The sequence below is a fragment of the Streptomyces sp. NPDC002144 genome (assembly GCF_053593695.1).
The window spans coordinates 225,329-282,271 of record NZ_JBSFDB010000001.1 but is presented as its reverse complement, the minus strand read 5'-3'; the positions used below and the strand labels follow the sequence as shown (position 1 = coordinate 282,271).

The window sequence follows — 56,943 nt, the reverse complement described above, 5'->3', positions numbered from 1 at the left end:
GGCTAGTCGTTCGCCAGCCGGTGGATCTCCGCGCCGGAGAGCAGGCCGGGCACCAGGCGTACGTCGTCGATGTCGCCGGCGAAGTAGTCGCTCCAGGCGCCGTCGTACTGGGCACGGCCGATGTTCAGGCCCTTGGTGGCGTTCCAGACGCCGGTGACGGTGGCGCTGCCCTGTTCCTCGCCGTCGACGTAGAGGGTGAACCTCCGGGCCGCCGGATCGTAGGTCCCGGCGAGGTGGGTCCATTTGCCGACGGTCGGCGGGCGCTCGCTCGTCGCCATGGCGCGGACGAGCTCGGAGCCGTCCTTGTCGGCGAGGTGACGGCCGAAGATCCAGCGCTTGTAGGCCGTCGAGTAGTAGAGGTTGAGGCCGTTGCCGCTGCCGCCGGCCTGGCTGATCACCGAGATGTTCTCGCTCAGCGAGGTCGGCCGCACCCACGCCGAGACGGTGAACGCCTGCCCGGTGTGGACGGCGGAGGCGGCGGTGGCGTAGTCGCTGCTGCCGTTGAAGCGCAGGGCCTTGTCGTCGGCCTCGGTGGCGGAGTGGTTGCCCGCGACCCAGTCGGCGCCCTTGACGGTGAGGTCGCGGTCGTGGCCGGAGGTGTCGGGGGCGGTGGCGCCGGAGGTCTGGTCGAGGCCGTAGACGGCGGCGGCGCAGGTGTCGGCGAGGGCGTCGGGGCAGGCCCGGTCCGCGGTGAAGACGTACTTCTCCAGCGGGCCGCGGTTGCCGGCCTGGTCGACGCTGCGGACGTAGAGGACGTTCGGTCCGAAGGTGGAGGTCGGCACCTCGATGGCGGCGTCACCGCCGAGGCTCGCGGGGGTGGCCCGGCGGCCGGGGGTGTCGCTGCCGAGGTCCCACTCGTAGTACTCGACGTCGTTCTTGAAGACCGGGTCGGCGTTGCCGTTCGCGGAGAGGGTGAAGTGCCGCCTGGCGCCCACCGGGAGGTCGGCCTCGCCGTCCGCCGCGGTCACGAGCGGCTTGGTGCTGGGCGGCTTCACGTCCACCACGAACTCGCACCAGTCGGACCAGTCGGAGTAGCCGGAGTCCTTCAGCTTGCCGGTGGAGCCGTCGTAGAGCTGGGCGTGCCACTTGTAGCCGTGGCCGTGGGTGAGTTCCCTGACGGGGATGTTCTCCTCGAAGACGCCCTCGTTCTGCGGGCCGTCCTTGCCCTCGTAGACGATGGGCCGGCCGTCGACCTGGTCCCAGACGCGGAAGGTGGCGGTGAGGTTCTGGCCGGTGCCGTCGCTGTAGGAGTCGGCGTCGGTGCCGTTGACCGCCATGGTCGGGGTGTCGTCACGGATCCACGGCCGCTTGGTGTTGTCCGTGGTGCAGGTCTTCTCCTCCGGGTTGGTCAGCCGCTCGTTGTACGGCTTGCCCGGGGTGGTGTTGTACGTGACGACGAGCTTGGCGTTGTCGCCGCGGAACCGCTTCCAGGAGTTGGCGTCGTCCTCGTCGGCGGCGCGCAGCGAGAAGGCGATGGGGTCCTCGGCCTTGGCCTTCTTGCGGACGGTGGCGGTGAGGTTCTCGTTGCTCTCGTCGGGGTTGTCCTGGAAGTCGACCCAACTGGGCGGCGCGTCGGGGCTGCAGCTGTCGCCGCGGCCGTAGGCCACCGTGCGGTCGACCATCAGGTCGCCGTCCTTGGGCTTGTTGTTCCAGTTGGTGGCGGAGTCGACGCCCCCCTCGGCCACCGCGTGCAGGTTGACGGTGCTCTTCTGGCAGGAGAAGGAGAAGGTCTCGTAGACCTCGAAGACCGCCTTGGAGATGGTGCGGTTCTTCCAGCCGGAGGTGTCGAACTGGAAGTACATGCGGTTGGTGTACGGCGAGGAGCTGCACACGTAGTACGTGCCGCCGATCGACGCGTACGAGCAGCGTCCGACGCCCTCGTCCTTCTTGAACTTGTGGAACTCGGTGCTCGGGTGGGCGCTGGAGACGTACAGCCACTCGCTCTTGGACATGCCGGCCTCCGGGTCGAGATAGACCGGGAAGTCGGTGTCGGCGGCGGTCAGCACGGAGCGGTCGGGCTCGACGGTGACGGCGGACGCGGTCACGTCCAGGTCCATGTCGGCGATCTTCGCGGCGGCGTCGGGCGCGGCCTCGACGGGGGCGCCGGAGCCGGAGGCCGGTACGGCGTCCGCGGGGACCTTCTCAGCGGCGGTGGCGGAATCCCACATCTTGGGCGCCTGGCCACCGAAGAGCCGCTCGCCGGAGGCGTCCACCGCCTGCAGTCCGCCGTCCGGACCGGTGGTCAGGTCCAGGCCCTGCGACCGTACGGGCAGCCGCAGTCGGGCCAGCTCCGGGTTGTGCGCGGCCTCGGGGGTCTTCACCTTCAGCACGTACGAGTACCCGGTGACCGTCGCGCTCGCCAGCAGGTCGACGCCCGGCAGCACCTCGCGGTACTCGGCGGTGTCGCCGTCCAGGACCGGCTCGGGCAGCGGCTCGGGCCAGCGCAGGGTGAAGGACCTGCCCTGGTCGCCGAGGGTGATCAGGTCGGTCGAACCGCCGCCCGCGAAGGCCAGGTCGACGACGGCGGCCTTCGGGCCCACGGTGCCGTCGGCCCGCCGCTCCAGCGTGGCATCGGCCTTCTCCCAGCCGCCGTCGGCGCGCCGCACCCGCTGCGGCTGGACGCTGGTCTCGCTGGTGAGACTGCCGTCCGGATTGGCGAAGACGAGCTCGTCCTCGGTACGGCGCTGAACGATCTCCACCGGTTTCCCGGTGTCGGCGGCCCGCTGGAAGGCGGCCGCCTCGGCCGAGGCCGGTGTACTGCCGGCCGCGTCGGCCGGACTGGTGACGGCGGGCAACGCGCCCAGGACCACGGCGCCGCCGAGCAGCACGCCGAGCGTCCGGGCAGCACGAAGCCGCCGGAACCAAGGGTTGGTCATGCCCTTGTCTCCCCCCGGGCTCTCCCCAGAGCCCGCTATGAAATTGATGTGCCCATGCGGTGCAGCAGGGACAGGGGGAAACCTATGGGACTTTCTTTACCGTTTCAAGAGAATTACAGATGCGTCGGCGCGAACATCCGCAGCACCGCCGGGAGTACGACCACCGATGGGCCCGGTGACCCGAGGGCCTTCGTCAGGTCGCTCTCGAGGGTCTCGGGGGTCGCGCGGATCCCCGGGACGCCGAAGGATTCGGCGAGGGACACGTAGTCCGGGCGGGTCAGTTCCGTGCCCGTGGCCTCTCCGAAGGCGTCCGTCATGTACTCGCGGAGGATGCCGTAGCCGCCGTCGTCGACGATCAGCCAGGTGACGTTCAGGTCGTACTGGCGGGCGGTCGCCAACTCGGCGACGGAGTACAGGGCTCCGCCGTCGCCGGAGACCGCGAGGACCGGGGTCGTCGGGTCCGCGGCCGCCGCGCCCAGAGCCGCCGGGAAGCCGTAGCCGAGGCCGCCGGCACCCTGCGCGGAGTGCATGCGGTTGGGGCCCATTGCGTCGAACGCCGACCAGGCCCAGTACGCCAGGATCGTCATGTCCCAGAAGGACGGGGAGTCGGCGGGGAGCGCCTTGCGGACCGATGCCAACACGTCCTGTTCCAGGGTGAGTTCCTGGGCGGCGATGCGGTCGGCGACCTTCGCGAGGACCGCGCGGACCCGCTCGGGCGCCCCGGCGTCCTCCCTCGGGGAGACCGTCTCCAGCAACGCCTGCAACGCGAGGCGCGCGTCGGCGTGGATGCCCAGCGCCGGGTGGTTGGACTCGAGCTTGCCGAGGTCCGCCTCGATCTGGATCAGCCGGCCACGGGGCCTGAACGTGTGGTAGTTGGAGGAGAGTTCACCGAGGCCGGAGCCGACCACCAGCACGACGTCGGCGTCCTCCAGGAAGTCCGTGGTGTGCCGGTCCTCGATCCAGGACTGGAGGGACAGGGGGTGCTGCCACGGGAACGCGCCCTTGCCGCCGGGAGTGGTGACGACGGGCGCCTGGAGCGTCTCCGCGAGCTGCCTGAGCTTGCCGGACGCGTCCGCGCGGACGACTCCGCCGCCCGCGATGATCGCCGGGCGGGCGGCTCGGGACAGCAAGTCGGCCGCCACGGCGGTGAGTTCGGGGCGCGGGGGAAGGGCGTCCGGGGTCGCGTCCACCGCCGTGACCACCGGGACCGGCGTCTTTGCCAGCAGCACGTCCTGCGGGATCTCCACCCACACCGGGCCGTGCGGGGCCGTCAGCGCCGACTTCCACGCTGCCGCGACCGCGGACGGGATCTGGGACTGGGTGCGCACGGTGTGGACGGACTTGACCACGCCCCGGAACGAGGCCGCCTGGTCAGGGAGTTCGTGCAGATAGCCGTGCCGGCCGCCGCCCAGACCGGCGGTGGGGATCTGGCTGCTGATCGCCAGCACGGGCGCCGAGGCCGCGGCCGCCTCCTGGAGCGCGGCGAGCGAGGTCAGCGCGCCCGGGCCCGTCGACAGCAGCAGCGGGGCCGCCTCGCCGGTGATCCGGCCGTACGCGTCCGCCGCGAACCCCGCGTTGTTCTCCACCCGCAGACCGAAATACCGCAGGTCGGAGCGGCGCAGCGCGTCGAACATGCCGAGCGCGTGCTGACCGGGCAGCCCGAAGACGGTCGTCGCGCCGAGCCCGGCCAGCGTCTCCACGACCAGGTCCCCGCCGTTGCGGCCGGGGGGAGGGTTCAGCGCGGCCTCCGTCTGGGCCGGCGTCGGGCGGAGTTCCAGGTCGTGGTCGTGGGTCACTTCGCGCGGGCCTCGGCAATCTGGCGGGTCATGATCGTGGTCAGTTCGTACGCCGTGTGGGACGCGGCCACCGACGTGATCTCCGCGTGATCGTACGCCGGGGCCACCTCGACGACGTCGGCGGAGACCAGCTGGCAGGAGGCCAGACCGCGCAGGATCTCCAGCAGCTCGCGGGAGGTCATGCCGCCCGCCTCGGGGGTGCCGGTGCCGGGCGCGTGGGCCGGGTCCAGGCAGTCGATGTCGATGGAGATGTAGAGGGGACGGTCGCCGATGCGCTGCCGCAGCTGGTCGGCCACCTCGTCGGCGCCACGGCGGTAGACGTCCGCCGAGGTGACGATGCCGAAGCCCATCTTCTCGTCGTCGGTGAGGTCCTGCTTGCCGTAGAGGGGGCCGCGGATGCCGACGTGGGAGAGCGCCGAGGTGTCGAGGATGCCCTCCTCCACCGCCCGGCGGAACGGTGTGCCGTGCGTGTACTCGGCGCCGAAGTACGTGTCCCAGGTGTCGAGGTGGGCGTCGAAGTGCAGCAGCGCGACCGGGCCGTGCCTCTTCGCGACCGACCTCAGCAGCGGCAGCGCGATGGTGTGGTCGCCGCCGAGGGTCATCAACCGGGCGCCGGTGCCGAGGAGTTCGTCGGCGGCGGCCTCGATCGTCTCGACGGCCTCGTTGATGTTGAACGGGTTCACCGCGATGTCCCCGCCGTCCGCGACCTGCGCCAGGGCGAACGGGGACGCGTCCTGCGCCGGATTGTAGGGCCGCAGCAGCCGGGACGCCTCGCGGATCGCGTTGCCGCCGAAGCGGGCGCCCGGCCGGTAGGAGACACCCGAGTCGAACGGCACCCCGACGACGGCGACATCGGTACGGCCGACCTCGTCGAGGCGGGGCAGCCGGGCGAAGGTGGCGGGCCCGGCGTAGCGCGGGATGCGGGAGGAGTCGACGGGGCCGCGGGGCGTCTCGTTGCTGCTCATGGGGTAATGCCTTCTTTCCTACGCTTCATCGCGTATGTACTGCTTCGGTGTACGACTCTACTGGGCGGCCGGAACCCGCTCGGACGCGAGTCCGGGGGCGCCGCGGCCCGCCAGCCGCTCGCGCCAGGTGGCCAGCACGGTCTCGTCGGTGGGCCTGGTCGCCAGGGACACGACGACGTAGGCCACCAGGGAGGACAGCAGGCCGTAGTAGACGGGTTCGTTGGCGAGGATGCCGTAGCCGGCCATCAGGCCGATGACCGCGAGGCCGCCGACGATCACGGAGGCGAGGGCGCCGTGCACGGTGCCGCGCCTCCACAGCAGCCCGCCGAGGATGGGGACGAGCAGTCCGCCGACGAGCAGGTTGTACGCGACCGTCAGCGCCTCGACGACGTTGTTCAGCGCGATCGCCGTGCCGATCACCCCGAGGCCCATGATCAGGATGAACGCCCGGTTGCCCCGCACCTCGTCCTGCTCGCCGGACCTGGCCTTCCCGCGGATCCGCGACCAGATGTCGTTGTTGGCGACGGTCGCGCAGGCGATCAGCGCGCCGGAGGAGGTGGACATCACGGCGGCGAGCGCGGCGGCCAGCACCAGTCCCCGCACGCCGACGGGGAGTTCGTCCTTGACGACGGTCGCGAAGGCGTCGTCCGGGCTGCCGAGGTTCGGGTACAGCACCTTGGCCGCCGTACCGATGACCGCGCCGGCGAGGGCGTAGGCGAGGCAGTAGGTGCCGGCGACCGTGCCGCCCCACTTCGCCGTCCGGTCGCCGCGGGCGGTGAAGACGCGCTGCCAGATGTCCTGGCCGATGAGCATGCCGAAGGTATAGATCAGCACGTAGGTGAAGATCGTCTCGCCGCCGATGCCCAGCGGGTCGAAGTACGAGGTGGGCAGCTTGGCCTTCATCTCGCCGAAGCCGCCCGCCTTGACGACCGCGATCGGCAGCAGCAGGAGCAGCACGCCGATGGTCTTCACCACGAACTGCACCATGTCCGTCAGGGTGATCGACCACATGCCGCCGAGCGTCGAGTACGCGACGACGATCGAGCCGCCGAGGACGATCGCGAGGGTGCGGTTCATGTCGAACAGGACGTCGAAGATCGTGGCGTAGGCGATGGTCGAGGTGACGGCGAGCATGAGGGTGTACGCCCACATGACGAGGCCGGAGATCACGCCCGCCCGGCCGCCGTACCTCAGGTCCAGCATCTCGGAGACGGTGTAGACCTTCAGCCGGGCGATGCGGGCGGAGAAGAAGACGGAGAGGGCGAGCAGTCCGAGGCCGATGGTGAAGACCATCCAGGCGCCGGAGAGGCCGTACTGGTAGCCGAGTCCGACGCCGCCGATGGTGGACGCGCCGCCGAGGACGATCGCGGCCATGGTGCCGGAGTACATCGCCGGGCCCAGCCGGCGTCCGGCGACCAGGAAGTCACTCTTGGAGCGGGCGCGGCGCATGCCCCACCAGCCCATGGCCAGCATGCCGGCCAGGTAGACGACGATCACGGTGTAGTCGACGGCCACGGCAGCCTCCTTCGCGGGGTTTCCTCGACAGTAGGTGGCCGGAAAGCGACTGCGAAGTGTACGTTTCATCCACTTGGGCGGTACGAGGTGGAGGGTACGCACACCATGCCTGATCCCGCGGTTCCCCCGACTCCCCCGGTGCCCCTCGCCTCCCTGCTGGCCCGTGAGGACCTGGGCCTGCGGCAGATCGCGGGGCCGTCCGATCCGGACATCGTGATCCACTGGGCGCACACCTCGGAGATGGCGGACCCGTATCCGTATCTGCTGGGCGGGGAGCTGCTGCTGACGGCCGGGGTCCATGTGCCGGAGGCCGCCGGTACCGGCACGTACTTCGACGACTACGTGTCGCGGATCGTCGCGGCGGGCGGCGCGGCCCTCGGCTTCGGCCTGGCTCCCGTGCACGACACGGTCCCGCGGGCGCTGGTGGCGGCCTGCGAGGCGTACGCGCTGCCGCTCGTCGAGGTGCCGCCGCGGACCACGTTCTCCGGCATCGCCCGCGCGGTCTGGCAGCTCATGGCGCAGGCGCGGCTCGCCGAACTCCGCCGGGTCGCGGAGGCCCAGCAGAGCCTGGCCGGCGCCGCGTCCCGCCCGGACCCGGTGCGGTCGGTCCTGCGTCAGCTGGCCCAGCGGGTGGGGGGCCGGGCGGTGCTGTACGGGCCGGAGGGCGCCGAGGTCGCGGCGGCGGGGCGCCCGCTGCCGGACGCCGTCCTCGACGCCCTGACGGAACTCACCCGCGTCGTCCACCCCACCGGCCCGGGAACCCCCACCTCCGCCACCGACTCCAGCGCCGGCGGCACCCACCTCGCCGCGTACGCGCTCGGCGCCGGCCGGGGCTTCGCGCTCGGGGTCGCCTCCCCCACCCGCGAACCCGGCGACCACACCATCGCCTCGGTCGCGGCCGTCCTGCTCTCCCTCCTCACCGACGAACACCAGAGCGGCTCCGGAACGGCCCGCTCCTCGGCCCTCGTACGACTGCTCCTGGGAGCCGCACCGCAGGAGGTGGCCCCGCTGCTCGGCGACGACGGCGGGACGTCACGCTGGCTGATCGTCCACGCCGCACCCACCGCGCACGCACCCGGCGCGACAGCCCTCGGGCACCGGGCGGCGGGCCCCCGCCCGACGGTTTCGTCCGACCGGCGAAACGACCCCCGCGGGAGGCACCCCTCCGACGAGCGGCCCGACGCCCGTCCCGCGGCCCCCACCGGCGGCCGGGTCCACTCCTCTCCGTCGCCGGGGGACCGTCCCTCCCCGCCCGGGGGCTCCGCGATCGCCCCGGACCCCCTGGCCGCCGCCGCCCTCGGGGCCGCTCTCGGGTCGTCCCTGGTCGATCTCGGGGAGCGGGTAGTGCGGGTCCTCGTCCCCGGTGGGCGGGAGCCCGTGGCTCAGGACGGGTGGGTGCTCGGGGTCAGCGGGGTCGTGGGGCCGGAGGCGTGGGGGGTGGCCGACGCGCAGGCCGCGCGGGCGCTGGCGCGGGCGCGGGCGACGCGGGCCGCGTTGGTCCGGCACGGTGCGCGGGCGGGGCTCGCGGACCTGGTGCCGGCGGACGAGGCCGCCGTGCACGCGCGTGTGCTGCTCGCGCCGATCGCCGAGGCGCCCGCACTCACCGAGACGCTGCGCACCTGGCTGTCCCTGCACGGCAGTTGGGACCGTACGGCGGTCGCCCTGTCCGTGCACCGCAACACCGTGCGGCAGCGGATCGCCCGGTGCGCGGCGCTGCTCGGCACGGACCTGGACGACCCCGACGTGCGCATGGAGCTGTGGTTCGCGCTGCGGCGGCAATAGGCGGGCAATAGGCGGGACCTACCAGGCGGATGAGTACGTGACCCACGTCCCAGCGTGCGGGACACCAGGGACCGGCGCGGGCGGCTGCCTCACAATGGGACACATGCCGATACCCGGGACCCCCAGCCGCGCCGAGCTCGTCGACCACCTCGTCCGGACCCGTATCGCGGGCGACGTCGCGACGCCACGCGAGAACAATCTCAGCCACTACCGCAGGCTGGCGAACGGCGACCGCCACTACTGGCTCGGTCTGGAGCTCGGCGACCGCTGGAGCGACGAGCAGGACGTGCTCGCGGTGATGGCGGAGCGGGTCGGCGTGAACGACGACCCCGAGTACCGGTACGGCCAGGACACCATCGATCCCGAGCTGACGGTGGCCGCGCTGGAGCGGCTCGCGGGCCGGCTGCGCAAGGCGGCCGAGGGGCAGCAGCGGGTGCTGTTCGCCACCGGCCACCCGGGCGGCCTGCTCGACGTGCACCGCGCCACGGCGGACGCCCTGCGCGGCGCCGGCTGCGAGATCGTCGTCATCCCGGAGGGACTGCAGACGGACGAGGGGTACGTCATGCAGTTCGCGGACGTGGCGGTGCTGGAGCACGGCGCCTCGCTGTGGCACACCCACTCGCCGGAGCCGATGAAGGCGATCCTCACGGCGCTGGAGCGGGAGGGCCGCCCGCTGCCCGACCTGGTGGTCGCCGACCACGGCTGGGCGGGGTACGCCGGACAGCACGGGGTCGACTCGGTCGGCTACGCCGACTGCAACGACCCCGCCCTCTTCCTCGGCGAGTCGGAGGGAACCCTGCAGGTCACCGTCCCCCTCGACGACCATGTGGTCAGCCCCCGGCACTACGACCCGATGACCGCGTTCCTGCTGGCGGAGGCGGGCCTGGCCTGACGTGACGGTCCCCCGTCAGCGGGGGACCCGGACCACGCCCTCCTGGATCACCGAGATCGCCAGCCGCCCGTCCTGTGTGTAGATGCGGGCCTGACCGAGGCCACGGCCGCCGTACGACGAGGAGGACTCCTGGTCGTACAGGAGCCACTCGTCGGCGCGGAACGGGCGGTGGAACCACATGGCGTGGTCCAGGGAGGCCCCCACCACGTCACCCACCGCCCAGCCGCCACGGCCGTGCGCGAGCAGGACCGAGTCCAGCAGGGTCATGTCGGAGACGTAGGTGGCGAGGACGACGTGGAGCAACGGGTCGTCGTCGAGCTTGCCGTTGGTGCGGAACCAGACCTGGGAGTGCGGCTCGCGCGGCTCGCCGTACTTCCCGTACGGCGGCTCCTCGACGTAGCGCAGGTCGATGGCCTCCCGGGCCTGCAGGAACTTCTCCACGATGCCCGAGTCGAGGTGGTCGTAGCCGCGCAGCCGCTCCTGCGAGGTGGGCAGGGTGACGGGGTCGGGCGCGGACGGCATCGGGGCCTGGTGGTCGAGGCCGTCCTCGTAGGTCTGGAAGGACGCCGACAGGGAGAAGATCGGCCGGCCGTGCTGGACCGCGACCACCCGGCGGGTGGTGAAGGAGCGGCCGTCGCGGATGCGCTCCACGGTGTAGACGATGGGCGCGCCCGGGTCGCCGGGCCGCAGGAAGTACGCGTGCAGGGAGTGGGCGTGCCGGTCCGCCGGGACCGTGCGGCCGCACGCGACCAGCGCCTGGGCCGCGACCTGTCCGCCGAAGACGCGCGGGACGACGGCGGACCGGGACTGGCCGCGGAAGATGTCCTCCTCGATCTGCTCGAGGTCGAGCAGATCGAGGAGGTCCTGGAGTGCCTCGTTCATGGCACCTTTTCTACCGGCCGGTAATTGCGGGGGCCTTACAGGCCCATGTCCTTCGCGATGATCGTCTTCATGATCTCGCTGGTACCGCCGTAGATGCGGTTGACGCGGTTGTCCGCGTACAGGCGGGCGATCGGGTACTCGTTCATGAAGCCGTAGCCGCCGTGCAGCTGGAGGCAGCGGTCGATGACGCGGTGCGCGACCTCGGTGCAGAACAGCTTGGCGCTGGCGGCCTCGGCCGGGGTGAGCTCACCGGCGTCGAGGGCCTCGAGCGCGCGGTCGGCGACCGCCTCGGCGGCGTCCACCTCGGCCTGGCAGGCGGCCAGTTCGAACTTGGTGTTCTGGAAGGAGGCGACCGGCTTGCCGAAGACGGTGCGCTCCTGGACGTACTGCTTGGCGAACCGGACGGCGGCCTTGGCCTGCGCGTAGGCGCCGAAGGCGATACCCCAGCGCTCGGAGGCGAGGTTGTGGCCGAGGTAGTAGAAGCCCTTGTTCTCCTCGCCGAGCAGATCCTCGACCGGGACCTTGACGTCGACGAACGCCAGCTCCGCGGTGTCGGAGGTCTTCAGGCCGAGCTTGTCCAGCTTGCGGCCGACGGAGTAGCCCTCGGACTTGGTGTCCACGGCGAACAGGGAGATGCCGAAGCGGCGGTCCTCGGCGGTGGGGGCCGAGGTGCGGGCGCAGACGATGACGCGGTCGGCGTGCACGCCACCGGTGATGAAGGTCTTGGCGCCGTTGAGGACGTAGTGCGTGCCGTCCTCGGAGAGCTTGGCGGTGGTCTTCATGCCCGCGAGGTCGGAGCCGGTGCCCGGCTCGGTCATCGCGAGGGCCCACATCTCCTCGCCGGTGACGAACTTCGGCAGGTAGCGCTTCTTCTGCTCGTCGGTGGCCAGCATCTTGATGTACGGCAGGCCGAGCAGCACGTGCACGCCGGAGCCGCCGAACTGGACGCCCGCGCGCGCGGTCTCCTCGTACATCACGGCCTCGAACTTGTACGAGTCGATGCCGGCGCCGCCGTACTCCTCGTCGACGCGGATGCCGAAGACGCCGAGCTCGGCGAGCTTGTAGTAGAAGTCGCGCGGCGCCTGGCCCGCCGCGAACCACTCGTCGTAGACCGGGACGACCTCGGCCTCGATGAAGGCCCGGAGGGTCTCCCGGAACGCCTCGTGATCCTCGTTGAACACCGTACGGCGCACGCCGCCACCTCCAGCTGGCTCAAGGGTCCATGTCTAAGCGCTTGCTCAGACCACAAAGGTACCGGCGAGTACGTTCACCCGTCCAGAGGAGTCGGACCGTAACGCTCGTCACGCCGCCACTGAGAAAGGGAGGCGGCGGAGCAGGGCGCCGAGGAAGGCGGCGTTCGCACCGCTCACTGCGTACCGGCCGCCGCGAAGGCCCCCCTCGCCATCCGGTGCAGCAGCTGCGCGGTCGCGCCCCGGCCCGGCAGTGAGCCCGGCCGGCCCAGGTGCGGGGTGGAGTTGAGGAGCCCGAAGACCGAGTGCACGGCCGAGCGGGCGGCCGGCTCCGCGAGCCCCGGGTAGACCTCGCGCAGCACCTCCACCCACAGCTCCACGTACTGCCGCTGGAGCTGGCGCACCAGCTTGCGGTCGCTGTCCCGGAGGCGGTCCAGCTCGCGGTCGTGCAGGGTGATCAGGGGGCGGTCGTCGAGCGCGAAGTCGATGTGCCCCTCGATGAGCGAGTCGAGGACCGCCTCCGAGGCCACCCCGTCGGCCTCCTGCAGCCGCCGTTTCGCCCCCGTCAGGAGCTGCCCGCTGATGCCGACCAGCAGCTCGGCGAGCATCGCGTCCTTGCCCGCGAAGTGACGGTAGAGACCGGGGCCGCTGATGCCGACGGCGGCGCCTATCTCGTCGACCCCGACCCCGTGGAAACCGCGCTCGGCGAACAGCCGCGCGGCCTCCTTGAGGATCTGCTCGCGGCGGGTGGGGGCGTCGGTTCTGGTGGCCATGGAGGCAATTCTAGACAGGGAGGTTAGCGGTCGTTAACCTGAAGGAGATGGTTAACGCTCATTAACAGGCGATCACTGGGTGAGGGGACCGCAAGGATGCACGAGGCACCGGAGCTCCACAGCGCGGCCGACCCCGCGTCGGAGGCCTGGCGGGCCAACGAGGAGGCGCACCGGGCGCTGGCCGAGGAGCTGCGCGGCAAGCTGGCCGCGGCCCGGCTCGGCGGCGGCGAGAAGGCACGGGCGCGGCACACCGCGCGCGGCAAGCTGCTGCCGCGCGACCGGGTGGACACGCTCCTCGATCCGGGTTCGCCCTTCCTGGAGCTGGCCCCCCTGGCGGCCGACGGGATGTACGAGGGGGCGGCCCCGGCGGCCGGTGTGATCGCGGGGATCGGGCGGGTGAGCGGGCGCGAGTGCGTGATCGTCGCCAATGACGCCACCGTCAAGGGCGGCACCTACTACCCGATGACGGTGAAGAAGCACCTGCGCGCCCAGGAGGTGGCCCTGGAGAACCGGCTGCCGTGCGTGTACCTGGTCGACTCCGGGGGCGCGTTCCTGCCGATGCAGGACGAGGTGTTCCCGGACCGTGAGCACTTCGGGCGGATCTTCTACAACCAGGCGCGGATGTCCGGCGCCGGGATCCCGCAGATCGCCGCGGTCCTCGGCTCGTGCACGGCGGGCGGGGCGTACGTCCCGGCGATGAGCGACGAGGCCGTGATCGTGCGCAACCAGGGCACCATCTTCCTGGGCGGGCCGCCCCTGGTGAAGGCGGCCACCGGCGAGGTCGTCACGGCGGAGGAGCTGGGCGGCGGCGAGGTCCACTCCCGCGTCTCCGGTGTGACGGACCACCTTGCGGAGAACGACGCGCACGCGCTGCGCATCGTCCGGAACATCGTCTCGACGCTCCCCGCGCGCGGGACCCTGCCCTGGGAGGTCGTGCCGTCCGTCGAGCCCAAGGTCGACCCCTACGGCCTCTACGGCGCCGTGCCCGTCGACCCCCGCACCCCCTACGACGTCCGCGAGATCATCGCGCGCGTGGTCGACGGCTCGCGGTTCGCGGAGTTCAAGGCGGAGTTCGGGCAGACCCTGGTGACCGGCTTCGCCCGGATCCACGGCCACCCGGTCGGCATCGTCGCCAACAACGGCATCCTGTTCTCCGAGTCCGCCCAGAAGGGCGCCCACTTCATCGAGCTGTGCGATCAGCGCGGCATCCCGCTGCTGTTCCTGCAGAACATCTCCGGCTTCATGGTCGGCAAGGACTACGAGGCGGGCGGCATCGCCAAGCACGGCGCCAAGATGGTGACGGCGGTGGCCTGCACGCGCGTGCCCAAGCTGACGGTCGTCGTCGGCGGCTCGTACGGCGCGGGCAACTACTCGATGTGCGGCCGGGCCTACTCCCCCCGCTTCCTGTGGATGTGGCCCGGCGCCAAGATCTCCGTCATGGGCGGCGAGCAGGCCTCCTCCGTCCTCGCGACGGTCAAGCGGGACCAGCTGGAGGCGCGCGGCGAGGAGTGGCCCGCGGAGGAGGAAGAGGCGTTCAGGGCGCCGATCCGGCAGCAGTACGAGCGCCAGGGCAACGCCTACTACGCCACCGCCCGCCTCTGGGACGACGGCGTGATCGACCCGCTGGAGACCCGGCAGGTGCTGGGCCTCGCGCTGACCGCCTGTGCCAACGCGCCCCTGGGTGACCCCCAGTTCGGCGTCTTCCGGATGTGACGGGGAGGGAACCCATGTTCGACACAGTGCTGGTGGCCAACCGGGGCGAGATCGCCGTCCGGGTGATCCGGACACTCCGCTCGCTGGGCGTGCGCTCGGTGGCCGTCTTCTCCGACGCGGACGCCGACGCACGGCACGTCCGGGAGGCCGACACGGCGGTACGGCTCGGCCCGGCACCGGCCGCCGAGAGCTATCTGTCCATCGAGCGGCTCCTCGAGGCCGCCGCCCGCAGCGGCGCCCAGGCGGTCCACCCGGGATACGGCTTCCTCGCGGAGAACGCGGCCTTCGCGCGCGCGTGCGCCGACGCGGGGCTGGTCTTCATCGGACCGCCCGCCGAGGCCATCGCCCTCATGGGCGACAAGATCCGCGCCAAGGAGACCGTGCGGGCGGCCGGGGTGCCGGTCGTGCCCGGCGGACGCGACCCCGAACTGGCCGAGGCGGCCCGCGCGTTGGGTGCGCCCGTGCTGCTCAAGCCGTCGGCCGGCGGTGGCGGCAAGGGCATGCGGCTGGTGCGGGACCTCGCCGTGCTGGAGGAGGAGATCGCCGCCGCCCGCCGGGAGGCCCGGACCTCCTTCGGCGACGACACACTGCTCGTGGAGCGGTGGGTGGACCGGCCCCGGCACATCGAGATCCAGGTGCTCGCGGACGGCCACGGGAACGTCGTCCATCTCGGCGAGCGCGAGTGCTCGCTGCAGCGACGGCACCAGAAGGTCGTCGAGGAGGCGCCGAGTGTGCTGCTCGACGAGGAGACCCGGGCCGCGATGGGCGAGGCGGCCGTGCAGGCGGCCCGCTCCTGCGGTTACCGGGGCGCGGGCACGGTGGAGTTCATCGTGCCGGGCGGTGACCCCTCGTCGTACTACTTCATGGAGATGAACACCCGCCTCCAGGTGGAGCACCCGGTCACCGAACTGGTCACGGGCCTGGATCTGGTGGAGTGGCAGCTGCGGGTGGCGGCCGGTGAGCGACTGGCCTTCGGGCAGGACGACATCACGCTGACCGGGCACGCGATCGAGGCCCGTGTGTGCGCCGAGGACCCGGCGCGCGGCTTCCTGCCCACCGGCGGCACGGTGTTGCGGCTGGCCGAGCCCCAGGGCGACGGGGTCCGCACCGACTCCGGGCTCAGCGAGGGCACGGAGGTCGGCTCGCTGTACGACCCGATGCTGTCCAAGGTGATCGCGTACGGCCCTGACCGCGAGACCGCCCTGCGCAAGCTGCGGGCCGCCCTCGCGGAGACGGTCACGCTGGGCGTGCAGACCAACGCGGGGTTCGTGCGGCGGCTGCTCGCGCATCCGGCGGTGGTGGCGGGCGAGTTGGACACCGGCCTTGTGGAGCGCGTGGTGGACGACCTGGTCTCCACGGACGTGCCGGAGGAGGTGTACGAGGCCGCCGCCGCCGTACGTCTTCAGGCGCTGAAGCCGCGCGGGGAGGGCTGGACGGACCCCTTCTCGGTGCCGAGCGGCTGGCGGCTGGGCGGAGTGCCAAAGCCCGTCGCCTTCCACCTGCGGGTCCAGGAACCCGTCGCGTACGTGCCGCGCGGCGCCCACACCGTCACCGACGACACCGTCTCCGTGACCCTCGACGGCGTCCGGCACACCTTCCACCGGGCCGGCGAGTGGATCGGCCGGGACGGCGACGCCTGGCAGGTACGGGACCACGACCCCGTGGCCGCGTCCCTCACGCACGCGGCGCACGCGGGCGCCGACTCGCTGACCGCGCCGATGCCGGGGACGGTCACCGTCGTGAAGGTGGCCGTCGGGGACGAGGTGAGCGCCGGTCAGAGCCTGCTGGTGGTGGAGGCGATGAAGATGGAGCACGTCATCTCCGCCCCGCACGCCGGCACGGTCGCCGAACTGGATGTCACGCCGGGGACCACGGTCGCCATGGACCAGGTGCTCGCGGTCATCACCCCGCTGGAGAGCTCGGCAGAGGAGGCCCAGTGACTCTCCCCATGGTCGTACCGGACCAGGACCTGCCCCCGCGGGTGCGGATCCACGAGGTCGGCGCGCGGGACGGGCTGCAGAACGAGAAGTCCACGGTGCCGACAGAGGTGAAGGCGGAGTTCGTGCGCCGCCTGGCCGACGCGGGACTGACGACGATCGAGGCGACCAGCTTCGTGCACCCCAAGTGGGTGCCCCAACTCGCGGACGCGGAGGAGCTGTTCCCGCGGATCTCCGATCTGCCCGTGGATCTGCCGGTGCTCGTGCCGAACGAGCGCGGCCTGGACCGCGCCCTCGCCCTCGGCGCCCGCCGGGTCGCCGTCTTCGCCAGCGCCACCGAGTCCTTCGCCAAGGCCAACCTCAACCGCACGGTGGACGAGGCGCTGGCGATGTTCGAGCCGGTGGTGGGGCGGGCGAAGGCCGAGGGCGGGCACGTCCGCGGCTATCTCTCCATGTGCTTCGGCGACCCGTGGGAGGGCGCGGTGCCGGTCGCCCAGGTCGTGCGGGTGTGCAGGGCGCTGGCCGACATGGGGTGCGACGAGCTGAGCCTCGGCGACACGATCGGCGTGGCGACCCCGGGGCATGTGGCGGCCCTGCTGACCGAGCTGAACGAGGCGGGCGTGCCCACCGCCTCCCTCGGCGTGCACTTCCACGACACCTACGGCCAGGCCCTCGCCAACACCCTGGCCGCGCTGCGGCACGGCGTCACCACCGTCGACGCCTCCGCCGGCGGGCTCGGCGGCTGCCCGTACGCCAAGTCCGCCACCGGCAACCTCGCCACCGAGGACCTCGTGTGGATGCTTCAAGGTCTCGGCATCGACACCGGAGTCGACCTCGGCCGCCTCGTCGCCACCAGCGTGTGGATGGCCGACCACCTGGGCCGACCCAGCCCGTCCCGCACCGTCCGAGCCCTCTCCCACCAGGAGCAGTGATCACAGCCATGGACTACCGACTCTCCCCCGAGCTGGAGGAACTCCGGCGCACTGTCGAGGAGTTCGCGCACGAGGTGGTGGCGCCCAAGATCGGCGACTTCTACGAGCGGCACGAGTTCCCGTACGAGATCGTCCGCGAGATGGGCCGCATGGGCCTGTTCGGGCTGCCGTTCCCGGAGGAGTACGGCGGCATGGGCGGCGACTATCTGGCGCTGGGCGTGGCGCTGGAGGAGCTGGCCCGTGTCGACTCCTCCGTCGCCATCACGCTGGAGGCCGGTGTCTCGCTGGGCGCGATGCCGCTGCACCTGTTCGGCACCGAGGAGCAGAAGCGGACCTGGCTGCCCCGGCTGTGCTCGGGCGAGATCCTGGGCGCCTTCGGCCTGACCGAGCCGGACGGCGGCTCGGACGCGGGGGCGACGCGCACGACGGCCCGGCTGGACGCGGAGACGGACGAATGGGTGATCAACGGCACCAAGTGCTTCATCACCAACTCCGGCACGGACATCACCGGGTTGGTCACGGTCACCGCGGTCACCGGCCGCAAGCCCGACGGCAAGCCGCTCATCTCCTCGATCATCGTCCCCTCCGGCACCCCGGGCTTCACGGTCGCGCCGCCGTACTCGAAGGTCGGCTGGAACGCCTCCGACACCCGTGAGCTGTCCTTCCAGGACGTCCGGGTGCCCGCCGCCAACCTGCTGGGCGAACAGGGCCGCGGTTACGCCCAGTTCCTGCGCATCCTGGACGAGGGCCGGATCGCGATCGCCGCTCTCGGCACCGGCCTGGCGCAGGGGTGCGTGGACGAGTCGGTGAAGTACGCCAAGGAGCGGCACGCGTTCGGGCGGCCGATCGGCGCCAACCAGGCGATCCAGTTCAAGATCGCCGACATGGAGATGAAGGCCCACACGGCCCGCCTCGCCTGGCGTGACGCGGCCGCCCGTCTGGTCTCCGGCGCGCCCTTCAAGAAGGAGGCGGCGCTGGCGAAGCTGTACTCCTCCACGGTCGCGGTGGACAACGCCCGTGACGCGACCCAGATCCACGGCGGCTACGGCTTCATGAACGAGTACCCGGTGGCCCGGATGTGGCGCGACTCCAAGATCCTCGAGATCGGCGAGGGCACCAGCGAGGTCCAGCGGATGCTGATCGCACGGGAGTTGGGGCTCGCGGGGTAGGGCCGGGCCGGGAGACGGGGCGGACCACCCTCTGGACATCAGCTGAGGTTAGGCTAACCTCACTTTGACGTGTCCGGCGGGCGCTCCGCCCCGTTCGAAAGCAGCCATACCCATGCCTTTTGCCCGTGCCACCCATCCGACCCGACGCGGCATCCTGGCCGCGGGCGGCGCCCTCGGCCTCGGGGCCGCGCTCGCCGCCTGCGGGGACGACAAGGCGAAAAGCAGTGGCTCCGGCGACGGGACGGCCGCCGCCGATACCGGCCCCTGGTCCTTCAAGGACGACCGCGGCGAGACCGCGAAGGCCGACAAGGTCCCCTCGGCCATCGTCGCCTTCGTCGGCGTCGCCGCCGCGCTGTACGACTACGGCATCGAGGCCAAGGGCGTCTTCGGCCCGACGACGACCAAGGACGGCAAGGCCGACGTCCAGGCCGGCGACATGGACGTCAGCAAGGTCACCGTGCTGGGCAACGAGTGGGGCCAGTTCAACATCGAGAAGTACGCGGCCCTCCAGCCCGACGTCCTGATCTCCACGATGTTCGACGACGCCGGCACGCTCTGGTACGTCCCGGACGAGTCCAAGAAGAAGATCCTCGCCGTCGGAGCACCCAGCGTCGGCATCTCCGTATACGACCGCCAGCTGACCGAGCCGCTCCAGCGGATGCTCGCGCTCGCCAAGTCCCTCGGCGCGGACACCGCGTCCGGCAAGGTGACCGAGGCGAAGAAGCGGTTCGAGGACGCGGCGGCCCGGCTGCGCGCGGCCGCCAAGGCGAAGCCCGGTATCAAGGTGATGGCCGGTTCCGCGAGCCAGGACCTCTTCTACGTCTCCGGCTCCAACCTCTCCGTCGACCTGGAGTACTTCAAGGCCCTCGGCGTGGACTTCGTCGAGCCCCCGGAGAAGGCCAAGGCGAAGGGCGGCGGCTGGTACGAGTCGCTGAGCTGGGAGAACGTCGACAAGTACCCGGCGGACATCATCATGATGGACAACCGGACCTCCGCCATCCAGCCCGCCGACATCACCGAGGCGACCTGGAAGAAGCTGCCCGCCGTGAAGGCCGGCCAGGTCATCGCCCGCAACCCCGAGCCGATCCTGTCGTACGACAAGTGCGTGCCGTTGCTCACGAGCCTCGCCGAGGCCATCGAGAAGGCGAAGAAGGTCAGCTGACATGACTACGGCCGTGGCCGCCCCGTTCCGTTTCTTCCCCCTGCAGGTCGTACGGACGAGGCGGCTCGGCCCGTCCCTGGTCCGCGTCACCTTCGCCGGGGACGACCTGCGGTACTTCCTCTCCGAGGGACGCGACCAGTCGCTGTCCCTCTTCCTCCCCCACCCCGGGCAGAGCGAGCCAGCCGTCCCCTATGAGCTGGGCGACGGCTGGTGGCAGGCGTGGCGTGAACTCCCCGACGACGTACGGGCGGTGATGCGCTCGTACACCCTGCGCAGCCTGCGCCGCGGCCCCGACGAGATCGACGTCGACTTCGTACTGCACACCCCGGCCGGGCCCGCGTCCGCCTGGGCCGCGCGCGCCACCGCCGGTGACCGGGTCGTGCTGCTCGGCCCGGCGGTCGCGGACAACCGCGCGATCCGCTTCCGCCCGCCCGAGGACACCGACCTGACGCTGATCTGGGGCGACGAGACCGCCCTGCCCGCGGTGTCGGCGATCCTCGAGTCCCTGCCGGCCGGTGCCCGCGTCCGCGTATGGCTGGAGGTGCGCGACGCCGGGAACATCCAGGACCTGGCGACCGAGGCGGACGCCGAGATCACCTGGCTGGTCCAGGACACGGACGGCGCCGAGGGGTCCCCCATGGCCCTCGACGCCCTGCGCGCCGCCCGACTCCCCGCCGCCGAAAGGCCGTACGTCTGGATCGCGGGCGAGTCGGGCTGCGTGAAGCAGCTGCGCCGGCACTTCGTCGGGGAGCGCCGCATCCACCGGCGGCGGGTCACCTTCGTCGGTTACTGGCGACAGGGCCTGAGCGAGGAGCAGCTGCGCGAGCAGGAGTGACGGCGGTCACGGGAGGGGCAGGATTAGGGGCTTTAAACTTAGGTTAGGCTAACCTAAGTTCGACCTTGAAGCCGTGACTTCGCCCCTCACCCACCCGCTCGGACTGTCCCCACCGGAGGACCCCCACATGCGCTCGCACCTGCTCAATAACCTGACCGCGGAGCACTACCGCCGCTCCGTGACCGAAGGAGTCGAGCGGGTGGCGGCCAAACTCGCCACCACCAACCGTCCGTTCACCGGTGTCACCGTCGACGCCCTCGCCCCCCGGATCGACGCCATCGACCTGGACCGGCCGCTGGGCGACGCCGGCCTGGCCCTGGACGAACTCGAGGACGTCTACCTCCGCGACGCGGTCTACTTCCACCACCCCCGCTACCTCGCCCACCTCAACTGCCCGGTCGTCATCCCGGCCGTGCTCGGCGAGGCCGTCCTGTCGGCCGTCAACTCCTCCCTCGACACCTGGGACCAGTCGGCCGGCGGCACCCTCATCGAGCGCAGGCTCATCGACTGGACGGCCGAACGCATCGGCCTCGGCACGGCCGCCGACGGCGTGTTCACCTCCGGCGGCACCCAGTCCAACCTCCAGGCGCTGCTGCTGGCCCGGGAGGAGGCCAAGCCAGGGCGGGCAGGGTGGGAAGAAGCAGTCAGCCTCGCCAAACTGCGCGTCTTCGCATCCGAGGTCAGCCACTTCAGCGTGAAGAAGTCGGCGAAACTGCTCGGCCTCGGCCAGGAGTCGGTGGTCTCGGTCCCCGTCGACCACGACAAGCGCCTGCAGACCGTCGCCCTCGCCCACGAGCTGGAACGCTGCCGCCGCGACGGCCTCGTCCCCATGGCCGTCGTCGCCACCGCAGGCACCACCGACTTCGGCTCCATCGACCCGCTGCCCGAGATCGCCGAGCTGTGCGCCCAGTACGGCACCTGGCTCCACGTCGACGCGGCCTACGGCTGCGGACTGCTCGCCTCCCTGAAGTACCGGGACCGCCTCGCGGGCATCGAGCGCGCCGACTCGGTCACCGTCGACTACCACAAGTCCTTCTTCCAGCCGGTGAGTTCCTCCGCCGTGCTGGTCCGGGACGGCTCGACCCTGCGCCACGCCACCTACCACGCGGAGTACCTCAACCCCCGCCGGATGGTGCAGGAACGCATCCCCAACCAGGTCGACAAGTCCCTACAGACCACCCGCCGCTTCGACGCCCTCAAGCTGTGGATGACCCTGAGGGTCATGGGCGCCGACGGCATCGGCGAACTCTTCGACGAGGTGTGCGACCTGGCGGAGGAGAGCTGGCGGCACCTCGCGGCCGACCCCCGCTTCGACGTGGTCGTCCGCCCGAGCCTGTCGACGCTGGTCTTCCGCTACATCCCCGCCGCCGTCAGCGACCCGGCCGAGATCGACCGGGCCAACCTCCACGCCCGCAAGGCCCTGTTCGCCTCCGGGGACGCTGTGGTCGCGGGCACCAAGGTGGGCGGCCGCCACTACCTGAAGTTCACCCTGCTCAACCCCGAGACACAGGCGTCCGACATCGCCGCCGTCCTCGACCTGATCGCCGGCCACGCCGAGCAGTACCTGGGAGAGTCCCTTGACCGCGCTTCCTGAACCCGCCCCGCGCACCCGTGACTTCGTGGGCATCGGGCTCGGCCCCTTCAACCTGGGCCTGGCCTGTCTGACCGAGCCCATCGCCGAACTAGACGGGGTCTTCCTGGAGTCGAAGCCCGACTTCGAGTGGCACGCGGGCATGTTCCTGGACGGCGCCCACCTGCAGACCCCGTTCATGTCGGACCTGGTCACCCTCGCCGACCCGACCTCCCCGTACTCCTTCCTCAACTACCTCAAGGAGAAGGGGCGGCTGTACTCGTTCTACATCCGCGAGAACTTCTATCCGCTGCGGGTCGAGTACGACGACTACTGCCGCTGGGCGGCGGGCAAGCTGAGCAGCGTCCGCTTCGACACGACGGTGAGCGAGGTGACGTACGAGGACGGCCACTACCTCGTGCGCACGGAGACCGGCGACACCTTCCGGGCCCGCCATCTGGTCCTCGGGACCGGCTCCTCACCGCACCACCCGGAGGCCGTGCGCGGTCTGGGCGGTGACTTCATCCACAACTCCCGCTACGTGGAGCACAGAAGCGAGCTGGTGAAGAAGGAGTCGATCACGATCGTCGGCTCCGGGCAGTCGGCCGCGGAGATCTACCAGGACCTGCTGAGCGAGATCGACGTCCACGGCTACCGGCTGAACTGGGTGACGCGCTCCCCGCGCTTCTTCCCCCTCGAATACACCAAGCTCACGCTGGAGATGACCTCCCCGGAGTACGTCGACTACTACCACCGGCTGCCGGAGGCCACCCGCTACCGGCTCACCGACCAGCAGAAGGGCCTGTTCAAGGGCATCGACGGCGACCTGATCAACGACATCTTCGACCTGCTGTACCAGAAGAACCTCGCAGGGCCGGTCCCCACCCGTCTGCTCACCAACTCCGCTCTGACCGGCGCCCGTTGGGAAGACGGCACCTACAGCCTGGCCTTCCGTCAGGAGGAGCAGGAGAAGGACTTCGAGATCGAGTCCCAGGGCCTGGTCCTGGCGACCGGCTACCGCTACACCGAGCCGGAGTTCCTGGCCCCGATCAGGGACCGCCTGCGCTACGACTCCCACGGCAACTTCGACGTCGCCCGCAACTACGCCATCGACGTCACGGGCCGCGGCGTCTTCCTGCAGAACGCCGGCGTCCACACCCACAGCATCACCAGCCCCGACCTGGGCATGGGCGCCTACCGCAACAGCTACATCATCCGCGAACTGCTCGGCACCGAGTACTACCCGGTGGAGAAGACGATCGCGTTCCAGGAGTTCGCCGTATGACCTTCACCTTCCGCCCCCTCGACCCCCTGAAGGACGCCGAACTCCTCCACTCCTGGGTCACCCACCCCAAGGCCGCGTTCTGGATGATGCAGGACGCCAGGCTGGAGGACGTCGAGCGCGCCTACATGGACATCGTGGCCGACGAGCACCACCACGCGCTGCTCGGCCTGGACCGGGACGGCGAACCGGCCTTCCTGATGGAGAAGTACGACCCCGCCCACCGCGAACTCGTCGGACTGTACGAGCCGTTGCCCGGGGACATCGGCATGCACTTCCTCACCCCGCCGACCGACACGCCCGTGCGCGGCTTCACCCGTGCCGTCATCACCGCCGTCATGGCGCACCTCTTCGAGGACCCGGCGGTGGAGCGTGTCGTCGTCGAGCCGGACGTCTCCAACACGGCCGTCCACGCACTCAACGCGGCCGTCGGGTTCGTGCCCGAACGGGAGATACAGAAGCCGGAGAAGAAGGCTTTGCTGAGCTTCTGCACCCGGGAGCAGTTCGAGGAGGCGGTGCTCGTATGACCCTCGCCGACGCCGTCGCCCATCTCTCCCCCGAGCGCTGGGAGAAGGCCAACCGTCTGCTGCTGCGCAAGGCGCTCGCCGAGTTCGCGCACGAGCGGCTGATCACGCCGGAGCGGGACGGGGACGCGTACGTCGTCCGCAGCGACGACGGCCTCACCCGCTACCGCTTCACCGCCACCCGCCGAGCCCTCGACCACTGGCAGGTCGACGCCGGCTCCATCACCCGGCAGCGCGACGGCGGTGAACTCCCGCTCGCCGCGCTGGACTTCTTCATCGAGCTGAAGGACTCCCTCGGCCTGAGCGACGAGATCCTGCCGGTCTACCTGGAGGAGATCTCCTCCACCCTCTCCGGCACCTGCTACAAGCTCACCAAACCGCAGGTCCCGGTCGCCGAGCTGGCCCGGTCCGGCTTCCAGGCGATCGAGACCGGGATGACCGAGGGCCACCCCTGCTTCGTCGCCAACAACGGCCGGCTCGGCTTCGGCGTCCACGAGTACCTGTCGTACGCGCCCGAGACCGCGAGCCCGGTCCGGCTCGTCTGGCTGGCGGCCCACCGGTCGCGTGCCGCGTTCACGGCGGGCGTCGGGATCGAGTACGAGTCCTTCGTACGGGACGAGCTGGGCGCGGCGACCGTCGAGCGCTTCGAGGGCGTCCTGCGCGACCAGGGCCTCGACCCGGCGGACTACCTGCTCATCCCCGTGCACCCCTGGCAGTGGTGGAACAAGCTCACCGTCACCTTCGCCGCCGAGGTCGCCCGCCGCCACCTGGTGTGCCTCGGCGAGGGCGAGGACGAGTACCTGGCCCAGCAGTCCATCCGGACCTTCTTCAACACCTCCCACCCCGAGAAGCACTATGTGAAGACCGCCCTGTCGGTCCTCAACATGGGCTTCATGCGCGGTCTTTCGGCCGCGTACATGGAGGCCACCCCGGCCATCAACGACTGGCTGGCCCAGCTGATCGAGGGCGACCCGGTGCTCAAGTCGACCGGAGTGAGCGTCATCCGCGAGCGGGCCGCCGTGGGCTACCGGCACCTGGAGTACGAGAAGGCGACCGACCGCTACTCGCCGTACCGGAAGATGCTCGCGGCGCTGTGGCGGGAGAGCCCGGTGGCCTCCCTCCGGGACGGCGAGTCGCTCGCGACCATGGCCTCCCTCCTCCACGTCGACCACGAGGGCGCCTGCTTCGCGGGCGCGCTGATCGAGCGGTCGGGTCTGGCGCCGACGGAGTGGCTGCGGCGCTATCTTCGGGCGTACTACACCCCGTTGCTGCACAGCTTCTACGCCTACGACCTGGTCTACATGCCGCACGGCGAGAACGTGATCCTCGTCCTGAAGGACGGAGTCGTGCAGCGCGCGGTCTACAAGGACATAGCCGAGGAGATCGCCGTGATGGACCCGGACGCGGTGCTGCCGCCGACGGTCGAGCGGCTGCGGGTCGACGTCCCCGAGGACAAGAAACTCCTGTCCGTCTTCACGGACGTCTTCGACTGCTTCTTCCGCTTCCTCGCGGCCGACCTGGCCACCGAGGGGATCCTGGAGGAGGACGACTTCTGGCGGACGGTCGCGGAGGTCACCCGCGAGTACCAGGAGTCGGTGCCGGAACTCGCCGAGAAGTTCGAGCGGTACGACCTGTTCGCCCCCGAGTTCGCCCTGTCCTGCCTCAACCGGCTCCAGCTGCGCGACAACCGGCAGATGGTGGACCTGGCCGACCCCTCCGGCGCGCTCCAGCTCGTCGGCAACCTGAAGAACCCGATCGCCGGGTTCTGACCGGGAACGGACGGGCACCCCGGAGTACGGTCCTCCGGGGTGCCCGTTCACCCTATGGCTCTTCCGCCGGACCCTACTTCGCCGGCCACGGAACCTGCGGCGAGCGGTAGTAGTCGATGCCCAGCGCCTCCCACCGGGGGCCCTGCGCCGCGAGCCGCGCCTTGTAGGCGTCCCAGCCGTGCGTGGCGGCCGGGGACCAGCCGAGTTCGGCGGCGCCCGCCAGCCTCGGGAAGGCCATGTAGTCGATGTCGGCGTCCGTCACGATGTTCTCGGTCCACAGCGGCGCCTCGACACCCCTGATCGCCGAAGCCGGCGCCCCGGCGAGGTAGCTGCCCGGGTCCCAGTCGTACGCCCGCTTCACGTCCACCAGTCCGGCCCAGTCCTGTCCGAGCGGGGTGTCCTCGGTGTACTTCATGTCGAGGTAGATCCGGTCGGCGGGCGAGAGGATCAGCCCGGTGCCGTTCTGGGCCGCCTTGACGACCTGCGCCTTCTCCGCCGCGTCGGTGTCGTCGAGGCCCCAGTACTGGGCGATGGCCCCCTTGGCCGGGTGCGCGCCGGTCAGCTGGTGCCAGCCGATCACCGTCTTGCCGTACTTGGCGACGACCGGCTGCACCCGGTCCATGAACCTGACGTAGTCCTCGTGGCTGGTGGACTGCGCCTCGTCGCCGCCGATGTGCAGATAACGGCCCGGGGTGATCGCGGCCAGCTCGCGGATCACGTCGTCCACGAAGTCGTACGTGATCTCCTTGCCGACGCACAGCGAGCTGAAGCCGACGTCGGTGCCGGTGTAGAGCGGGGGTGCCACTCCGTCGCAGTTCAGGTCGGCGTAGGAGGCGAGGGCCGCGTTGGTGTGGCCGGGCATGTCGATCTCGGGGACGACCTCCAGATAGCGGGAGGCCGCATAGCGGACGATCTCCTGGTAGTCGGCCTTGGTGTAGTACCCGCCCTTGCCGCCGCCGACCTCGGTCGAGCCGCCGTACGTGGTCAGACGCGGCCAGGAGTCGACGGCGATGCGCCAGCCCTGGTCGTCGCTGAGGTGCAGGTGCAGTTCGTTGATCTTGTAGAGGGCGAGCTGGTCGACGTAGCGCTTGACCTGCTCCACCGTGAAGAAGTGACGGGAGACGTCGAGCATCGCGCCCCGGTAGGCGTAGCGCGGGCGGTCCGTGATGGTGCCGCCGGCGACCAGCCACGGCCCGGGCTGTACGGAGTCCTTCTCGACGGCGGCCGGGAGCAGTTGGCGCAGGGTCTGGATGCCGTGGAAGAGGCCGGCGTTCTCGTCGGCGGTGATGCGGACGCCGTCGGGTCCGCTGTCGAGACGGTAGCCCTCCGCCCCGAAACGGCCCTTGGTCAGGCGCAGTTGGATGCCGGTGCTGCCGTGCGTGACCAGGGGCAGGCGGTAGCCGGTCGACGGGCGCAGGATGTCGGCGAGGTACTGGCCGAGCCGGCGCGCCTTCAGGGAGTCGTCGACGCGGATGACGGTGGTGCCGGTGATCCGGTACGGCTCGGCGCCCGGTCTGACCGACTCGGGTGCGGGAACCACCCGGCCGAGAGGGGCCGGACTCTCTTTCGTCACCGAGGTCACCGTCGTCGCTCCTACCGTGAAGGTGCCTGCCGCCGCCACGAGCAGCAGCGATCCCAGAACGCGGTGCAGTCTCACATGCACTCCCTCCGATTGGTAGAGACCACTCTCCCGCAGAACCGGTGAAACAATCCCCCCATGGCGGAAATCATCCAGAAGGACGGCACCTGGGCCTTCGACGGCGACGCCCTGCGGCTGACCCCCGGACGGGACCGCAACATCAGTCTGCTGCGCCGCACGCTGGGTGAACTCGTCGTCCCGCTGGGCGCGTTGGCCGGGATCTCGTTCGAGCAGGGCAAGAAGTCGGGGCGGCTCAGACTCCGGCTGCGCGACGGCGCCGACCCGCTGCTGCAGGCCTCCGGCGGCCGCCTCACCGAGCCCAACGACCCGTACCAGCTCCTCGTCGAGTCCGACCGCTACGGCGTCGCCGAGTACTTCACGGACGAGGTCAGGAACGCCCTGCTGCTGGACGAGGTCCCCGCCGACCCGGCGACCGAGTATCTGCTGCCGGGTCCGTCCGTGCCGCTGTCGGTGTCCGCCGGGGACGGCACGGCGAGCTTCGACGGCGAGCGCGTACGGCTGGAGTGGAACTGGAAGACGGAGGACGCCAAGGCCGCCGCCGGCAACCGCGTCCTGGCCCTCGCGGACGTCCTCGCCGTGGAGTGGCAGCCCGCGGTCGGCCTGGAGAACGGGCATCTGCGGTTCACCGTGCGCGGCGGACAGACCAAGGCGCCGGCCAAGTACGACCCCAACTCGGTGGAGCTGTGGGGCTTCAAGAAGGATCCGCTGATGGCGCTGGTCGCCGCGGCCGTGCAGGCCCGGCTGCCGCATCCGACGGCGGCGGCCCAGCCGGACGCACCGCCCGCGGAGCCCAAGCGGCTCGGGCCCGCCGAGGAGCGCGAGCACGACCACGACGCGCTGCTGCGGCGGCTGCGGGAACTCGGCGAGCTGCACCGCACCGGGGTGCTCACCGACGAGGAGTTCCAGATGGCCAAACAGGCGATCCTCAAGCGCATGTAGCGCGACGAGGACCGCCTGCCGGGTGTGCGCCCCGCCTTCCGGGCACATGGACTGCCGTGCGTCGGGCGCTACTTGGCCCGGCGCGCCACCGTGAAGTGGTCGATGCGGTCGCCGGTCTCGGCGATGCCCGACACCTTCAGCCTGGCGTAACGCCCCTTCTGCGCGGGCTCGACGTCCACGCGCAGGAAGGAGTAGTTGAGGTAGCGCACCCGGGACCAGGCGACGGTCTCGTTGACCTTGCCGTCCTTGGTGTTGATGAAGGAGGCGACCGAGTCGACCTCGTTCAGGTGGCCCTCGTAGGAGTCCGGCGCGGTGAACGCGTACAGGCTGCGGCCCGCGGCGCCCGCCGTCACGTAGACGACGCCCTCGGTCTCGGGGTACGCGGTCTCGCCGATGGGGAGCTTCTTGGTGACCTTGTTGCCCTTGATCACGTCGGTGCGCTCGTACTGGTGGTTGTGGCCGTTGATGACCAGGTCCACCGTGTACTTCTCGAACAGCGGCACCCACTCCTGTCGCACGCCCCCCTCCGAGGCGTGCGCGGTGGAGGTGCAGTAGGCGCAGTGGTGGAAGAACACGACGATGAAGTCGATGTCCTTCGACGCCCGGAACTTCTTCAGCTGCGCCTCGAACCACTTGGTCTGCGTGCCGCCCGAGATGCCGAGGTTGGCCGGGATCTCGAAGGAGACGTCGTTCGGGTCCAGCGAGATGACCGCCGTGTTGCCGTAGACGAAGGAGTAGACGCCCGGCAGGTTCGCCTTGTCCGGTCCGTTGTCCGGGAGCGAGAAGCGGGCCTCCTCGCCGCCGTAACCGTTGGGCGAGTACCAGGCCTCCATGTCGTGGTTGCCGTAACTCACCATCCACGGCACGGACTTGGCGACCGACTCGGTCTGCGCGAGGAAGTTGTCCCAGACGCGGGAGTCGAAGCCGGTGTCGGCTGCCTTGCCCGCGCCCGCCGGGTCCGCGTAGGCGATGTCGCCGGCGTGCAGGTGGAAGGACGGGTTCTGGCCGAGGATCAGGCTGTCGTTGGCCAGGCCGTGGTAGCTGACGCCCTGGTCGCCGAAGGCCGTGAAGGTGAACGGCTTGTCGCGGTCGGGCGCGGTGGTGAAGGTGCCCAGGGTGCCGAGCAGGTGCGGCTCGGCCGGGTCGAAGCCCTGGTGGCCGACGCCGTAGTAGTAGGTCCGGCCCGGGCGCAGGTGGGTCAGCTTGGCGTGCACGTAGTACTGCGTGTGGTCCGCGCTCGCGCCCACGCCGGCCGGCGTGTAGAGGGTGCGGATCTCGGCTTCGATCTTGCGGGAGAGGTCCCACGGGTGGGCGCCGATGCGGATGAAGGGCTTCTTCACCGCGACCGGGACCTGCCAGGAGACGGTCATCTCGGTGCTCGCGTCGTTGCCGAACGCGAGGTGCCGGCCGAACGGGGCGACGAGCGAGCCGTCGACGTATTCGGTCCGGGTGTGGCTCTGCGTCGGCGTGGCGGCCTGGGCGACCGCACCCGGCACGAACGCGCCACCGGCGACGGCGCCGATCGTCACGGCACCGCCTCTCATCAGGTTGCGCCGCGAGAATCTCGCGCGCAGGTACTCGTGCTGCTCGGCCATGCTCATGCGCTCGGCCAGCTGCTCCGGTACTCCCATACGAGGTATGTCCATGACGACTGAAACTCGTCCACATGGGCAACGGCCCACAAGACCCAGGATGGACAGATCGCAAACAGAGGTTCATAAGAACACCAAAGAACGCCGCCAGCGGCTTGCCCGATATCGGGCAGGATTCTTGCGAAACCCTCTCCGGTACCTCAGGATCTACCGGGTGCACGACGAACTTGTCGATCATCTGACGCGGTCCACGCCCCTGAGCCGGGGCGAGGCACTGCGGGTGATCCAGGACGTGCTCGCCTATTTCGACGAGACGACCACCGAGTACGTCCGTCGCCGCCACCGCGAGCTGCAGGCCCAGGGCCTGGTGAACGCGGAGATCTTCGAACGGATCGAGGCGGACCTGAAATACCGGGCGGTCGCGCCGCCGGAGCTTACGCTCAGGCAGTTGCGCCGCATCGTCTACGGCTGAGGGACTCATCTGTATGTGCGGAATCGTCGGATACATCGGGAAGCGTGATGTGGCTCCCCTCCTGCTGGAGGGCCTGCAGCGCCTCGAATACCGCGGATACGACTCGGCGGGCATCGTGGTGACCTCCCCGAAGGCCGCCGGTCTGAGGGTGGTCAAGGCCAAGGGCCGCGTGCGCGACCTGGAGGCGAAGGTCCCGGCCCGCTTCAAGGGCACCACCGGCATCGCCCACACCCGCTGGGCCACCCACGGCGCCCCCTCCGACGTCAATGCCCACCCGCACCTGGACGCGGAGAACAAGGTCGCCGTCGTCCACAACGGCATCATCGACAACGCCTCCGACCTGCGCCGCAAGCTGGAGGCGGACGGCGTGGAGTTCCTCTCCGAGACCGACACCGAGGTCCTCACCCACCTCATCGCCCGCTCCCAGGCCGAGACCCTGGAGGAGAAGGTCCGCGAGACCCTCCGGGTCATCGAGGGCACGTACGGCATCGCCGTGCTGCACGCCGACTTCCCCGACCGCATCGTGGTGGCGCGAAACGGCTCCCCGGTCGTCCTCGGCGTCGGCGAGAAGGAGATGTTCGTCGCCTCCGACATCGCCGCCCTCGTCACCCACACGCGGCAGATAGTGACCCTCGACGACGGCGAGATGGCCACCCTCAAGGCCGACGACTTCCGCACCTACACCACCGAGGGCACCCGTACGACGTCCGAGCCGACCACCGTGGAGTGGGAGGCGGCCTCCTACGACATGGGCGGCCACGACACCTACATGCACAAGGAGATCCACGAGCAGGCCGAGGCGGTCGACCGCGTCCTGCGCGGCCGGATCGACGACCGCTTCTCCACCGTGCACCTCGGCGGCCTCAACCTGGACGCCCGCGAGGCCCGGCAGATCCGCCGCGTGAAGATCCTCGGCTGCGGCACCAGCTACCACGCGGGCATGATCGGCGCCCAGATGATCGAGGAGCTGGCCCGCATCCCCGCGGACGCCGAGCCGGCCTCCGAGTTCCGCTACCGCAACGCCGTGGTGGACCCCGACACCCTGTACGTGGCCGTCTCCCAGTCAGGTGAGACCTACGACGTCCTCGCCGCCGTCCAGGAGCTCAAGCGCAAGGGCGCCCGGGTCTTCGGCATCGTGAACGTGGTCGGCTCGGCGATCGCCCGCGAGGCGGACGCGGGCATCTACGTCCACGCGGGCCCGGAGGTCTGCGTCGTCTCCACGAAGTGCTTCACGAACACCACGGTCGCCTTCGCCCTCCTCGCGCTCCACCTGGGCCGCACCCGGGACCTCTCGGTGCGCGACGGCAAGCGCATCATCGAGGGCCTGCGCAAGCTGCCCGCGCAGATCACCGAGGTCCTGAAGCAGGAGGCGGAGATCAAGAAGCTGGCCGAGCAGTACGCCGACGCCCGCTCGATGCTCTTCATCGGCCGGGTCCGCGGCTACCCGGTGGCCCGCGAGGCCTCCCTGAAGCTCAAGGAGGTCTCCTACATCCACGCGGAGGCCTACCCCGCCTCCGAGCTCAAGCACGGCCCCCTGGCCCTCATCGAGCCGGCCCTCCCCACGGTCGCGATCGTCCCCGACGACGACCTCCTGGAGAAGAACCGCGCCGCGATGGAGGAGATCAAGGCCCGCAGCGGCAGGATCCTGGCGGTGGCCCACCAGCACCAGGAGAAGGCCGACGAGACGATCGTCGTCCCGAAGAACGAGGACGAACTGGACCCCATCCTGATGGGCATCCCCCTCCAACTCCTGGCCTACCACACGGCACTTGCCCTCGGCCGCGACATCGACAAGCCGAGGAACCTCGCAAAGTCGGTGACGGTCGAGTAGAGGGCCCTTGCCTTTAGGGGCGCGGGGCTGTGTCAATATGCGGCTCCGCCGCGTGGCCGCGATCAGCCCCCACCGCCCCGCGGAGGCCACACAACAGAACGGACCCCCACGTGATGCCACCAATCACGGGGGGTCCGTCCATATCGCCGGGGAAGTCGCCCACCCCCCGGCCGGCGCAGCTAACCGGTGGCCGTCACACCCCGGCCCGCAGCGCGTCGCGGAAGTACCGTCGGCCAGTGCGCGAGCGGGGCCGTCGCCGCGTACCAGGCAACGGCCCCCGCCGCGACGGCGAACCAGCCGCCGACCTTCGTGAGTGAACCGCTCGTCGCGAACTGCGCGATGGCGAGCAACACGAGGGAGACGAAGAACAACCCGTAGGCGCCCTGGTCGAGTTGGTCCCCGCCCGCGAGGGTCAGGGTCAGGGTGACGAGGGCGAACAGCAGCAGGAACAGCCCTGCCGCGTGGGCGGACATCGCGTTGCCGGCCGTGACGGCCCAGGTGAACCACAGGGCGCCGAGCGCCGAGTAGGCCGTACCTGTCACCGCGTCACGGTCGCGGAAGGCGAACAGACCGGCGACGAACAGCGCGACGCCGCCTACATAGTGGGCCAGTGACACCGCGTCAGCGGCCGAGACCCCGTTGATCACGTCGGTGTGTCCGAGGCCGAACGCCAACAGGGTGATTCCCAGGGCGAGTCGGCCGACCACGGTGGTGGTCGCGCTCCCGGCGGAGACATCTTTGTCCACGGCGGGCTCCCTTCGTGCATGTGCAGTTGTGCGGTGATCCGTATATGCCCTTCACAAGGGCACAAACACCTCTACGCACGAGTAGTTTCTGGCTGCACACAGGGAGTTGACGGTCAGTCGGAAGACCGGGCCAGGACTCAGGGAATGACGATGACAGGCCGCTTCGCCCGCTTGGCGAGCCGCCCCGCGACGGAGCCGAAGATGCGCCCCACGATGCCGTGCGTCGATCCGACGACGATCGCGTCGGCCTCGTACTCCCGCCCGACCTCTTCGAGTTCATGGCAGATGTCACCGCCGCGCTCGACCAGGATCCAGGGCACCTCGGCCAGATAGTCGGCGCAGGCGAGCTCGAGTCCGAGCACCTCGGTGCGGTGGTCCGGCACGTCCACGAAGACCGGCGGTTCGCAGCCCGCCCACACCGTGGTCGGCAGCCGGTTGGCGACATGGACGATGATCAGACCCGAGCCGGAGCGATGGGCCATGCCGATGGCGTAGGCGAGAGCGCGCTCACTGGACGTGGAGCCGTCGAAACCGACGACCACGCCGTGCTTGAACGCGGGATCGCAGGAATGGCGTGGCTCTTCCGCCGCCAGGGGCTCGGCCGCCGTGGGGTCGGCGACGGGCCGCTTGCGGTCCCTGGGTTCGAAGAATTCGTGACCGGCCATGGCTGTCTCGGCGTTTTGATCCTTTATGGGAGGGACGACAGTGTGCGGCGGAGCTGTGTCCGGGAATCATCTTTCCCGCCCCATACCCCCAAGGGTACGGCGCCACGCCTCCTTAGCCCAGTTCCCGCCCACGGTCCGTGGGGGTTCCAGGGAGCATGCACGAGGGGACGCCCGTAACGCAATGGTTGCTGCGCTGTACAGGCGGTTCGCACGGGATTCACCTACCCGGCGGCCGACCGGGGCGGGCGCACAGTGACCGACCGGTCGAACACGCGTTGAACCCCGTAACCCACGTCCCAGGGAGCACGCATGTCCGCACCGCACCGCACCCCCGACCCTCCCCGCGCGGCCGACCCGCCCCAGGACACCGCGACCGATGTCGTCCGCTGGGCGGTCTTCTCCTGCGTCCTGGTCCCCGTGGTCCTCCTCTGGTACGGCACCTCGCTCGCCGGGGCCGCGGGCACCGCCCTCGGTCTCGCCGCCGTCACCGCCGCGTGCCGGCTGCTGCTGCGCCAGTCGGAGCGGGGCGCGGCACACCTGCTCACCGACGAGGGGGCGCCCCGTCGCGGCCGTCGGCACCGGACCGGAACGGGGGCGCACAGAGGCGCTCGTCACACTGGTGGAAATACACCGGTCGGCTGACCGGTTTCCGCGCACGCGCCCGGCGCTTTTCAGCCAACTTCCCACGACCGCTTGTCGCCACCCGGCACCACCCCCCAACCCCCGTTCGACCTGCACATACAGGGGGTACGGGCCCCCGCGCACCCTATGTGGATTGGCCACTGCGACAAGGCGCACTTCCCTGCACGGCCCACGAGTGCAACGCTTCGTGATCGAATGCTTCACGCCAAGTTGCCATGTCGACAATGTGCCGGTTCCCGAACTGGGTCACCCCGGCACCACGGGACACAGTAGATTCGATCTTGACGTCTTACGGCGGGGGACTCGTGCAGGACCGAGGGGAAACGTGCAGGAGCGACACAACCGAGGAGCCGCGACCACCGAGGGGGGCTTAGCAGTATGAGCCACGACTCCACTGCCGCGCCGGAAGCCGCGGCCCGGAAGCTTTCCGGGCGACGCCGCAAGGAGATCGTCGCGGTGCTGCTGTTCAGCGGCGGCCCCATCTTCGAGAGTTCCATTCCGCTGTCGGTGTTCGGGATTGACCGCCAGGACGCCGGCGTGCCGCGCTACCGCCTGTTGGTGGCGGCCGGCGAGGAAGGCCCGCTGCGGACCACAGGGGGCCTGGAACTCACCGCGCCACATGGCCTGGAGGCGATCTCACGCGCCGGGACGGTCGTCGTACCGGCCTGGCGTTCGATCACCTCCCCGCCGCCGGAGGAGGCGCTCGACGCACTGCGCCGGGCGCACGAGGAAGGCGCCCGCATCGTCGGGCTGTGCACCGGCGCCTTCGTCCTGGCCGCGGCGGGCCTGCTGGACGGCCGCCCCGCGACGACGCACTGGATGTACGCACCGACGCTGGCCAAGCGCTATCCGTCGGTGCACGTGGATCCGAGGGAACTCTTCGTCGACGACGGAGACGTACTGACGTCCGCCGGTACGGCGGCCGGAATCGACCTCTGCCTCCACATCGTGCGCACCGACCACGGCAACGAGGCAGCCGGCGCCCTGGCCCGCCGTCTCGTCGTCCCGCCACGCCGGACGGGAGGCCAGGAGCGCTACCTGGACCGCTCTTTACCAGAGGAGATCGGCGCCGACCCGCTCGCCGAGGTCGTCGCCTGGGCGCTGGAGCACCTGCACGAGCAGTTCGACGTCGAGACGCTGGCGGCACGCGCGTACATGAGCCGCCGCACCTTCGACCGCCGCTTCCGCTCGCTGACGGGTTCGGCCCCGCTCCAGTGGCTGATCACGCAACGAGTGCTCCAGGCCCAGCGTCTCCTGGAGACCTCCGACTACTCGGTCGACGAGGTCGCGGGCCGCTGCGGCTTCCGCTCGCCGGTGGCCCTGCGCGGCCACTTCCGCCGTCAGCTGGGCTCGTCGCCGGCGGCGTACCGCGCCGCGTACCGGGCCCGCCGCCCCCAGGGCGACAAGCCGGCGGACGTGGAACCGACGCCGGGTCCCGCGGCCCCGGGTCCGACCCTCCACCCGGAGGGCCCGGTCCCGCTGCAGAGCCGTCGCGCGGCGGCGAGCGCGGTGGGTTCGGGAGCGACCCTCTCGACGGCCGCGACGGCGTCCGTGGACAACAGCCGCGAGATGTACGTCACCGGCCGGGCGAGCGTGCCGGGCCAGCGCAGCGGAGCCTGACTCGCAACGCCGGGCGGATTCCAGCCCGCCCGGCGTTCGGGCCCTTCGGTGGGGCCCCGGGTGCGCCGACCCCGGCACCGGGCATCCCAAAAGCGAGCGCCCGCTCTAGGGTGGTCGCATGAACGATCGCATGGTGTGGATCGACTGCGAGATGACCGGCCTCTCGCTGTCCGACGACGCGCTCATCGAGGTTGCCGCCCTCGTCACCGACTCCGAGCTGAACGTACTCGGCGAAGGAGTCGACATCGTCATCCGGCCGCCGGACCAGGCGCTGGAGACGATGCCGGAGGTGGTGCGTCAGATGCACACCGCGTCCGGGCTGCTCGCCGAGCTCCCCGGCGGCACCACCCTGGCGGACGCGGAGGACCAGGTCCTCGCCTATGTCCGCGAACACGTCAAGGAGCCCGGCAAGGCGCCCCTGTGCGGCAACTCGGTCGGCACCGACCGCGGTTTCCTCCTCCGCGACATGCCCACTCTCGAGGACTACCTCCACTACCGCATCGTCGACGTCAGCTCCATCAAGGAACTCGCCCGGCGCTGGTACCCGCGGGCCTACTTCAACAGCCCCGAGAAGAACGGCAACCACCGCGCCCTCGCCGACATCCGCGAGTCGATCGCCGAGCTCCGCTACTACCGCGAGGCGATCTTCGTACCCCAGCCCGGCCCCGACTCGGAGACCGCGAGGACGATCGCCGCGAAGCACGTCCTGCCTGCTCAGTAGCGTCCCCGGGGTCCTTGGAGAGTCCCCGCGAAAGCCGTGCGCGAGCACCCCTTCGGACCCTGTACACTTTTTCTCGGCCGGTCGGGGAAACCACAGACTTCAACCGCTGGTCGTGGTGGGTGTAGCTCAGCTGGTAGAGCACCTGGTTGTGGTCCAGGATGTCGCGGGTTCGAGTCCCGTCACTCACCCTTACGAGAAAGGCCCTTGGCCCGCGGAAACGCGGGCCAAGGGCCTTTTTGTCACGGCTGCCGAGTCGGCACGGTGCCCGCCGCGCGGAGCGGCTCCCTCTTGCGTGGTGAAGGCCGCGTGAAAAGCTGGGTATGAGGTTTGTCCAGGCCGGGCGGGTGACGGAGGGCACAGTGGACTGGGCACGGTTCGCACAGCAGATGGCGGCGATGGCACGGGACCTGCTGGCCCAGGACTCGGTCACCGCGACGCTGGAGCGGATCACGGCCTCTGCCACCGAGCTGGTCGAGGGCTGCGACGCGGCCGGCCTGCTCGTCGTGCACGGCACGCAGGTGGAGACCCTCGCTCCCATCGACCCTTTCGTCACCGACAGCGACGCCCTTCAGCAGCAGATGGGGGAAGGGCCCTGCTTCGACGCCGCCCGCAGCTCGCAGGGCGACCGCGTCTTCCGCATCGCCGACCTCACCGCCGAACACCAGCGCTGGCCCGCCTACGCCCCCCGGGCCCATCTCCTGGGGGTGGGCAGCATGATGGGCTTCCTGCTGTTCACCGACGACGAGGACCTCGGCGCGCTGAACCTCTACTCCCGCAAGCCCGGCGCCTTCAATCCGGACAGCGAGACCGCCGGCTGGCTGCTGGCCTCCCACGCGGCCGTCGCCTTCTCCAGCGCCCGCACCCACGCCCAGATGGAGCAGGCCGTCGCCACCCGCCACATCATCGGGGAGGCCATGGGCATCCTCATGGGCACACATCACCTCACCGAGCACGAATCCTTCGACGTGCTGCGCCGCTACTCCCAGGAGAACAACGTCAAACTCCGCGAGGTGGCCCGCCGCGTCTGCGAACAGGGCAGCCTGTCCTGACCCGGCCGTTAGCCGGCTCCCCCGGCTCCTGGCTGAACCGGAGGGGCCTGAGCCGGCCCGGCCCCCAGGGGAAACGCCGCCGAACCGGCCTGCACACCAAGTCCCCTCCGCGAACACCCCGACACCCCCGGCCGGGTGCCGCCTGGCGCACGCGCCCCGTCGCCCGAACGCTGTGCGGTCGGTCAGCCCATGTCCGTCAGGAGGGTGGACAGTTCCTTTTCCTGCTGGGCGGGCGGCATCGGCGGGTTGGAGTGGTCGATGCCGAAGGTCTTGAGCATCTTGTCCATCTGGGCGTCGATGGAGGTCCAGCCGGTCTGGTCCAGCGGCTGCAGCGAGGCCTGGTCGGCGTCCCACAGGTCACGCAGCGACTGGGCGGCCGCGTGCGCTCCCTTCGCGTCCCCCGAGCGGGCGTCCTTGAGCGAGGTGGAGGCGAGGGCCTTCAGCGCGGTGACCTTGGCGGGCGGGAACTTCTTCACGGCCTCGCCGGGAGCCATCTGGACGGCGGAGGTGTTGTCCTCCTCCGGCGCCGGGCCGACGTGCGGCTGGCTGTGGGCCCAGACCAGCAGGCCCGCGGTGGCGACGGCGAGCAGTGCGAAGCCGGCCAGCCCGACGCGCTCCCTGCGCGGGTCGCCGGTGGTCTGGGCGGCGTGGGCCGCATGGGCGGCCTCGTAGGTCTCGGTCACGTCCGAGCGCGTCACCGTGAGGTAGACGACCGTCGCCAGGATGAGGCCGAGGAAGATCAGGCTGGTGGTGAACGTGCCCAGGTCGAGACCGGTCGGCTCGCCCGGCTGAGCGATCTTCGGGGAGGCCAGCCAGTCACCGATGTTGGCGCCCAGCGGGCGGGTCAGGATGTAGGCGAGCCAGAAGGACAGCACCGGGTTCGCGCCGAACCGCCACAGGGCCGTGATCGCCGCGATGAGACCCAGCGGCAGCAGCACCGAGGCGCCCGGGCTCCAGCCGGTCAGTTCCAGCGTCCAGTCGCCGGTCGCGGTGCCGAGGGCGAAGGTGACGAGAACGGCGAGCCAGTAGAACGACTCCCGCGGCAGCGTGGTGACCGAGTGGATGGACAGCGTGCGCTCGCGCAGCCACCAGGTGCCGAAGACCACGGCGAGCAGCACGGAGAACACCGCCGAACTGATCCACAGCGGCACGTTGAGCTGGTCGGTGAGGATGTCGGTGTACAGGGTGCCCGTGACACTGACGACGACCACGGTCAGCCAGTACGGGAACGGGACGTACCGCTTAAGCCGCAACTGCACGGCCAGGACGACCACGAACACCGCGGTGAAGATCCAGGCCGTGTTCACCAGGCCGACGCCCAGCTTCATGTTGATCCAGTCGGCGAAGCTCTCGCCCACCGTGGTGCACAGGATCTTGATCACCCAGAACCAGACGGTGACCTCGGGGACCTTGTTGAGCATGAGGCGCCCGCTGCGCGTGCGTGCTTCCGTTGTCGTTGTCATGCACGGAGGTTTACGCGGGGAACCTGCAAGCAACCTGACTACGTGACCGCACGCGCCGCCGGGAACGTCACCTCGACGTGGCCGCGGCCGTCCGCGATCGCCCGGACCTCCACACCGGCCGAGGCGGCGACGCGCCGGACCACCGGCAGCCCCAGCCCGTATCCGTCGCCGCCGGTCACCCCCGCCTCGAAGACCCGTTCCACGTCGGCGGGATCGAACCCGGGGCCGTCGTCCAGGACATCGACCACGATCGCCTCGCCCTCGCTGCGCGCGGTGATCCACACCCGCGACCGTGCGTGCCGCAGGCCGTTCTCCAGCAGGGGGGACAGCAGTGACACCGCGACGTCGGGCGCCACGGCCACCTCGACCTTCGCGGGAAAGGCGACCTCGACCGAGCGGGAGCCGATCGCCTGCCGCGCGGCGGTGCGCAGATCACACCGGGTCCCGTCGTCCGTCCGAGCGCGCGCGGCGCGCAGAATCGTCGTGATCGCCGTGTCGAGGCGGTCGACCTCGCTCAGGACCGCCTTGGGCGGCACCGGCTCGCCGGACAGCTGTGCCAGTTGCGCCTCGCCCCGCAGGACCGTGAGCGGGGTCCGCAGCTCGTGGGCGATCTCGTCGGTGAGCCGGCGCTCGTCCGCCAGCGCGTTGTCGACGCGCTCCAGGAGGCGGTCCAGGGTCTGTCCCAGTTCCCCGAACTCGTCGCGGGGCACCCCGAGGTCGAAACGGCGCCCGGGCTCGTGATGGCCCCATTCGTCGGCGAGGGCGGCCATCTCGTGCACGACCCGCAGCGCGCGGTGCACCACGAGGTGCGCGACACCGCCGGCGAGGAGGATGGTGAGGCCGCCCAGAATCAATGACAAGGTCAGACTGCGCTGCTCGGACGTCTCGTAGGGCGTGAGGTCGACCCGGACGATCACCATGACGCGGTGGCCGTCGACGGGGACCCGACGCGCGTACAGAAGGTAGTCGCCGACCGACTCGGTCCGCGATCGCCCCGAGTCCGCCAGCGCCTCGACGCGATCGACCACGCTCGGCGGCACGTCCCCGTCGACCAGACGGCCGTCGGCGTACACCCAGGCGACCTCGTCCAGCGCCTCGCTGCCGTTCTCCGTGAGCACGACCCGGCCGCCCTCGGCGGTGACGTTCCCGGCGACCGCCTCGGCGCGGGCGTGGGCCAGGTCGCGGGCGTCGGCGTCCGTCACCCGGCTCAGCAGCACGTGCGAGACCACGACCAGGATCGCGACCACGGCGGTGGCGATCAGCACGGTGAGCGCGACGACCCTGCTGCGGAAGCCCGTCACTGCCATCGGTAGCCCACACCGCGGACGGTCGCCAGACGTTCGGCCACACCGAGCGGACCGAGCTTGGTCCGCAGCCGGCGCACGAAGGAGTCGAGGGTGTTGTCGCTGACCTGCGCTCCGTGCGGCCAGCCGGCGGCGACGAGGGCGTGGCGGCGTACCGCCTCTCCCTGCGAGGCGATCAGGCGGCCCAGGAGCCGGAACTCGGTCGGGGTCAGGCTCATGGTCACCGCGTCGCAGGTCACCACATGCTTCGCCGGATCGAGGACCACCTCGTGCGGTGCGGCCACCACGGTGGCCCGGCGCAGCAGCGCGCGCACGCGCACCAGCAGTTCCGGGATGTCGAAGGGCTTGGTCATGTAGTCGTCGGCGCCGGCCTCGAAGCCGCCCACCTTGTGCTGCAGACCGTCCAGGGCCGTGAGCATCAACACCGGCGCGTCGACGCCGCGGGCCCGCAGCGCCAGGCAGACGTCGCGGCCGTCGGCGTCCGGCAGCCCGAGATCGAGGACGATCAGATGGGGCGCCGGTGCGAGCTGTCGCAGCAGGCTGTCGGCCGTGGCGGCGACGGAGACGGTGTGGCCGTCGTGCTCCAGGGCGCGCCTGAGGATGCCGCGGACCGCCGCGTCGTCTTCGCACACCAGGATGAAAGCCACGGGCAGACCCTAGATACTCGCGTCCCGGTTCTCCATCTGCCCTGATCAGCAGCCTGCCGCTCGGGTGCGAGCGGCAGGACTGACCAGCTGCCGGGTGGGGGCTGCTGCCGCGGTCGTGGAGAGGCGCGGCTCATCCGTTCGTCTGATCGGCTGCGCCTTCGAGTGCCTGGGCGGTGTCCTCGGCGTGCGGGGAGGCGTCGTCGACGAAGCTGTACGGCGGCAGCGGACCGTTGACGCGGAGCTCCAGATGGGGGTGCTGCCGGCGGAGCCGGTCGACCGCCTCCAGAAACCGTGCCGCCGAGTCGCGGTCGATGAGGAAGGAGAGGTTGGCCAGCCAGCCGGTGCTCGACGGTGCGGCGCTGACCGCCTCGGCCGCGGGGCCCAGTTCCCGCTGGAGCATGTCGGCATCGGCTGCTTCGCGGGCCTGGCGCGCGGCCGCGATCATCTCCCCGAGCCGGATCCTGTCCTCCTGCGAGCCCCCGCCGGCCTGCTGGTTCGCTCGTGCCAGGGAGCGGATCTCGTCGTTGTCCGCCACCACCAGCTGCAGCACGGCCTCTTCGTCGTGGTTGGCCTTGAGGTTGTACTCCGCTTTGCCGTCCAGCGCCCGCAGTCGCTCCAGCAGATGATCCGCACGCTCGGCCAGCACGCCGGTCACCGTCTCGTCGTCGGGCGAGACGCTGGCGAAGCGTATCGGCAGGACCACGCCGTCCTCCCCGGCCGCGTCCAGCACGCGCTGGTGGGCGAGGAGGTCACGCCGCTTGGGCCGGAGTTCCTCGGGGGCGTCGCTGACGACCGCCGCCAGCTCGCCCTGGCGCAGCACGCGCACCGGTCGCGGTGGGTCACCCACGCCGTCCACGTCCTTGAGGAGCGAAGTGAGCGAGGCGTGTGAGGCGTGGGTGATTCCGTAGACGTAGGTGCTCATCGCTCGTCCTCCCTCTGGCTCGCGGAACGGTTTGCCTGCTTCTGGCGTCCCTCGTCACGGGCCTGCTGGAAGGCCTGTGAGATCGTCTCGGCGGCCCCGGACAGCGCGCCCTTGGTCTTGCCTCGGGCACCGGATTCGGTGAGCTGGCCGGTGAGTTCGGTCAGGCCGGCCGGCTTGCGGGGGCCCGCTTCCAGGTCGAGTCGGTTGCACGCCTCGGCGAAGCGCAGATACGTGTCCACGCTCGCCACCACGACCCGGATGTCGATCTTGAGTATCTCGATGCCGACCAGGGAGACCCGCACGAACGCGTCGATCACCAGCCCCCGGTCGAGAATCAGCTCCAGCACGTCGTAGAGGCCACTGGAACCTCCGCCGCCGCCCTGCTGCGTTGTCACGCTCATCGCAACCAGCCCCTTTGCCGTCCATGGGATCCCACCCCGCGCACTGCCTCGCCGAGTCCGCGCTCCGGTTTCCCGATACGGGAGAAGCTCCGTGGAGCATTCCCACAGGTCACCGCGGGCTGCCGGCCGTGCGCGGGCTTTCCGGTGCGGGTAGCCCACGACCCTCAAGGCCAAACACCTGTGCGAGCGAGATCACCGGGCCGGGCGGCGGTGACGCGGCCGGGCAGGGGCCACGGTCAGACTTCGATGTGGGAGCCCATGATGACCGTACGGTCGCCGGGCAGGCCGAAGTACTCGGCGGCGTCGGCCGTGATGTAGGACGTCGCGATGAACAGGCGCTTGCGCCACGGGGCCATCGTCGGTGCCTTGCCGCGGCGCAGCTCGATCTTCGACAGGAAGTAGGACGCCCGCTCGAGGTCCAACGGCCCTTCGGTGTCGGCCGGTTCGAGCACGGCCAGGGTGGCGGGCACGTCCGGGGTCTCCATGTAGCCGTACCGGGCCGTGACATGCACGATGCCGTCGTCGCCGAAGCCGAGGCTGTCCACGACGAGGCGCTCGTCGGCCGGGACGCGGGGCACGGGCTCGGTCTCGATGGACAGGATCACGATCTGCTCGTGCCGTACGTGGTTGTGCTCGACGTTGGCCCGCATCGCGAGCGGCGCGGTCTCCTTGCCCCGGTTGAGGAAGACGGCCGTGCCGGGGACCACGCGTGTCGACGTCCGCCCGGTCCGCAGGTCCTCGATGAACTCGGGCAACGGGCCCTCGTGCCGGGCCCGTTCCTCCGTGACGATGCTGCGGCCGCGCTGCCAGGTCGTCATGACCGTGAACACGGTCAGGCCGATCAGCAGCGGCAGCCACGCGCCGTGCACCAGTTTGGTCAGGTTGGCCGCCACGAACAGCAGGTCCACGAAGAGCAGCACGGTCGCGCCGATGGCGATGAGCCACCGGGGTGTGCCCCACTTGGCGCGGGCGACGTAGAAGAACAGCAGGGTGGTGATGGTGATGGTGCCGGTGACCGCCATGCCGAACGCGAAGGCCAGCGCCGCGGAGCTGCGGAAGGCGAAGACCAGGGTGAGGACCGAGACCATCAGCAGCCAGTTGACCCAGGGCACGTAGATCTGGCCCACGGTCGACTCGGAGGTGTGCGCGATCCGCAGCCGCGGCAGGTAGCCGAGCTGAGCCGCCTGGGAGGTGACCGAGTACGCGCCGGTGATCACCGCCTGGGAGGCGATCACCGTGGCCGCGGTGGCCAGGAGGATCATCGGCCACCGCCCCCAGTCGGGCACGAGGAGGAAGAAGGGGCTGCTGATGTTCTTCGGGTTCTCGAGGATGAGCGCGCCCTGTCCGAGGTAGCTCAGGATGCAGGCCGGGAAGACGAGGAAGAGCCAGGCCCGGGTGATGGACCGGCGGCCGAAGTGCCCCATGTCGGCATACAGCGCCTCGGCGCCGGTGACCGCGAGCACGACCGCCGCGAGGGCGAAGAAGGCGGTGCCGAAGTGGCCGAACAGGAAGCCCAGGGCGTACGTCGGTGACAGGGCCCTGAGGATGCCCGGGTGCTCGGTGATGCCCTTGACGCCGCACGCGCCGATCGCCGTGAACCAGGCGATCATGACCGGCCCGAACACCCGGCCCACCGCCGCGGTGCCCCGGCGCTGCACCAGGAACAGGATCACGATGATCACCGCGGTGATCGGCACGACCGCGCTGTCCAGCGACGGCTCGACGACCTTGAGCCCCTCGACGGCGGACAGCACCGAGATGGCGGGCGTGATCATGCTGTCGCCGAAGAACAGCGACGCCCCGAAGATGCCCAGCGCGGCCAGGACCGCCGCGGCCCGCCTGCCCCGCTGCGAAGTCCACCTCCGCAACAGGGTGATGAGGGCCATGATGCCGCCCTCGCCCTCGTTGTCGGCGCGCATCGCCAGCAGCACGTACGTCACCGTCACGACGATCATCACCGACCAGAACACCAGTGACACCACGCCGTACACGTTCTGCGTGGACACCGGGACGGGGTGCGGGTCGCCCGGGTTGAACACGGTCTGGAGGGTGTAGATCGGGCTGGTCCCGATGTCGCCGAAGACCACGCCGAGCGCGCCGACCACGACCGCCAGACGCACCGAGTCGTGCGCGAGCTGTCCGCGCGCCTCCGGGGGCCGCGCAGACACGGTCTCCTGCTGGCTGTCGGCCATGCTGGTGCTCCTCCGGGCGGTCCGCCGTGCCGCGGGCCTCGTGCATCAGTGCGGACATTACCGATGCACCGGATGGGTCGCCGCCGGAGGGGGGCGCTGCCGTACGCCTGGAGGCGTTACGGGCTGTGCGGCCGGCGGTAGGCGGCGGCCTCCGGGGCCGGGTCGGTCGTATCGGCGCTGCTGCCCGGGCACTCGTGCACGTGCGGAAGCGGTAGCTCCGCCCGGGCTGCGGGCAGAACGATCTCGTTACGGCCGTGCGTCTCAACCCGCCCTCGGAGGTGCTGACTTGACCGTCATCGTCGGCCTGGTCCACCGCAAACGCGTCCATCTGGCCGGCGATTCCGCCGGCAGCGACGGCCACCGGCTCACCATCCGCCGCGACCCCAAGGTGTTCACCAACGGCCCCTACGCGTTGGGCTTCACCACCTCCTTCCGCATGGGCCAGCTGCTCCACCACGCCTTCGAGGCCCCGCACCCGGAGGGCGACCTCGACCGCTTCATGGCCACCACCTTCGTCAACGCCGTCCGCGCTTGCCTCAAGGACGGCGGCTGGGCACGCAAGGACTCCGAGCAGGAACAGGCCGGCACCTTCCTCGTCGGCGTGCACGGCAGGCTCTTCGTCCTGGACAGCGACTACCAGGTCGGCGAACCCGCCGACGGATACGCGGCGGTCGGCTGCGGCGAGGAACTCGCCCTCGGCGCCCTCCACGCCACCGCCGAACTCGCGCTGAAGCCGCGCGAGCGTCTCACCGTCGCCCTCCGCGCCGCCGACCACCACAGCGCGGGTGTCGCCGCGCCGTACATCTACGCCAAGACGCCCCGCTGACTCCCACCATGACCGAACAACCCCCGCGCCTACGGGCCGAGTTCTTCCGCACCGCACGCCTGGACGCCGTCCCCCTCGCCGTGGAACACGCCGCCGAGATGGCCGCCGTACTGTCCGACCCGGCGCTGCACGTCTTCATCGGCGGCACCCCCGCCTCCCCCGACGCCCTCCGCGCCCGCTACGAACGCCTGGTCGCCGGGTGTCCCGACCCGGCCGTGTCCTGGTGCAACTGGGTGCTGCGGCTGCGGGAGGAGGCCCGGCTGGTGGGAACCGTGCAGGCCACGGTCGTGGGGTCCGTCGCGGAGGTCGCCTGGGTGGTCGGGACGCCGTGGCAGGGGCGGGGCCTGGCCTCCGAGGCCGCCCGTGGGCTCGTGTCCCTGCTCGCGGGGAAGAGCTGTGTGCGGACGGTGATCGCCCACGTCCGTCCCGAACACCGGACCTCGGAGGCGGTCGCCCGGGCCGCCGGGCTCGAGCCGACGGAGGTGGAGCAGGACGGCGAGCGGAGGTGGCGGCTGGAGCTGCCCGGTTGACGGGGTGACAAGCCGTCTAGGAAGACGCCCGCGTGACCAGTTCCGTCGCCAGGACCACCTGCCGGCGCTCCAGCCCCCGTGACACCGCCGGGCGGCGGTCGGCGATCTCCTCCAGAAGGAGGTCGATCATGCGGCGGCCCATCTCCTCGATGGGCTGGCGGACGCTGGTGAGGGGCGGGTCCATGTGGCGGGCGATGGCAGAGTCGTCGTAGCCGACCAGGGCCACGTCGTCGGGGATGCGGCGGCCCTTCTCGCGCAGCACCTGGCGGGCGCCCGCCGCCATGACGTCGGAGCCGGCGAAGACCGCGTCCAGGTCGGGGCAGCGGGCGAGCAGCTCGGTCATCGCCCGGTGGCCGCCCTCCTCGGTGAAGTCGCCGGCCTCGATCAGGCGCTCGTCCACCTGGTGGCCGGCGTCGCGCAGGGCGTCGCGGTAGCCGTCGACGCGGCGCTGGGCGCCGTAGACGTCGAGGCGGCCGGTGATGTGGGCGATCCTGCTGCGGCCCCCGGCCAGCAGGTGCTCGGCGGCCGAGCGGCCGCCGCCGTAGTTGTCGGAGTCGACCGAGGTGAGGGTCTCCGCGGCCGAGCGGGGGCCGCTGATCACGGCCGGGATCTCCAGCTGGGCCAGCAGGTCGGGCAGGGGGTCGTCGGCGTGCACGGAGACCAGCAGGACGCCGTCCACGCGGTGGGCGGCCAGGTACTGGGCCAGGCGCCTGCGCTCGCGGTCGTTGCCCGCGAAGATCAGGAGCAACTGCATCTCGGTCTCGGAGAGTTCGGCGCCGACGCCCTTGAGCATGTCGGAGAAGTACGGCTCCGAGAAGAACCGGGTCTCCGGCTCGGGGACGACCAGCGCGATCGCGTCCGTGCGGTTGGCGGCGAGGGCGCGGGCCGCGGTGTTGGGGACGTAGCCGAGTTCGGCGACCGCCGCCTCCACGGCCGCGCGGGTGGCGTCGCTGACGCGGGGCGAGCCGTTGATCACGCGGGAGACCGTGCCGCGGCCGACACCGGCCCGCGCGGCGACCTCCTCGAGGGTGGGCCGGCCCCCGCTCCGGCTCCGCGCTCCGTGGCCTGTTGCCATTGGCTCCGCCTCCCATGGACCTACGTTGGCCTGGAATCTAACAGCCCCGTGAGCAGTGGCGACCGTCCCCGGGCGCCCCGGCGGCACGCCTGGGGACCCAGGTCACGGACCTCGCGATTCCACTTAACGTCCCGATAACTGAACGCATAACTCCGTGTCCGCTCCCTTGACACCCCCGCCCCGACCCGCGAACCTTCAACACATCACTTGTGGGAGCGCTCCCACAGTACCTGACACATACACATCCCGCACGTTCCCCGCCCGAGCCGCAGCGAGCACGAACGGGCCCAACCAATGCAGTTGGCCGGGGGGTCGGCACGTCAGGCAACAGGAGGACGCAACATGGGCACGAGTACCCGACGGTCCCGCAGGCTGATGGCCCTCGCGGCCGTCGCCGCGCTGGCCACGGGCCTGCTGGCCGGCTGCTCCAAGGACTCGGACAACGGCTCGTCGAACGACAGCGGCGGCAACGCCAAGGGCAAGACCACGCTGACCATCGGCACCTTCGGTGTGTTCGGCTACAAGCAGGCCGGCCTGTACGACGAGTACATGAAGCTCCACCCGGACATCAGCATCAAGGAGAACGTCACCACCCGCACCGACGTCTACTGGCCCAAGGTCCTCACCCGCCTCCAGGCCGGCTCCGGCACCGACGACATCCAGGCGATCGAGGTCGGCAACATCACCGAGGCCGTGCAGACGCAGGCGTCGAAGTTCGTCGACCTGGGCAAGGACGTCGACAAATCCCAGTGGCTGGACTGGAAGAACGCCCAGGCCACCACCAAGGACGGCAAGCTGATCGGCCTCGGCACCGACATCGGCCCGATGGCGATCTGCTACCGCAAGGACCTCTTCCAGAAGGCCGGTCTGCCCACCGACCGCACCCAGCTCGCCTCCATGTGGAAGGGCGACTGGGCGAAGTACGTGGACGTCGGCAAGCAGTACATGAAGAAGGCGCCCAAGGGCACCAAGTTCGTGGACTCGGCCTCCTCCGTCTACAACGCGGCCCTCGGCGGCGCGAGCGAGCGCTACTACGACAAGGGCAGCGACAAGGTCATCTGGGACACCTCCGACGGCGTGAAGAAGGCCTGGAACGTCGCGATGACGGTGGCTACCAGCAACATGTCGGCGAAGCTGAAGCAGTTCGACAAGCCGTGGGACCAGGGCTACGCCAACGCCTCCTTCGCCACCGTGGCCTGCCCGGCCTGGATGATCGGCTACATCGAGCAGAAGTCCGGTGACTCCGGCAAGGGCAACTGGGACGTGGCGGCGGCCCCGACCGCGTCCAACTGGGGCGGCTCCTTCCTCGGCGTGCCGACGGCGGGCAAGCACCAGAAGGAGGCCATCGCCCTGGCCAAGTGGCTGACCGCGCCCGAGCAGCAGGCCAAGGTCTTCGCCAAGCAGGCCAGCTTCCCGTCGACCCCGTCGGCGTACACGAGCCTGAAGCCGGCCGCGGACACCACGGCGTACTTCTCCAACGCGCCGATCACGCAGATCTTCGCGGACTCGGCGAAGACGATCCCGTCGCAGTACTTCGGCATCAAGGACCAGCCGATCAACACCGCGATCACCGACGTCGGCATCCTCCAGGTCGAGCAGAAGGGCAAGACGCCCGACCAGGGCTGGAAGGCGGCCGAGAACGAGATCAAGGACGTGCTCGGCCAGTGACCAGCTCCAAGCAGGCTCTCGCGCATCCCGCGTCGAGCGCCGAGGCCGCGCCCGGCACCCCGCCGGGCGCGGCCCGGGGCGCTCAGGGTCGCGGTACGCCGCCTGCGGGTCCCGACTCGTGGCGCAGCCGGCTGTACCGCTGGGACATGAAGGCGTCCCCGTACGCGTTCATCGCCCCCTTCTTCGTCATCTTCGGGGCCTTCTCCCTGGTCCCGCTGCTGTACACCGCCTGGTACTCGCTGCACAACGTGCAGTTGTCCTCGCTGGACACCCAGACCTGGGCGGGTCTGGACAACTACAAGAACCTGTTGTCCTCGGACTTCTTCTGGAACGCCCTGAAGAACACCTTCACCATCGGTCTGATCTCGACCGTGCCGCAGCTGATGGCCGCGATCGGCCTGGCGCATCTGCTCAACTACCGGCTGCGCGGCTCGACGATCTGGCGGGTCGTGATGCTGACCCCGTACGCCACCTCGGTGGCGGCGGCGACGCTGGTCTTCACGCTGCTGTACTCCTGGGACGGCGGCATGATCAACTGGCTGCTGCACTTCGTCGGGGTCGATCCGATCAACTGGCGTGAGTCCGACTGGGGTTCGCAGTTCGCGGTGTCCTCGATCGTGATCTGGCGGTGGACCGGCTACAACGCGCTGATCTATCTGGCGGCGATGCAGGCCATCCCGACGGACCTGTACGAGTCGGCCTCGCTGGACGGCGCCAACCGCTGGCAGCAGTTCCGGCACGTGACGATCCCGCAGTTGCGGCCCACGATCCTGTTCACCGTCGTGGTGTCCACCATCGGCGCGACCCAGCTGTTCGGTGAGCCCCTGCTGTTCGGCGGGGTCAGCGGGTCCAAGGGCGGCTCCGAGCACCAGTACCAGACCCTGGGTCTGTACATGTACGACCAGGGCTGGATCATCGGCAACCTGGGCAAGGCGTCCGCGATCGCCTGGTCGATGTTCCTCATCCTGGTGGTCATCGCCGCGGTCAACATGCTGCTCACCCGACGCCTGAGGAAGTCCCTATGACCACCAGTGAACTGACCTTGCCTCAGGTCCGTAAGGAGCCGCGCCGTCCGCGCCGGGTGATGGGGGCGGGCAAGCAGCTGCACGCGGGCCCGGTGACCTACATCGTCCTGACGGTCTTCGCCCTGGTCTCGCTGGCGCCCCTGGTGTGGACGGCCATCGCGGCCTCGCGCACCGACCGCAGGCTGGCCGAGACGCCGCCGCCGCTGTGGTTCGGCGGGAACCTGTTCAAGAACATGCAGGCGGCCTGGGACCAGGCGGGGCTCGGCACCGCGATGTTCAACAGCACGGTCGTCGCCGGGACGATCACCGTCGCGACGGTGCTGTTCTCCACGCTCGCCGGGTTCGCCTTCGCCAAGCTGCGGTTCAGGTTCTCCAGCGTGCTGCTGCTGCTGACCATCGGCACCATGATGATCCCGCCGCAGCTGGCCGTCGTACCGCTGTATCTGTGGATGAGCGACCTGGGCTGGTCGAACCAGCTGCAGACCGTCATCCTGCCGACCCTCGTGACCGCGTTCGGTACGTTCTTCATGCGCCAGTACCTGGTGCAGGCGCTGCCGACCGAGCTGATCGAGGCCGCGAGAGTGGACGGCGCGAGCAGCCTCCGGGTCGTGTGGCACGTGGTGTTCCCGGCGGCGCGGCCGGCGATGGCCGTGCTCGGCCTGCTGACCTTCGTGTTCGCCTGGAACGACTTCCTGTGGCCGATCATCGCCCTGAACCAGCAGAACCCGACCGTGCAGGTCGCCCTGAACTCGCTCGGCACCGGCTACGTCCCCGACCAGGCCGTGATCATGGCGGGCGCGCTGCTGGGCACACTGCCGCTGCTGATCGCGTTCATCCTGTTCGGCAAGCAGATCGTGGGCGGCATCATGCAGGGCGCGATCAAGGGCTGACGCCCGGTCCCCGTTCGCCCCGGCGCACGTCTTCGGGGCCGGGTCAGCGCCGCCCCGGCCCCCACTCCTTCCAACTCTTCGGTCTCCACGACCATTTATGGGAGCGCTTCCATGACTGAGTCCGCACACCCGGCGACCCCGGTGACCTTTCCTCCCGGCTTCCTGTGGGGCGCCGCGACCTCCGCCTACCAGATCGAGGGGGCGGTGCGGGAGGACGGTCGTACGCCCTCGATCTGGGACACCTTCAGCCACACGCCCGGCAAGACGGTGGGCGGTGAGCACGGTGACATCGCTGTCGACCACTACCACCGCTACCGCGAGGACGTGGCGATGATGGCCGACCTCGGCCTCTCCGCCTACCGCTTCTCGATCTCCTGGTCGCGGGTGCAGCCCACGGGGCGCGGGCCCGCCGTGCAGGTGGGCCTGGACTTCTACCGCCGGCTGGTCGACGAGCTGCTCGAGCACGGCATCAAGCCGGCCGTCACCCTCTACCACTGGGACCTGCCGCAGGAGCTGGAGGACGCGGGCGGCTGGCCCGAGCGCGACACCGCGTTCAGGTTCGCCGAGTACGCGCAGATCGTCGGCGAGGCGCTGGGCGACCGGGTGGAGCAGTGGATCACGCTCAACGAGCCCTGGTGCAGCGCCTTCCTGGGCTACGGCTCCGGCGTGCACGCCCCCGGCCGCACCGAGCCGGAGGCCACGCTGCGCGCCGCGCACCACCTCAACCTGGCCCACGGCCTGGGCACGTTGGCGCTGCGCTCGACCATGCCCGCCCGCAACTCCGTGGCCATCAGCCTCAACTCCTCCGTCGTCAGGCCCCTTTCGCCGCAGAACCCGGCGGACCTGGTGGCCGTGCGGAAGATCGACGACCTGGCCAACGGTGTCTTCCACGGCCCGATGCTGCACGGAGCGTACCCGGAGACGCTGTTCGCGGCGACCTCGTCGGTCACCGACTGGTCGTACGTCCTCGACGGCGACCTGCAGACCATCAACCAGCCGCTGGACGCGCTGGGCCTCAACTACTACACACCGACGCTGGTCTCGGCCGGCGAGGGCCCGGTGAACGGCCCGCGCACCGACGGCCACGGCGCGAGCGAGCACTCCCCGTGGCCGGGCGCGGACGACATCGCCTTCCACCAGACACCGGGCGAGCGCACGGAGATGGGCTGGACGATCGACCCGACCGGTCTGCACGAGCTGATCATGCGCTACACCCGCGAGGCCCCCGGCCTGCCGCTGTACATCACCGAGAACGGCGCGGCCTACGACGACAAGCCCGACCCCGACGGCCGCGTGCACGACCCGGAGCGCATCGCCTACCTCCACGGCCACCTCTCGGCGGTGCGCCGCGCCATCACCGACGGCGCCGACGTGCGCGGCTACTACCTGTGGTCCCTGATGGACAACTTCGAGTGGGCCTACGGCTACGACAAGCGCTTCGGCGCGGTGTACGTCGACTACGCCTCCCTCGCCCGTACGCCGAAGTCGAGCGCCCACTGGTACGGCCAGGCGGCACGGACGGGCACCCTGCCGCCGGCGACGTCCGACTGACCACGGGGGGCACCGGGGGACGGGACGCGGCGCGTCGAGGGGGCGTGCCGCGTCCCGCGCATCGGTACAGCACGCCATGGTGGGGGACGGCTCCGGTGCTGACGCGGGCGTGCGCGCCCCGGCCGGCTTGTGGGGGAAGTCCGGCCGGGGCGCGTGGGCCCCCGTTCCGCGGTGGTCAGTTGAAGGCGCCGAACGCCTTCGAGAAGGCGAACTTGTCCTGGGCGATCGAGCTGCAGGTGGCGTCCGCGGTGGGCTTGGTGCCGCCGGCGCAGCTCTGGTCGCGGGTGGCCGACCACATGGACAGCCAGCCCAGGCCCTTGGACTTGGCGAAGTTCACCAGCTGGGTGGCGTCGTCGACCTTGAAGACCTCGGAGGAGACGTCGTTGACACCGATCATCGGGGTGACGGCGACCGTCTTCCAGGCGGCCGCGTCGGACAGCCCCAGCACGCTCTTGACCTGGGCCTGCGTGGCGGTGGCGGCCTGCTCGGCGTAGGTGCCCATGTCGCCGTTGTAGGAGGCGCCGTAGTCCATCGCCATGATGTTGACGGCGGAGATCCGCACCCCGTTGGCCTTGGCGTTGGACAGCAGGTTCACGCCGTCCTGGGTGAGGCCCTCCGGCATGACCGGGAGCGTGAAGGAGACGTCCAGGCCGGGGTGTTGGGCCTCGAGCTTGGCTATCGCCTTCGCCCGGTTGGTGTTGGCCGTCGCGTTGGGCAGCGCGCCGCCCTCCACGTCGAAGTCGACCTTGGTCAGCTTGTACGCGTCGACGACCTTGCCGTACGCCGCCGCCAGCGCGTCCGCCGAGGAGCACGTCGTCGCGAGCTCCGAGCCGGAGGCGCCGCCGAAGGAGACCCGGACGTCACCGCCCTTCGCGCGCAACGCCCCGATCTGCGAGGCCACACCGTCGCTGCCGAGGTCCGTGACCCCGCCCCACTTCGGTGTGCAGCCGCCGCCGTCGGTGACGAAGGCCAGGTTGTAGTTCTTCACGCCGGTCGCGTTGGCGCTGGCGAGCAGGTCGAAGGCGGGGTAGAGGGAGGTGTCGACGTAGGGCGCGAATCCGGCGCTCGCGGTGGTGCCGGTGCCGGTGGTCTGGGTGGGGGTCGGCGTGGGGATGGGGGTCGCCGGCTGTGTGGGGGTCGGTGTCGGGGTCGGGGTCGGCGACTGCGTCGGGCGGCCGCTCGGCTCGGGTGTCGCGCCGCCGTCCGTGGAACAGGAGGCTCCGTCGATACGGCAACCGTCCGGATCTCCGCTGCCGTTGACCACGAAGCCGACGGTGACCGACTTGCCGGCCGCGAGACCATCGGTGTCCCACTTGGCGGGCGTCACGGTGACGTGCTGTCCGCTGACGCTCGACTCGGCGTTCCAGAGGGAGCTGAGCCGGGCGCCCGTCGGCAGGTCGAACTCCAGCTTCCAGGTCTTCTCGGTGCTGCCGCTGTTGTTCGTCACCACGTACTGCGCGGTGTAACCGGTCGACCAGTCACTGGTCCTGGTGTACGCGGCCCCGATTCCGGCCGCCTGAGCGGTGCCGGTGAGAAGGAGCGCTCCGCCGCCCACCACGGCCACGGCGACGGCTGAGCCGATCGCCTTGTTCCTGCCACTGACCTTGCGCCGGTGCGTACTCATGCGCGTGCCTGCCTTCGCTCTTCACGGGGTGGGGTGCGGCAGCACGCTAGCGATCAGGAAACGGGCAAAGCGCCTGATCCGGACGGGGCTTGAGGATCTTAGGGTGCGCTTAAGGAAGGGATCGGGGACGGTTAAAGGTAGAGACCAATTTCCGCTGCCGGCGCCGTCGCACCGACCGGTGCCCCCGCCCGCCCGGCGTCCGCTCGCGCCCGTCCAGCTGGATCCAGATCCGCACCTCGGTCCCGCCCAGCACGGACGACCCGATCCGCACATCGCCGCCGGTCGACTCCGCGAGCCGCCGCACGATGTCCAGCCCGAGCCCGGTCGAGCCGTCGCTGCCCGACCCCCGGCCGCGCGCCATCGCCGTCTCGGGGTCGGATATGCCCGGCCCCGCGTCGGAGACGAGCACGATCACCGCGTCCTCGCCGTTGTGCAGGTCGACGGCGAAGGCCGTGCCCTCGGCGGTATGCCGGAATACATTGCCGAGCAGGGCGTCCAGCGCCGCCGCGAGGTCCGTCCGGGCCACCGGTATCCGCACCGGCCGGTCGGCGCCGGCCACCCGCCATTTGCGCCCCTCGTCCTCGGCGAGCGCCGACCAGAACGCCATCCGCTCCCGCACCACCTCGGCCGCGTCGCACCCGGCGCCGGGCCCGGCGGCCGCGGTCTGCGGCTTGGCGTCCCGGGCGGTGCGGATGATGGTGTCGACCTCCCGCTCCAGCTGAGCGACCGCGGCCCGGGTCTGCTCGGCGGCCGGCCCGTCCCCGAGCGAGGCCGCGTTCAGCCGCAGCACGGTCAGCGGGGTGCGCAGCCGGTGGGACAAGTCGGCCGCCAACTCCCTCTCGTTCGCCAGCAGTTGTACGACCTGGTCGGCCATGGAGTTGAACGCGACCGCCGCCAGCCGCAGTTCGTTCGGCCCCTCCTCCGGCACCCTCGCCCCGAGCTTCCCCTCCCCCAGTTCGTGCGCACCCTCGACCAGCCGCTGGGCCGGCTGCACCATCCGCACCCCCAGCCGGTCCGCGACCGCGACCGAGCCCACGATCAGCGCGACGCCGACCCCGGCGAGCACCGCCCAGGCCGTGCCGACGCCGTTGGTGACCTCGGACTCGGGGACGTACACCTCCACGACCGCGATGGCGCCGGAGCTCAGCGCGACCGGCTGGAGCAGTGTGGAGCCGCCCGGCACCTCGGTGGTGGAGGCACGCCCCAGTCTGCGCACGGTCGCGATGTCCTCGTCGGCCGCGCGCCGCCTGCCGATGTCCACGGCCGCCTGACCGCCGGCCGCCGGTATGTGCACGGCCATCCCGGAGTCGGAGCCGGCCGAGGCGACGACCCGCTCCAACTGGTCGCGCTCGGTGGTGATGGACAGCGCCGGGGCGACGGCGGCCGCCTGCCGCTCGGCGTTGGAGAACGCGCGGTCGCGGGCCATCTCCTTGATGACGAGCCCGAGCGGCACCGCGAAGGCGACCACGACCATGGCGGTGACCGCCAGACAGACCTTGACCAGTGCCCATCTCATCGCGGCGCCTCCCCACCCGGCGGCTCCAGCTTCACACCGACCCCGCGCAGGGTGTGCAGATAGCGGGGCCGCGCCGCCGTCTCGCCCAACTTCCTCCGCAGCCAGGAGAGATGGACGTCGATGGTCTGGTCGTCGCCGTAGGACTGCTGCCATACCTCGGCGAGCAGTTCCTTGCGGGGGACGACGACCCCGGGGCGGCCGGCCAGGAAGGCGAGCAGGTCGAACTCGCGCCGGGTGAGGTCCAGCCGCGCACCGTCCAACTCGGCCTGGCGGCGCAGCGGGTCGACGGTGAGGCCGCCGACGCGGATGACGGTGGAGGGCGGCGCGTCGCCCGGGGCGGTGCGGGAGCGCCGCAGGACCGCGGACATCCGCGCCGAGAGGTGCTCCACCGAAAACGGCTTGGTCAGGTAGTCGTCCGCGCCCGCGTTCAGCAGGCGGACGATCTCCGTCTCGTCGTCCCGCGCGGTGGCGATGATCACCGGCACGTCGGTGATCCCGCGCAGCATCTTCAGGGCCTCGGACCCGTCCAGGTCGGGCAGGCCAAGGTCGAGGATGACCACGTCGAAGCGGAAATGGGCGACCTCGCGCAGCGCCTCCAGCGCCGTCCCCACACTGCGCACGGTGTGCGCGGCATCGGTCAGGTGCCGGATCAGCGCCGAACGTACGAACTGGTCGTCCTCGACCACGAGCACACTTGCCATGCGCGGCACCGTACGCCATGCGCGCGAGCCGCACTCGGGCCTGTGGATAACTCCGAGCGTGTGCGGCCAGTGGGGCGGGTGAGGCAGTATGACCGGCGATGCGCAGAGGACTCGTACACGTACTGGCTTGGACGCTCGCCACGGGCGCGGCGGTCACGCTGTCGTGGTGGGGTGTCCACACGGTCATGGCGGGCACGGCGTACGACCCGCCCCGCGCCCTGCCGATCAGGGCGGCCGGCGCGACCACGCAGGAGGCGAAACCGCTGGCCACGTCGTCGCCCCGACCGTCTCCTTCGCCGTCCTCACCCTCGAGGGGGCGGTGGAGCAGCCCGTCCGCGACGCCGACGCCGAGCGTCTCGAAGACGCCCGTCGCCAAGCCGTCCCCGACCACGTCCGGCACGGTGCGCAGTTACGACACCGACGGCGGGCGGGTGGTGTTCGACCTCGGTGCCACCTCGGCGACGCTCGTGATGGCGACCCCGGACACCGGCTGGTCGATGCAGACGTGGAAGACGGACACCTGGATCCGGGTGGAGTTCACCTCGGGCACCGACAAGGTCTCGGTGATCTGCACCTGGCACGACGGACCGCCACACGTGGACGTAGGCAACTACTAGGGCCCCCACTGGGGCCCGCGCGGCGCTGAGCGGATCTGGTGAAGTCCGCAGCGGTTCGGTGGTGCCTCCTAAGGGGCGCGGGAAGTGCACGACCGGCCACGACGGCGCCGCGGACGACCGACGGCACAGCGCGGCACTTCCAGCGGAGCGCTCAGCGGAACACCGACGGCGGCGGTGCGGGTGACGCGGTCGCCGCGGCGTCCGTGACCGGGCTCGCGCCGCCCGTGAAGTCCCGCAGCGCCCGGCCGTGTTCGAGGCGGCCGGGGTGCGGGTCGGAGGCGGCCCTGCGGATCAGTTCGGCGACCGGCAGCGAGGTGTCGGAGGCGACCAGGACGGCGTTGCCGAAGCGTTTGCCGCGCAGCACGGTCGGGTCGGCGACCAGGGCGAGTTCGGCGAAGCGGACGGCGGCGGTGGCGATCTGGCCGCGCAGATGGGCCAGCGGCGGTCCGTCGGCGAGGTTCGCGGCGTAGACACCGCCCGGTTTGAGGAC

Annotated in this window: 48 protein-coding genes and 1 tRNA gene (1 of these 49 running past the window's edge); 27 read left to right on the top strand and 22 right to left on the bottom strand. The window is 70.7% G+C overall.

Going from position 1 to position 56,943, the window contains the following annotated elements:
* Positions 1–2: 2 nt before the first annotated feature.
* The 4 genes from ACWCQ1_RS01265 to ACWCQ1_RS01250 form a co-directional block, all read right to left on the bottom strand.
* Positions 3–2,876, bottom strand: a complete 2,874-nt coding sequence (locus ACWCQ1_RS01265; RefSeq protein ID WP_358593807.1) for a LamG-like jellyroll fold domain-containing protein — start codon at positions 2,874–2,876, stop codon at positions 3–5.
* Between the two features lie 113 nt (positions 2,877–2,989).
* The gene (locus ACWCQ1_RS01260; protein WP_451025569.1) at positions 2,990–4,672 is read right to left on the bottom strand and encodes a thiamine pyrophosphate-binding protein; all 1,683 of its coding nucleotides are present in this window, start codon (positions 4,670–4,672) and stop codon (positions 2,990–2,992) included.
* A complete protein-coding gene (gene speB, locus ACWCQ1_RS01255) occupies positions 4,669–5,637 on the bottom strand; it encodes an agmatinase (RefSeq protein ID WP_133040787.1) in 969 nt (322 codons plus the stop codon). The genes ACWCQ1_RS01260 and speB overlap by 4 nt, the downstream gene beginning before the upstream one ends.
* Positions 5,638–5,694: 57 nt before the next feature.
* Positions 5,695–7,152 (bottom strand): sodium:solute symporter, encoded by a 1,458-nt coding sequence (locus ACWCQ1_RS01250; protein ID WP_451025568.1) that lies wholly within the window; start codon positions 7,150–7,152, stop codon positions 5,695–5,697.
* 105 nt (positions 7,153–7,257) lie between these two features.
* Between ACWCQ1_RS01250 and ACWCQ1_RS01245 the strand changes: the two genes are divergently transcribed.
* Positions 7,258–8,934 carry a helix-turn-helix domain-containing protein gene (locus tag ACWCQ1_RS01245; protein WP_451025567.1) on the top strand — a complete coding sequence of 559 codons (1,677 nt, stop codon included), beginning with the start codon at positions 7,258–7,260 and terminating at the stop codon, positions 8,932–8,934.
* A gap of 103 nt (positions 8,935–9,037) precedes the next feature.
* Positions 9,038–9,826, top strand: a complete 789-nt coding sequence (locus ACWCQ1_RS01240; RefSeq protein WP_133040784.1) for a phosphatase — start codon at positions 9,038–9,040, stop codon at positions 9,824–9,826.
* Between the two features lie 15 nt (positions 9,827–9,841).
* On the opposite strand, the gene ACWCQ1_RS01235 is transcribed toward ACWCQ1_RS01240, so the two are convergent.
* The 3 genes from ACWCQ1_RS01235 to ACWCQ1_RS01225 all read right to left on the bottom strand — a co-directional run bounded on the left by ACWCQ1_RS01235 (position 9,842) and on the right by ACWCQ1_RS01225 (position 12,671).
* Entirely contained in the window at positions 9,842–10,708 is an 867-nt protein-coding gene (locus tag ACWCQ1_RS01235) for an acyl-CoA thioesterase (protein WP_451025566.1), read from the bottom strand.
* 35 nt (positions 10,709–10,743) lie between these two features.
* Positions 10,744–11,901, bottom strand: a complete 1,158-nt coding sequence (locus tag ACWCQ1_RS01230) for an acyl-CoA dehydrogenase family protein (protein WP_133040782.1) — start codon at positions 11,899–11,901, stop codon at positions 10,744–10,746.
* 173 nt (positions 11,902–12,074) lie between these two features.
* Positions 12,075–12,671 carry an SACE_7040 family transcriptional regulator gene (locus ACWCQ1_RS01225; RefSeq protein ID WP_133040781.1) on the bottom strand — a complete coding sequence of 199 codons (597 nt, stop codon included), beginning with the start codon at positions 12,669–12,671 and terminating at the stop codon, positions 12,075–12,077.
* A 96-nt stretch (positions 12,672–12,767) separates the two neighbouring features.
* Here ACWCQ1_RS01225 and ACWCQ1_RS01220 point away from each other — a divergent pair, with 96 nt between their 5' ends.
* From ACWCQ1_RS01220 to ACWCQ1_RS01175, 10 genes are all read left to right on the top strand, one after another.
* A complete protein-coding gene (locus ACWCQ1_RS01220) occupies positions 12,768–14,384 on the top strand; it encodes a carboxyl transferase domain-containing protein (RefSeq protein WP_451025565.1) in 1,617 nt (538 codons plus the stop codon).
* 14 nt (positions 14,385–14,398) lie between these two features.
* Positions 14,399–16,324: an ATP-binding protein gene (locus ACWCQ1_RS01215; protein ID WP_451025564.1), complete on the top strand. Its 1,926-nt coding sequence runs from the start codon at positions 14,399–14,401 to the stop codon at positions 16,322–16,324.
* Complete coding sequence (locus tag ACWCQ1_RS01210; RefSeq protein ID WP_451025563.1) at positions 16,321–17,253, top strand: hydroxymethylglutaryl-CoA lyase; 933 nt, start codon at positions 16,321–16,323, stop codon at positions 17,251–17,253. Before ACWCQ1_RS01215 ends, ACWCQ1_RS01210 begins: the two co-directional genes overlap by 4 nt.
* Before the next feature lie 8 nt (positions 17,254–17,261).
* On the top strand, positions 17,262–18,422 hold the full coding sequence (locus tag ACWCQ1_RS01205; RefSeq protein ID WP_358593815.1) for an acyl-CoA dehydrogenase family protein: 1,161 nt from the start codon (positions 17,262–17,264) through the stop codon (positions 18,420–18,422).
* A 112-nt stretch (positions 18,423–18,534) separates the two neighbouring features.
* Positions 18,535–19,584, top strand: a complete 1,050-nt coding sequence (locus tag ACWCQ1_RS01200) for an ABC transporter substrate-binding protein (protein WP_358593816.1) — start codon at positions 18,535–18,537, stop codon at positions 19,582–19,584.
* Position 19,585: 1 nt separating this feature from the next.
* A complete protein-coding gene (locus ACWCQ1_RS01195) occupies positions 19,586–20,419 on the top strand; it encodes a siderophore-interacting protein (RefSeq protein WP_451025562.1) in 834 nt (277 codons plus the stop codon).
* A gap of 127 nt (positions 20,420–20,546) precedes the next feature.
* Positions 20,547–22,013, top strand: a complete 1,467-nt coding sequence (gene desA, locus ACWCQ1_RS01190) for a lysine decarboxylase DesA (RefSeq protein WP_451025673.1) — start codon at positions 20,547–20,549, stop codon at positions 22,011–22,013.
* Positions 21,997–23,274, top strand: a complete 1,278-nt coding sequence (locus ACWCQ1_RS01185) for a lysine N(6)-hydroxylase/L-ornithine N(5)-oxygenase family protein (RefSeq protein ID WP_358593818.1) — start codon at positions 21,997–21,999, stop codon at positions 23,272–23,274. The genes desA and ACWCQ1_RS01185 overlap by 17 nt, the downstream gene beginning before the upstream one ends.
* Positions 23,271–23,798 (top strand): GNAT family N-acetyltransferase, encoded by a 528-nt coding sequence (locus ACWCQ1_RS01180; RefSeq protein ID WP_451025561.1) that lies wholly within the window; start codon positions 23,271–23,273, stop codon positions 23,796–23,798. Before ACWCQ1_RS01185 ends, ACWCQ1_RS01180 begins: the two co-directional genes overlap by 4 nt.
* On the top strand, positions 23,795–25,564 hold the full coding sequence (locus tag ACWCQ1_RS01175; protein WP_451025560.1) for an IucA/IucC family protein: 1,770 nt from the start codon (positions 23,795–23,797) through the stop codon (positions 25,562–25,564). The genes ACWCQ1_RS01180 and ACWCQ1_RS01175 overlap by 4 nt, the downstream gene beginning before the upstream one ends.
* 73 nt (positions 25,565–25,637) lie before the next feature.
* On the opposite strand, the gene ACWCQ1_RS01170 is transcribed toward ACWCQ1_RS01175, so the two are convergent.
* A complete protein-coding gene (locus ACWCQ1_RS01170; protein WP_451025559.1) occupies positions 25,638–27,221 on the bottom strand; it encodes a beta-N-acetylhexosaminidase in 1,584 nt (527 codons plus the stop codon).
* Positions 27,222–27,281: 60 nt separating this feature from the next.
* Here ACWCQ1_RS01170 and ACWCQ1_RS01165 point away from each other — a divergent pair, with 60 nt between their 5' ends.
* Positions 27,282–28,163, top strand: coding sequence for a DUF4429 domain-containing protein (locus tag ACWCQ1_RS01165; protein ID WP_133040770.1), 882 nt, complete (start codon positions 27,282–27,284; stop codon positions 28,161–28,163).
* A 68-nt stretch (positions 28,164–28,231) separates the two neighbouring features.
* Here ACWCQ1_RS01165 and ACWCQ1_RS01160 read toward each other — a convergent pair whose 3' ends face one another.
* Complete coding sequence (locus tag ACWCQ1_RS01160) at positions 28,232–29,794, bottom strand: purple acid phosphatase family protein (protein WP_451025558.1); 1,563 nt, start codon at positions 29,792–29,794, stop codon at positions 28,232–28,234.
* 175 nt (positions 29,795–29,969) lie between these two features.
* On the opposite strand from ACWCQ1_RS01160, the gene ACWCQ1_RS01155 reads away from it, so the two are divergent.
* The gene (locus tag ACWCQ1_RS01155; RefSeq protein ID WP_133040768.1) at positions 29,970–30,227 is read left to right on the top strand and encodes a hypothetical protein; all 258 of its coding nucleotides are present in this window, start codon (positions 29,970–29,972) and stop codon (positions 30,225–30,227) included.
* 13 nt (positions 30,228–30,240) lie between these two features.
* The gene (gene glmS, locus ACWCQ1_RS01150) at positions 30,241–32,058 is read left to right on the top strand and encodes a glutamine--fructose-6-phosphate transaminase (isomerizing) (RefSeq protein WP_133040767.1); all 1,818 of its coding nucleotides are present in this window, start codon (positions 30,241–30,243) and stop codon (positions 32,056–32,058) included.
* Positions 32,059–32,237: 179 nt separating this feature from the next.
* On the opposite strand, the gene ACWCQ1_RS01145 is transcribed toward glmS, so the two are convergent.
* Both ACWCQ1_RS01145 and ACWCQ1_RS01140 read right to left on the bottom strand, forming a co-directional pair.
* Complete coding sequence (locus ACWCQ1_RS01145) at positions 32,238–32,804, bottom strand: GPR1/FUN34/YaaH family transporter (RefSeq protein WP_358593823.1); 567 nt, start codon at positions 32,802–32,804, stop codon at positions 32,238–32,240.
* Positions 32,805–32,941: 137 nt separating this feature from the next.
* Positions 32,942–33,469: a universal stress protein gene (locus ACWCQ1_RS01140; protein ID WP_200700081.1), complete on the bottom strand. Its 528-nt coding sequence runs from the start codon at positions 33,467–33,469 to the stop codon at positions 32,942–32,944.
* Between the two features lie 309 nt (positions 33,470–33,778).
* Between ACWCQ1_RS01140 and ACWCQ1_RS01135 the strand changes: the two genes are divergently transcribed.
* From ACWCQ1_RS01135 to ACWCQ1_RS01115, 5 genes are all read left to right on the top strand, one after another.
* Positions 33,779–34,111 carry a hypothetical protein gene (locus ACWCQ1_RS01135; RefSeq protein ID WP_451025557.1) on the top strand — a complete coding sequence of 111 codons (333 nt, stop codon included), beginning with the start codon at positions 33,779–33,781 and terminating at the stop codon, positions 34,109–34,111.
* A gap of 378 nt (positions 34,112–34,489) precedes the next feature.
* Positions 34,490–35,731 (top strand): helix-turn-helix domain-containing protein, encoded by a 1,242-nt coding sequence (locus tag ACWCQ1_RS01130; protein WP_358593824.1) that lies wholly within the window; start codon positions 34,490–34,492, stop codon positions 35,729–35,731.
* A gap of 118 nt (positions 35,732–35,849) precedes the next feature.
* Positions 35,850–36,452 (top strand): oligoribonuclease, encoded by a 603-nt coding sequence (orn, locus tag ACWCQ1_RS01125; RefSeq protein ID WP_133040762.1) that lies wholly within the window; start codon positions 35,850–35,852, stop codon positions 36,450–36,452.
* Positions 36,453–36,567: 115 nt separating this feature from the next.
* Positions 36,568–36,640: transfer RNA gene (locus ACWCQ1_RS01120), tRNA-His, on the top strand.
* Between the two features lie 132 nt (positions 36,641–36,772).
* Positions 36,773–37,501: a GAF and ANTAR domain-containing protein gene (locus ACWCQ1_RS01115; RefSeq protein ID WP_451025556.1), complete on the top strand. Its 729-nt coding sequence runs from the start codon at positions 36,773–36,775 to the stop codon at positions 37,499–37,501.
* Positions 37,502–37,683: 182 nt separating this feature from the next.
* On the opposite strand, the gene ACWCQ1_RS01110 is transcribed toward ACWCQ1_RS01115, so the two are convergent.
* The 6 genes from ACWCQ1_RS01110 to ACWCQ1_RS01085 all read right to left on the bottom strand — a co-directional run bounded on the left by ACWCQ1_RS01110 (position 37,684) and on the right by ACWCQ1_RS01085 (position 44,430).
* Complete coding sequence (locus tag ACWCQ1_RS01110; protein ID WP_451025555.1) at positions 37,684–38,964, bottom strand: COG4705 family protein; 1,281 nt, start codon at positions 38,962–38,964, stop codon at positions 37,684–37,686.
* Between the two features lie 38 nt (positions 38,965–39,002).
* On the bottom strand, positions 39,003–40,271 hold the full coding sequence (locus ACWCQ1_RS01105) for a sensor histidine kinase (protein ID WP_451025554.1): 1,269 nt from the start codon (positions 40,269–40,271) through the stop codon (positions 39,003–39,005).
* Positions 40,262–40,915, bottom strand: a complete 654-nt coding sequence (locus tag ACWCQ1_RS01100; RefSeq protein ID WP_133040759.1) for a response regulator transcription factor — start codon at positions 40,913–40,915, stop codon at positions 40,262–40,264. The genes ACWCQ1_RS01105 and ACWCQ1_RS01100 overlap by 10 nt, the downstream gene beginning before the upstream one ends.
* 130 nt (positions 40,916–41,045) lie before the next feature.
* Positions 41,046–41,837: a GvpL/GvpF family gas vesicle protein gene (locus tag ACWCQ1_RS01095; protein ID WP_358593828.1), complete on the bottom strand. Its 792-nt coding sequence runs from the start codon at positions 41,835–41,837 to the stop codon at positions 41,046–41,048.
* The gene (locus ACWCQ1_RS01090; protein WP_358593829.1) at positions 41,834–42,238 is read right to left on the bottom strand and encodes a gas vesicle structural protein GvpA; all 405 of its coding nucleotides are present in this window, start codon (positions 42,236–42,238) and stop codon (positions 41,834–41,836) included. The genes ACWCQ1_RS01095 and ACWCQ1_RS01090 overlap by 4 nt, the downstream gene beginning before the upstream one ends.
* A 236-nt stretch (positions 42,239–42,474) precedes the next feature.
* The gene (locus ACWCQ1_RS01085; protein ID WP_451025553.1) at positions 42,475–44,430 is read right to left on the bottom strand and encodes a potassium transporter Kup; all 1,956 of its coding nucleotides are present in this window, start codon (positions 44,428–44,430) and stop codon (positions 42,475–42,477) included.
* A gap of 286 nt (positions 44,431–44,716) precedes the next feature.
* Between ACWCQ1_RS01085 and ACWCQ1_RS01080 the strand changes: the two genes are divergently transcribed.
* The gene (locus tag ACWCQ1_RS01080; RefSeq protein WP_451025552.1) at positions 44,717–45,256 is read left to right on the top strand and encodes a hypothetical protein; all 540 of its coding nucleotides are present in this window, start codon (positions 44,717–44,719) and stop codon (positions 45,254–45,256) included.
* Positions 45,257–45,264: 8 nt separating this feature from the next.
* Complete coding sequence (locus tag ACWCQ1_RS01075) at positions 45,265–45,786, top strand: GNAT family N-acetyltransferase (protein WP_451025551.1); 522 nt, start codon at positions 45,265–45,267, stop codon at positions 45,784–45,786.
* A 16-nt stretch (positions 45,787–45,802) separates the two neighbouring features.
* On the opposite strand, the gene ACWCQ1_RS01070 is transcribed toward ACWCQ1_RS01075, so the two are convergent.
* On the bottom strand, positions 45,803–46,861 hold the full coding sequence (locus ACWCQ1_RS01070; RefSeq protein ID WP_133046414.1) for a LacI family DNA-binding transcriptional regulator: 1,059 nt from the start codon (positions 46,859–46,861) through the stop codon (positions 45,803–45,805).
* 342 nt (positions 46,862–47,203) lie between these two features.
* Between ACWCQ1_RS01070 and ACWCQ1_RS01065 the strand changes: the two genes are divergently transcribed.
* The 4 genes from ACWCQ1_RS01065 to ACWCQ1_RS01050 all read left to right on the top strand — a co-directional run bounded on the left by ACWCQ1_RS01065 (position 47,204) and on the right by ACWCQ1_RS01050 (position 51,995).
* Positions 47,204–48,529, top strand: a complete 1,326-nt coding sequence (locus ACWCQ1_RS01065; RefSeq protein ID WP_358593833.1) for an ABC transporter substrate-binding protein — start codon at positions 47,204–47,206, stop codon at positions 48,527–48,529.
* Positions 48,526–49,554 carry a carbohydrate ABC transporter permease gene (locus tag ACWCQ1_RS01060; protein WP_133046412.1) on the top strand — a complete coding sequence of 343 codons (1,029 nt, stop codon included), beginning with the start codon at positions 48,526–48,528 and terminating at the stop codon, positions 49,552–49,554. Before ACWCQ1_RS01065 ends, ACWCQ1_RS01060 begins: the two co-directional genes overlap by 4 nt.
* Positions 49,551–50,444, top strand: coding sequence for a carbohydrate ABC transporter permease (locus ACWCQ1_RS01055; protein WP_165954981.1), 894 nt, complete (start codon positions 49,551–49,553; stop codon positions 50,442–50,444). The genes ACWCQ1_RS01060 and ACWCQ1_RS01055 overlap by 4 nt, the downstream gene beginning before the upstream one ends.
* A 111-nt stretch (positions 50,445–50,555) precedes the next feature.
* Complete coding sequence (locus ACWCQ1_RS01050) at positions 50,556–51,995, top strand: GH1 family beta-glucosidase (protein WP_358593834.1); 1,440 nt, start codon at positions 50,556–50,558, stop codon at positions 51,993–51,995.
* A gap of 175 nt (positions 51,996–52,170) precedes the next feature.
* On the opposite strand, the gene ACWCQ1_RS01045 is transcribed toward ACWCQ1_RS01050, so the two are convergent.
* The 3 genes from ACWCQ1_RS01045 to ACWCQ1_RS01035 form a co-directional block, all read right to left on the bottom strand.
* Entirely contained in the window at positions 52,171–53,619 is a 1,449-nt protein-coding gene (locus tag ACWCQ1_RS01045; protein WP_451025550.1) for a glycoside hydrolase family 18 protein, read from the bottom strand.
* Between the two features lie 109 nt (positions 53,620–53,728).
* Positions 53,729–55,135 carry a sensor histidine kinase gene (locus ACWCQ1_RS01040; protein WP_358593836.1) on the bottom strand — a complete coding sequence of 469 codons (1,407 nt, stop codon included), beginning with the start codon at positions 55,133–55,135 and terminating at the stop codon, positions 53,729–53,731.
* On the bottom strand, positions 55,132–55,836 hold the full coding sequence (locus ACWCQ1_RS01035) for a response regulator transcription factor (protein ID WP_133046408.1): 705 nt from the start codon (positions 55,834–55,836) through the stop codon (positions 55,132–55,134). The genes ACWCQ1_RS01040 and ACWCQ1_RS01035 overlap by 4 nt, the downstream gene beginning before the upstream one ends.
* A 98-nt stretch (positions 55,837–55,934) precedes the next feature.
* On the opposite strand from ACWCQ1_RS01035, the gene ACWCQ1_RS01030 reads away from it, so the two are divergent.
* Positions 55,935–56,453: a hypothetical protein gene (locus tag ACWCQ1_RS01030; protein ID WP_358593837.1), complete on the top strand. Its 519-nt coding sequence runs from the start codon at positions 55,935–55,937 to the stop codon at positions 56,451–56,453.
* 151 nt (positions 56,454–56,604) lie between these two features.
* Here ACWCQ1_RS01030 and ACWCQ1_RS01025 read toward each other — a convergent pair whose 3' ends face one another.
* Positions 56,605–56,943 carry the 3' portion of a spermidine synthase gene (locus ACWCQ1_RS01025; protein WP_358593838.1) on the bottom strand. Its footprint extends 528 nt past the window's final position, so only the last 339 of its 867 coding nucleotides appear in the window; its start codon lies beyond the right edge, outside the window — the gene reads right to left on this strand; its stop codon occupies positions 56,605–56,607.

Bases quoted from the DNA above. Each gene is read 5' to 3' on its own strand.
- ACWCQ1_RS01265 (WP_358593807.1), bottom strand. From the start codon at position 2,876: ATGACCAACCCTTGGTTCCGGCGGCTTCGTGCTGCCCGGACGCTCGGC.
- speB (WP_133040787.1), bottom strand. From the start codon at position 5,637: ATGAGCAGCAACGAGACGCCCCGCGGCCCCGTCGACTCCTCCCGCATC.
- ACWCQ1_RS01245 (WP_451025567.1), top strand. From the start codon at position 7,258: ATGCCTGATCCCGCGGTTCCCCCGACTCCCCCGGTGCCCCTCGCCTCC.
- ACWCQ1_RS01240 (WP_133040784.1), top strand. From the start codon at position 9,038: ATGCCGATACCCGGGACCCCCAGCCGCGCCGAGCTCGTCGACCACCTC.
- ACWCQ1_RS01235 (WP_451025566.1), bottom strand. From the start codon at position 10,708: ATGAACGAGGCACTCCAGGACCTCCTCGATCTGCTCGACCTCGAGCAG.
- ACWCQ1_RS01225 (WP_133040781.1), bottom strand. From the start codon at position 12,671: ATGGCCACCAGAACCGACGCCCCCACCCGCCGCGAGCAGATCCTCAAG.
- ACWCQ1_RS01220 (WP_451025565.1), top strand. From the start codon at position 12,768: ATGCACGAGGCACCGGAGCTCCACAGCGCGGCCGACCCCGCGTCGGAG.
- ACWCQ1_RS01215 (WP_451025564.1), top strand. From the start codon at position 14,399: ATGTTCGACACAGTGCTGGTGGCCAACCGGGGCGAGATCGCCGTCCGG.
- ACWCQ1_RS01205 (WP_358593815.1), top strand. From the start codon at position 17,262: ATGGACTACCGACTCTCCCCCGAGCTGGAGGAACTCCGGCGCACTGTC.
- ACWCQ1_RS01200 (WP_358593816.1), top strand. From the start codon at position 18,535: ATGCCTTTTGCCCGTGCCACCCATCCGACCCGACGCGGCATCCTGGCC.
- ACWCQ1_RS01195 (WP_451025562.1), top strand. From the start codon at position 19,586: ATGACTACGGCCGTGGCCGCCCCGTTCCGTTTCTTCCCCCTGCAGGTC.
- desA (WP_451025673.1), top strand. From the start codon at position 20,547: ATGCGCTCGCACCTGCTCAATAACCTGACCGCGGAGCACTACCGCCGC.
- ACWCQ1_RS01180 (WP_451025561.1), top strand. From the start codon at position 23,271: ATGACCTTCACCTTCCGCCCCCTCGACCCCCTGAAGGACGCCGAACTC.
- ACWCQ1_RS01175 (WP_451025560.1), top strand. From the start codon at position 23,795: ATGACCCTCGCCGACGCCGTCGCCCATCTCTCCCCCGAGCGCTGGGAG.
- ACWCQ1_RS01165 (WP_133040770.1), top strand. From the start codon at position 27,282: ATGGCGGAAATCATCCAGAAGGACGGCACCTGGGCCTTCGACGGCGAC.
- ACWCQ1_RS01160 (WP_451025558.1), bottom strand. From the start codon at position 29,794: ATGGGAGTACCGGAGCAGCTGGCCGAGCGCATGAGCATGGCCGAGCAG.
- glmS (WP_133040767.1), top strand. From the start codon at position 30,241: ATGTGCGGAATCGTCGGATACATCGGGAAGCGTGATGTGGCTCCCCTC.
- ACWCQ1_RS01140 (WP_200700081.1), bottom strand. From the start codon at position 33,469: ATGGCCGGTCACGAATTCTTCGAACCCAGGGACCGCAAGCGGCCCGTC.
- ACWCQ1_RS01135 (WP_451025557.1), top strand. From the start codon at position 33,779: ATGTCCGCACCGCACCGCACCCCCGACCCTCCCCGCGCGGCCGACCCG.
- ACWCQ1_RS01130 (WP_358593824.1), top strand. From the start codon at position 34,490: ATGAGCCACGACTCCACTGCCGCGCCGGAAGCCGCGGCCCGGAAGCTT.
- orn (WP_133040762.1), top strand. From the start codon at position 35,850: ATGAACGATCGCATGGTGTGGATCGACTGCGAGATGACCGGCCTCTCG.
- ACWCQ1_RS01115 (WP_451025556.1), top strand. From the start codon at position 36,773: ATGAGGTTTGTCCAGGCCGGGCGGGTGACGGAGGGCACAGTGGACTGG.
- ACWCQ1_RS01110 (WP_451025555.1), bottom strand. From the start codon at position 38,964: ATGACAACGACAACGGAAGCACGCACGCGCAGCGGGCGCCTCATGCTC.
- ACWCQ1_RS01105 (WP_451025554.1), bottom strand. From the start codon at position 40,271: ATGGCAGTGACGGGCTTCCGCAGCAGGGTCGTCGCGCTCACCGTGCTG.
- ACWCQ1_RS01095 (WP_358593828.1), bottom strand. From the start codon at position 41,837: ATGAGCACCTACGTCTACGGAATCACCCACGCCTCACACGCCTCGCTC.
- ACWCQ1_RS01090 (WP_358593829.1), bottom strand. From the start codon at position 42,238: ATGAGCGTGACAACGCAGCAGGGCGGCGGCGGAGGTTCCAGTGGCCTC.
- ACWCQ1_RS01085 (WP_451025553.1), bottom strand. From the start codon at position 44,430: ATGGCCGACAGCCAGCAGGAGACCGTGTCTGCGCGGCCCCCGGAGGCG.
- ACWCQ1_RS01075 (WP_451025551.1), top strand. From the start codon at position 45,265: ATGACCGAACAACCCCCGCGCCTACGGGCCGAGTTCTTCCGCACCGCA.
- ACWCQ1_RS01070 (WP_133046414.1), bottom strand. From the start codon at position 46,861: ATGGCAACAGGCCACGGAGCGCGGAGCCGGAGCGGGGGCCGGCCCACC.
- ACWCQ1_RS01065 (WP_358593833.1), top strand. From the start codon at position 47,204: ATGGGCACGAGTACCCGACGGTCCCGCAGGCTGATGGCCCTCGCGGCC.
- ACWCQ1_RS01055 (WP_165954981.1), top strand. From the start codon at position 49,551: ATGACCACCAGTGAACTGACCTTGCCTCAGGTCCGTAAGGAGCCGCGC.
- ACWCQ1_RS01050 (WP_358593834.1), top strand. From the start codon at position 50,556: ATGACTGAGTCCGCACACCCGGCGACCCCGGTGACCTTTCCTCCCGGC.
- ACWCQ1_RS01045 (WP_451025550.1), bottom strand. From the start codon at position 53,619: ATGAGTACGCACCGGCGCAAGGTCAGTGGCAGGAACAAGGCGATCGGC.
- ACWCQ1_RS01040 (WP_358593836.1), bottom strand. From the start codon at position 55,135: ATGAGATGGGCACTGGTCAAGGTCTGTCTGGCGGTCACCGCCATGGTC.
- ACWCQ1_RS01035 (WP_133046408.1), bottom strand. From the start codon at position 55,836: ATGGCAAGTGTGCTCGTGGTCGAGGACGACCAGTTCGTACGTTCGGCG.
- ACWCQ1_RS01030 (WP_358593837.1), top strand. From the start codon at position 55,935: ATGCGCAGAGGACTCGTACACGTACTGGCTTGGACGCTCGCCACGGGC.